The sequence below is a fragment of the Xenorhabdus stockiae genome (assembly GCF_002632825.1).
GTDB lineage: Bacteria > Pseudomonadota > Gammaproteobacteria > Enterobacterales > Enterobacteriaceae > Xenorhabdus > Xenorhabdus stockiae.
This window is the reverse complement of record NZ_NJAJ01000008.1, coordinates 115,343-161,314: the sequence shown is the minus strand read 5'-3', so window position 1 is coordinate 161,314 and position 45,972 is coordinate 115,343. Positions and strand designations below refer to the sequence as shown.

Here is a 45,972-nt window from a genome sequence, read left to right as displayed (position 1 = left end):
ACTCTTCAATTAAAAGTGTTTGATGCTCAAAGAATCGTTACTGTTAGTTCGTAATGAATTAACTGTTTCAGTCACTCTTCAAGACTTTAATCTTTTTTTGCCTTTCGGCTGTCGATAGTGTCTTGCGAGTGCCCACACAGATTGTCTGATTAATTTGTTAAAGAGCGGTGGCAACCGGAAGCGTCTTCCGGGTTGCGAGGCTGCGTATCTTACGCTTTCCTCTCAGAGTGTCAAGCCTTTATTTTCGCGGCTTTCAACTCTTGTCATCTCGACTTGTTTGTGTGTTTGTCGTGACAACGGATGCGAATTATAGGGAGCCTTAGAATTTACGCAAGCGTTTTTTACAATTTCTTTTTCAAGCGCTTACAATTTAATCCAAAAGGCTATTTTTGCCTATTTTTTATCACATTTGGCAGGTCGGAAAGGCTATTAATAACCAAATCAGCAGACTGTTCTGCTTCTATTGTTACTGGTTTTCCTGTACGCACAAGGACCTTAGTACCAACACCGGCGGCATTCGCTGCCAACATATCTTCTATTTTGTCTCCTACCATATAAGAAGCCGCCATATTAATGTGCAGTGTTTTCTGTGCATCAAATAACATACCCGGTTGTGGCTTACGACAATCACACGTCTTTTTATAGTGTTCGTCGCTTGCTTCTGGATGATGCGGACAATAATAGATACCATCAAGATCAACACCCCGGTCTGCCAATGACCAATCCATCCATTCTGTTAACTGCAAGAATTGATCTTCCGTAAACATTTTCCTGGCAATCCCAGACTGGTTTGTTACTAATACCAGTGCATAACCCATTTTTTTCAACTCAAGCATGGCTTCAATCGTGCCATCAATGAATTGAAAATTATCTATTTCATGAACATACCCATGATCGATGTTAATTGTGCCGTCACGATCTAAAAATACAGCGGGAATACCTTGAGTCACCTGATTGCTCCAAGAATGTACAAAGTCGACAGTATCGCATGATTTGTCAGTGAATGAGAATGCAGCATTTAATTTATTCCTAGTTGACTTGGACGTCTAGACGCCTTAACATCCACATCAATTCATGACTTGTTGCAAATGCTTTCAAGTTATTCACTTTTATATCTCATAAGAGAAAAAGCATAAAAATGATAAGACTGAACCAGGTAAATAAAGTATTTCAACAAGGAACGCGCTCTATAAATGCCCTTTCTGATATCAACCTGCATGTCCCCCAAGGGCAGATTTATGGTGTTATTGGCTCTTCTGGGGCAGGGAAAAGTACATTAATCCGCTGCGTGAATATGCTTGAATGCCCTACTTCTGGTCAGGTACTGGTTGACGGGCAAGATTTAACCTCTCTTTCTGAGCGTGAACTGACTCGTGCCCGTCGTCATATTGGCATGATTTTCCAGCATTTTAATCTACTGTCATCCAGAACAGTATTTGGCAATGTGGCATTACCTTTAGAACTGAATAACACGCCAAAAGCAGAAATAAAGAAAAAAGTCAGTGAATTACTAGAGCTGGTTGGTCTTTCTGAGAAACATGATGCGTATCCAGCTAACTTATCTGGTGGACAGAAACAGCGTGTCGCCATTGCCCGCGCCTTAGCAAATTCACCCAAAGTCCTTTTGTGTGACGAAGCCACCAGCGCATTAGATCCCGCAACAACCCGTTCTATTCTGGAATTATTGAAAGACATTAATCGTCGTTTAGGGTTAACCATCCTGCTGATTACCCATGAGATGGATGTTGTTAAACGCATTTGTGATCAGGTTGCCGTTATCAGTGGTGGGCAGTTGATTGAGCAGGATGTGGTCAGCGCGATATTTTCCCATCCGAAAACGCCTGTGGCTCAGGAGTTTATTCAGTCTACGTTACATTTGGATATACCTGAAGATTATCTGCAAAAGTTGCAGTCTGAACCTGCATCGGATAAATGCCCATTAGTGAAACTGGAATTTACAGGTAAATCAGTTGATGCTCCATTAATTTCCATGGCAGTTCGTCGTTTTAATATCGATATCAGCATATTGAGTTCTCAGATGGACTATGCCGGTGGGGTTAAGTTCGGGGTTATGCTGGCTGAATTGGATGGTGAGAACAGCAGCATTGAATCAACAATTACGTTTTTAAAAGAGCATCATGTGAAAGTAGAGGTTCTCGGTTATGTCTGAAGGAATGATTTTATTATTAGCTAAAGGAGTCTGGGAAACTCTCGTGATGACTTTTGTTTCCGGCTTTTTTGGCTTCGTGATTGGTTTACCAGCGGGAGTGCTTTTGTATGTCACTCGTCCTGGTCAAATCATAGAAAATGGTACTCTATACCGTATTCTTTCTGCGCTGGTAAATATTACCCGCTCTGTTCCGTTCATTATTTTACTGGTATGGATGATCCCATTCACCCGGCTGATTGTAGGAACGTCAATCGGATTACAAGCCGCGATTGTTCCTTTAACGGTTGGTGCAGCACCTTTTATTGCCCGTATGGTGGAAAATGCTTTATTAGAAATCCCATCAGGGTTGATTGAAGCGGCACGTGCAATGGGCGCGACTCCACTTCAGATTGTGAAAAAGATTTTGTTACCTGAAGCATTACCCGGTTTGATCAACGCGGCCACAATTACTCTGATTACGTTGGTTGGTTACTCAGCGATGGGTGGCGCTGTCGGTGCGGGTGGTCTCGGTCAGATTGGTTATCAATATGGCTATATTGGCTACAATGCAACGGTGATGAATACGGTACTCGCATTATTAGTTGTTCTGGTTTTCCTGATTCAGTTAGGCGGCGACTATTTAGTTAAGGCTGTAAATCGTAAATAAGATTATTTCAACAAAAGGTGCCATTATCGGCACCTATTATTAGGGCTTACATTCAAAAGCCTCACTATAGTAGTACGATAATTTAATAAGACAGGTTATTTAATCAGTATTCAATAGGGGTAAAAATATGTCAGTGAAATTGAAATCCATTGCCGTCATCGGGGCTTTATTAGGCACACTAGCACTTACTGGCTGTGGTCAGGAACCGAGAGATCCAAACCATATTAAAGTCGGTGTTATTGCAGGGCCTGAATTACAAGTTGCTGAAGTCGCGAAAAAAGTAGCGAAAGAGAAATATGGCCTTGATGTTGAACTGACAACATTCAATGATTATGTACTGCCAAACGAATCACTGAGCAAAGGAGACATTGATGTTAATGTCTTCCAGCACAAACCTTATTTAGATCAGCAGATAAAAGAACGTCACTATAAACTGGCGATTGTGGGTAACTCTTTCATCTTTCCAATGGCTGCATACTCTAAAAAGATAAAATCATTGGATGAACTTCAGAATGGTTCTCAAATTGCTATCCCGAATGATCCGACCAACCAGGGCCGTGCTCTGTTGTTATTACAAAAACAGGGTCTTATCACATTGAAAGCGGGTGTTGGTCTGCTGCCAACGATTCTGGATATCACCAGTAACCCTAAACAACTGGATATTGTTCAACTGGAAGCACCACAGCTACCTCGTTCTCTGGACGATCAAAAAATCGCGCTGGCTCTTATCAATAATACTTACGCCGGGCAGATTGGTCTGACACCAGAACAGGACGGGATTTTTGTTGAAGATAAAGATTCACCTTACGTGAATATCATCGTAAGCCGTGAAGATAATAAAGATGCTGAAAATGTACAAAAATTTGTGAAAGCCTACCAATCTCCTGAAGTTGAGCAGGAAGCTCAGAAAGTCTTCAAGGGCGGAGCAATAAAAGGCTGGTAATCTTTCATATTTAGACAATCAAGATTAAAATTCTGGGGCGGATAAAGATATCCGCCCCTTTTTATACCCAATGGTTTTCAAATTGCATCGCGGCGGCAAGCGAGTTCATCCCCGGTCACATAGCTAACTATGTGACCGGGGATGAGTGAGTGCAGCCAACAAAGAGGCAACTTGAAAGACGAAGGATATATTGGAATTAATCCCACACTCACTGATGCAACCGTAATAAGGATAAAGCTCAATGCGTATGTTACCTGTCTGTTTCATGGTGCTTTTTATAGTTGGGTGTACTTCATCATCGCCAACTCAGATTAATAAAACTGACAGACAAGGCTCTGAAGCTGAACAATACCCAGCTCTCAGAAATAAAGAGGCAACTTATGTCCGGCTTTATAAAAAACCAGATGAGTTGTTGGGCTCACCATTTAAAGATCTTGGTATTGTTGCTGGTGAATCCTGTCGTAATACATTTCAGGATCCTCCGGCCAGTATCACAACTGCACGGCAGAAGATGCTGGCAAAAGCCTCCCGCCTGAATGCTAACGCCGTCTTGCTTCACCAATGTGCCATTATGTCTGGCCAGGGCTGTTACCAGATAGCTATCTGCGAAGGTACAGCAATAAGAACCACGAATTAAATATTCATTATAAATTTGGTACTAAAAAAGGCTCATGGCAGATTTTCATTTTACTCAAATAGGAACCATTCATTCTCCTTATAAAGAGAAGTTTGCCATTCCCCGTCAGCCGGGTTTGGTGGAAGATGGCACAGGGCAACTCGAATTGCTCACTCCTTATAATCAGGCGGATGCTGTACGGGGATTAGAACAGTTCAGCCATTTATGGATTGTTTTCGTTTTTCACCAAACGATGAATGGAGGTTGGAACCCGCTGGTTCGCCCTCCCCGCTTAGGCGGCAATGCCAAAATGGGTGTATTTGCCACCCGCTCAACTTTCCGCCCTAATCCGATTGGGATGTCTTTAGTTGAACTGAAAGGGATTGATTATCAGAACAATCGCGTGCTGCTACAACTTGGCAGTCTGGATCTGGTGGATGGAACTCCCGTACTCGATATTAAACCTTATCTGCCTTTTGCTGAATCACGCCCTGATGCCAAAGCAGGGTTTGCTCAGGAAGCACCCAATACAGATATGGAGGTCTGTTTTTCTTCAAACGCAGAACATCAACTTTTATGCCATCAGGTAAGTTATCCGCAATTACGACGCTTTATCTGCCAGATTCTGGCTCAGGATCCGCGTCCGGCCTACCGCAAAAAAGAGCAGGAAAACCGCATATACGCTGCTCATATTCTGGATTTTAATGTCCGTTGGTTAATTAATGGTGCCATAACAGAAGTAGTTTCTATCGAACTCCGCTATCCCCAATAGATTTTGAATTGTATCGCGGCGGCAAGGGAACGAATCCAAAGGAGCATAGATAACTATGCGACTGGGGTGAGTGAGTGCAGCCAACAAAGAGACAATTTGAAAGATGAAAGGGATAAAACTCCTTTTGACATCACAAACTCACTGGTAGACTAACGGTTTACTTTATTTTTGGGTTCGGTGGCTCTGTCTTCATTGCCACCTAGAAGCAATTTGCTGTCCAATGGAAACTTACTATGCGTACTAGCCAATATTTGCTGTCTACTTTGAAAGAGACGCCTGCTGATGCAGAAGTAGTCAGTCATAAACTGATGCTTCGTGCAGGAATGATCCGTAAACTCGCTTCAGGTTTGTACAACTGGATGCCAACCGGTGTCCGCGTGTTGAGAAAAGTTGAAAACATTGTTCGTGACGAAATGAATAATGCCGGGGCGGTTGAGGTTTCCATGCCGGTAGTTCAGCCAGCAGATTTATGGCAGGAAAGTGGTCGTTGGGTACAATATGGTGCGGAATTACTGCGTTTTGAAGATCGTGGTGCCCGTCCTTTTGTTCTGGGGCCAACCCATGAAGAAGTCATCACTGATCTGGTTCGCAATGAAGTGACTTCTTATAAACAGCTGCCACTAAGTCTGTATCAGATCCAAACCAAATTCCGTGATGAGGTTCGCCCACGCTTTGGCGTGATGCGCTCACGCGAATTCATCATGAAAGATGCTTACTCTTTCCATACCACTCAGGAATCCCTGCAAGAGACTTACGATAAGATGTACGATGCTTACAGTAAGATCTTTACCCGCATTGGGCTGGATTTCCGCGCTGTCCTGGCTGACACAGGTTCCATTGGTGGTAGTGCATCTCACGAATTTCAGGTTCTGGCTGCCAGCGGTGAAGATGATATCGTTTTCTCCACAGAGTCTAACTACGCCGCTAACATTGAACTGGCTGAAGCTGTTATGCCATCCGCAGAACGCGCTGCTCCGACAGAAGATATGCGTGTGGTGGATACACCAAAGGCGAAAACCATCGCGGAACTGGTAGAACAGTTCAACCTGCCGATTGAAAAAACGGTCAAGACTCTGATTGTTCATGCTGCAGAAGAAAGCGAACACAAACTGGTTGCTTTGTTGGTTCGTGGTGATCATGAATTAAATGAAGTCAAAGCAGAAAAACTGGCCTTAGTCGCAAGTCCACTGCAATTCGCAACAGAAGAAGAAATCCGGGCTATCGTCAACGCCGGCCCTGGTTCTTTAGGCCCTGTTAATCTGCCTATGCCTGTGATTATTGATCGCTCTGTATCTGTCATGAGTGATTTTGGTGCGGGCGCTAACATTGATGATAAACACTATTTCGGTATTAACTGGGAACGTGATCTTCCTCTGCCAGAAATTGCAGATATCCGTAATGTGGTTGAAGGTGATGCCAGCCCCGATGGTCAGGGCACGTTATTGATCAAGCGTGGTATTGAAGTCGGCCATATCTTCCAGCTCGGCACCAAATACTCAGATGCACTGAAAGCTACCGTACAGAACGAAGATGGTCATAATCAGGTTGTGACTATGGGATGTTACGGAATTGGTGTCACCCGAATTGTCGCGGCGGCTATCGAACAGAATCACGATGATCGCGGTATTATCTGGCCAGATGCCATTGCCCCATTCCAGGTAGCCATTTTGCCAATGAACATGCATAAATCTTATCGTGTCAAAGAAGTAGCAGAAAAGCTTTATGCAGACTTACGTTCTAGTGGCATTGATGTCATTTTAGATGATCGCAAAGAACGTCCGGGCGTCATGTTTGCCGATATGGAATTAATGGGTGTCCCACATACTGTCGTTATTGGTGATCGCAATCTCGATAACGACGAAGTGGAATACAAATACCGTCGTACCGGTGATAAGCAGATGCTGAAACTGGAAGACGTGGTTGACTACCTGAAAAATAATATCAAACAATCATGATTAAGCCTTGATCTTGCTATCAGGCAAAGTCAGTAATAAAAAACCTGCGTACTCAGTGCGCAGGTTTTTTTGTATGTCAGAATATTTTCTATCGCCGCTTACTTTTTAGTCTGGCAGGAAGAGGACTTATCAAAATGGATTTTACCTGTCTGAATGAGTGCATTATCAAACAATCCATCTTCCATTGAAGGGCGAAGCGTATAATATCCCTCTACTTCAACATAAACAGGCTTGCCACCTTCAACACCTGTTGCGCTGTAACCCCTCTCCAGATCGATATTTTCCGATGCATCGTAGCGTTTCCCTGTACGGCACTCCGTAAACGTCGCACTATCTGCAAAATAGATATATTCTCCAGACAGTTTTTGAGGAGTGACTTTTGTCAGTTCATAATTCAATTTGGACTGGATTGGCTCACCATTTATATCCAGCATAACCAGATTTTCTCCCTTCATCTGGTAATACGCTTTTTTACCTTCTTCTCCACTGGTCAGGTTTATTTTTTTACCGTTGACGATCCAATGCCCTGTATCAAAAAAAGGCTCTTCTTGCCCCAATTTCAGATAAGTTTGTTCCAGAATATACGAACCATCTTTCGCAAGTTGTAAGGTAGTTTCAATACCTGCGCAATCAGCACAAGGTATCACGCCTTTAAACACTTTCTCGTTGATTGTAAATTTATTGGGGGATGTCGAATCAACCTGATGTACAGGAGGATTAGTCTGACATCCAACCGCAGTCAGTACACCCGATGCAACCAAAGCAAGCAATATGTTCTTATTCATCATTTTCATCCAATAAGTGCAGCAGAAAGTCCCGTTTTAACATGAGTTCCACATAAGACATGAACAGCTTTGACATTACTTTACCGTATCTCAAAATACACAGTGCAAAACCCGCTAATATGACGTAATTTTGTTGCCTAATGATAAGGTTAGGCTTTAACCTACTGGCTTTTTCAATGTAACTCAACAAACTTATATAGTCACAGTCATCAGGAAAAACTTACTGTGCTATAGTCGTAGGTAGCATTTTTTTGCATCTGAGTTTGGTCAATCGCGGGCGGCACGATAACCGCCACTAACATAGTGGTGAGCGAATATGTCTATAGATACTGAATATCAACCCATTAACTGTGATGATTATGAAAGCCTTGAGCTAGCTTGCCAACACCAGCTTCATTTACACGTTCAGCTGCGTGGTGGTGAAATTTTTGAAGGAAAAGCGACTAAATTGATTTTGAGAAAAAAAGTCGAATATATTCTCATAGAATCAAGTGAAGAAACCCGTGAGTTAAGATTGGATCACATTATCAGTTTCAGTAATCCAGAAATTGGCACGATTGTTGTTGAGCATTCTTCATTGTAAATGACGTAGTTAACACGTTTACTACACAACAAGGTATTATTAAATAACAAAAAGTCCTCATGTAATTTGAGGACTTTTGTCATTGTGAAGTCAATTTTTTCATTGTTATCGTTATGGAAACCAAATTTGCACTGAATTGAATTGAGGTCCTCTATTTGCACCTGATCCCCAATCATTGCACCGAAACCCAATCTGGTCGTCCAAGAGCGCGACCATCTGCCCACTAGCCTGAGCAGCCAAGATAGTTGCATAAGCATTTTTTCCACTATCATAGTCAGTATCTAACTTACCATATGCCCAATATATTTGAGCATTATCACTCCATTTCCCTGTTGGGGATAACCAAACAGCCCAATCATTCCAACTATTACCATTTGACCATACCCCAGCCACATAGCCACGGCCACATTCACTCATATTGTCAACTGTAAAAACATTTGGATTTAAAAAGCGTTCAGATTTCTCAACAGATGCAATTTTTTTTCCTCCATCTACTGCATTAGTTGAACATGAGCAAATCATCACTGTAAATATTAATATCAACCAGTTATATTTTTTCATAATTAATTCCTAATTTCACAAAAAAATAATCATCTAAGATAAACTTGCTATTTTATAAGATTATAAAAATATTATTTTTATTTATAATCTGGAGTTTAAAACTCAATAAAAAAATAACCTTATTGGGCATTACCCAAAACACATTTACGTGCACCACCAATAACTGTCGATATTCCAATACCGCTAAAAACCCCTAATCACATATTGTTTTTGTTAAGACATACTATCCCTCTTGCTACAGAATCTATCTGAGAAAAGTAATCCGTTATCTCATTTATTAGTTTTTCATAATCAGAGGCAACACAGCTTCCGCAACATACTCCCCAGCCAGATGCACTGTTCTCATCTCCACTCCTACTAACTCTTTGAGGTAACAGAACTCTCCAATATAAAACTCTGAATATCAAAATCAGCATCATAAAGAATATTATTTTAAAATAACATTGATATTATTTATTCAATTATCCTTTCCACCAGCTTTACACCATGTGTTATTTTTAAATTAATTTAAATCCTGTATTACCATATTAATAATCCAATTTCATTGATTCACCTTTAAAACCGATTTTTAATTTTAATTAACTACTTTCTACTCTGACAACACCGCCTCTTTTAAATTTGAAATCTACTTTTGCATACAGAATGATCTTATATTTTAAAATTTAGTACAATTTTATATATTTTCAACATTAAATTATTTCAAACATACATATTAACCAAGATAAATTGGTTCAGTATATTGAATTTACTTAATAAAAAAGATTACACCATTTCTGATGTAATCTCTTAAAGCCTTACTCCACCAAACTACAACGATTGAGTCACTAAGTAGCAGGCACAGTTTTCTGCCACAAAACGGAAAGTTGCCGTTCATCAGCCAGACATTGCCCCTCTTTCGTTACAAAAACATTCAGGGCTGCAATAAGTTTGTCATCATAATAGAGTAACGGTGTCCTTTCCCTGAGCCAGGGAGCAATACCAAACTCCTGCCATAATTTTTTGCTATGGCGGGAATGTTGCCGCCCTACGATGCTGATATTTGCCTGAATGCCAAAGCGGATCGTAACCCGTTCATCATTCCTCGGTAACCTGATATTAACGGCCTCTCTTTCAGTTTCCTTATCTTCAGAAATGAAAAGCACTCCCAGCCCATCAGGTAATTGCAGTTCCTGCTTTGTATTCCATTGAATAACAATACCAGAAAGCGACTGGTACTGAGGAACCAACCATAAATGCTGACGATAACGACGGATATCAAGCTGCCCCAATCTGAAACTCGGCTCGGCATCCTGCCGGGAAAGAGCCACTTCTGCCCAAATTCGCTGAAGCTGTTCACGTGATGGCATTTTCACTCCGTACCGGCTGAGCCATCGACGCAATAGTGCATTACGTTTCGCCTCAGAAAATGTCTCCAGTGGCAGAATAGACATTGATCCTTCCGGGGTTATCAGTGCATTTAACGATTCCTCAAGCAACTCATCCAGCAATTGCTCCTGCTCACCACATAAATCTGCACTACGGGAAACCGCCTGCGAAAAGTGTGGCCAACGCCGATTGAGTAACGGCATGATATTCAAACGCAGGAAATTGCGATCATAACGATCATCCTGATTGCTATCATCTTCAACCCATTTTAGCCTGTGTTCCTGCGCGTAGAGTTCTAATTCTGCCCGGCTAATATTCAGCAATGGGCGAATTAATGTTGTCTCAGCAAAAGGCATAGCAGCAGGCATGGAAGATAACCCAGCCGGACCACTTCCCCGCTTTAATGCCAGCAAAAATGTTTCAGCCTGATCGTCAAGATGTTGTGCTGTTAACAGAATTTCCCCTTGCCGCAATTCATGTTTAAAAGCCTGATAACGGGCATCACGAGCGGCGGCTTCAATACCTTTTTTACGGCTATCCAAACACACTTTTTCAACACAAAAATCAACCTGCCAATCTGCACAAATCTGACGACAGTGAGCAACCCATTCATCTGCTTTTATATTTAAACCATGATGAATATGAATTGCCCTTAATGTGAATGCGTTCTGTTTATCACTGCATGATTGCAAAGCTTGTTGACGCAGACGAGCCAGTAAATGCAACAGAACGGTGGAATCTAATCCACCGCTAAACCCGACTAAAAATTTTTTATGTTCCCCTATCTGATCAGCTAATTTCAGCATCAGAGGCTCATAGATATTATTCATTGTGGATAAACTCTTTTTTCAGACCGAAAAGTCAGTCCTCAATTAAATCGTCCGGCAGTTTGTTTTGTGTATCAGCTTTATTTTTTGCACTGATGCAAAGTATCCCGGATATGATCACAAGCACTAATCCTACTACGTAGGCCGGAACAAACTCATCACCAAAGAACAAAATCAGCCACATCATCGACAATATCGGTGCTAAAAATAATATTGAAGCTATTTTAGGCGAATCAGGGCTGCTCATGGCCTTGAACCAGATAATATAGGATATTCCATTTAATATGATGCCATTCAGCACTGTTGGCATCAGTGAATCTCCCACAGGCCAGTTGAATTTGCTGAATGCCAATAAAAAGATAAGAGAAACGACAGTTGAGTTAACAAATACCCAAAACGTACTGATATAAGGGTCAATGGCAAATTGTTTTGATAAAACAGACAACAGAGCAAAACAGAATGCTCCGCTAAAGACCAGAAGCAGAGCTTGCGGATGCTGCACAGAAATTTCAGTAATATTCCCCTGAGTAAAGGTAATCACAACTGCGATGAAGCCAATTGCCATGCCTATCATCTGCTTAATAGACAATTTTTCTTTAAACAGGAAAAACGATAACCCGATTATCATCAACGGCCAGCTATATTGAATAACTAAAACAGCAACACCGTTTTCGATGGAATAACCATAATACAGCAGCAGATAAAAAAAACAGTCCAGAGCACCTAGTATGAAAACCTTAATCATGACAGGAAAAGGAACAAATATAAGATCCTTCCAGTTTCTTCCCATCATCACTGCAACCAAAAAAACTGCCAGCACAGACAGCACATTTGACCAGAATAAAAATTGAAAATGGTCCATCTCTTTCTGACCAAAGCGCGATATAGAAGGGATAAAACTCCAGATAAACACACAGGAAAACGCATAAATAATATATTTATATTTGGCCATAGCAAAACCCAGTTTGTTATTTTTTTAAGTGCTGCAATAGATATAGTTTTACTGATTTTTTCCCATACTCAATAAAACAGGTGGAAATAATGGAGAATTATTATTCTCCAATACTTCCACCTGCGACAAAATGGTCAAAAGACGAGGGGTATTAGCAATAACCGTACTGCATCAGACGCTCATAACGGCGGTTAACCAACTCTTCACTATCCAGTTCGCTCAGCTCAGCAAGATCTGACAACAATTGGGTTTTCAGTGATTCTGCCACTATATCGTAGTTGCGATGCGCACCACCCAACGGCTCAGGGATCACGGTATCGATCAGATTCAGTTCTTTCAGGCGGGGAGCGGTATTTCCCATCGCTTCTGCTGCCAAAGGCGCTTTTTCTGCACTTTTCCACAAGATAGACGCACAACCTTCCGGAGAAATGGTAGAAAAAGTACTGTATTGCAACATATTCACTTTATCACCGACACTCAGTGCCAGAGCACCACCAGAACCACCTTCACCGATAACAGTACAGATAACCGGCACAGACAGACGGGACATTTCACGCAGGTTGCGGGCAATGGCTTCCGACTGACCTCGTTCCTCAGCCCCCACTCCGGGGTATGCTCCCGGGGTATCAATAAAAGTAATAATCGGCAGTTTGAAGCGCTCAGCCATTTCCATCAGGCGCAAAGCCTTGCGATAACCTTCCGGCGATGGCATACCAAAGTTACGACGGATTTTTTCTTTTGTTTCACGGCCTTTCTGATGCCCGATAACCATGACCGGACGGCCTTCAAGACGTGCCAGACCACCGACGATAGCCTTGTCATCTGCATAGGCACGATCACCCGCCAGCTCTTCAAAGTCAGTGAAAATGCGCTGAATATAATCCAGCGTATAGGGACGGAGAGGATGACGTGCCAGTTGAGAAACCTGCCACGCTCCCAAATCAGAGAATATTTTGCGAGTCAGTTCGACACTTTTTTCCCGCAGACGCTGGACTTCTTCATCCAGATTGATATCTAGCTTTTCATCTTGACGGCTAACCGCAGTGAGCGAATCGATTTTCGCTTCCAACTCAGCAATCGGCTGTTCAAAATCCAGAAAATTCAGACTCATAACGTTCCTATTTTAGTCAAATTCTAATTCTACCTGCTCGCTACCCAGCAGAGTTCGCAGATCTGTCAAAAGGGTATCCGTTGGAGTTACCCGCCATGTTGCCCCGAATCGTAAACGGGCACGGGCATCTACCCGCTGGTAATAAAGATGAACCGGTATCGTGCCTGAACGATGTGGTTCCAGTGCACCACGGAGACGGTTCAATAATTGCTCATCAATTTGCCTGTCTGATAACGAGATAGCAAGCCCGCGTGCAAATTTTTCACGCGCCTCACTGATATCCATTAATTCTCGCGCTGTCATTTTAAGCCCACCGCTAAAGTCATCAAAGCTGACTTGTCCGGTTGCGATTAAAATTTTGTCCTGCTCTAACAAATGTTGATATCTTTCCAGGGCATCGGAGAACAACATAATTTCCAGCCGTCCTGAACGATCATCCAATGTGCAGATACCAATCCGATTACCTCGTTTAGTCGTCACAATTTTGGATGCCAGTACCAAACCTACCACAGTGGTTACCTGACCACGGGGTGTTGGATTCACATCCTTTAGACGTAATCCATTCGTATATCGTTCAATTTCTTTTAAATAACCGGTGATCGGGTGGCCTGTCAGATATAATCCCAGCGTCTCGCGCTCGCCATCCAATACCACTTGATCCGGCCATTTAGGTGTACTGGCATATGAGCGTTCAACCTGTTCAGGCTCCTCAGCCAGTACCCCGAACATATCAGCCTGCCCAGTGGCTTCTGCTTTAGCATGCTGATCCGCCGCTTTCAGGGCATCTTCCAGCGAAGACATCAAAGCAGCACGATGTGGCCCCAGCCTGTCGAATGACCCTGACATAATCAGCTTCTCCATCACACGACGGTTCAGCTTTTTAGTATCAACACGGGCACACAGATCGAACAGTTCTTTAAAATGCCCGCCTTTCTGGCGTGCTTCGATAATGGCTTCAATCGGCCCTTCACCGACGCCTTTGATTGCGCCAATACCATAAACAATTTCGCCTTCATCATTGACGTGGAAATGGTATAACCCGCTATTGATATCCGGTGGCAGGACTTTCAGCCCCATGCGCCAACACTCATCCACCAGACCAACAACTTTCTCTGTATTATCCATATCCGCTGTCATTACCGCAGCCATAAATTCTGCCGGATAATGCGCTTTTAACCATAATGTCTGGTAAGAAACCAGCGCGTAAGCAGCAGAGTGAGATTTATTGAAACCATAACCTGCGAATTTCTCCACCAAATCGAAGATTTTCATCGCAAGTTCGCCATCAACTCCCTGACTTATAGCCCCTTCTTCAAAGACTGAGCGCTGCTTAGCCATCTCCTCCGGTTTTTTCTTACCCATCGCACGACGGAGCATATCTGCCCCGCCAAGCGTATAACCTGCCAGAACCTGTGCAATCTGCATGACCTGTTCCTGATACAGGATGATGCCGTAAGTTGGCTCCAGTACAGGTTTCAGCGTTTCATGCTGCCATTCAACATCCGGATACGAAATTTCTTCCCGTCCGTGTTTACGGTCGATAAAGTTATCCACCATTCCCGATTGCAAAGGCCCCGGCCGGAACAAGGCCACCAGTGCGATCATATCTTCAAAACAGTCAGGACGCAGACGTTTGATCAAATCCTTCATGCCACGGGATTCAAGCTGGAATACAGCGGTCGTTTCGGAGCGTTGCAGCATATCGAAACTTTTCTGATCATCCAGTGGAATGGCGGCAATATCTATCGGTTCCAGATTTTTTCCGACACGGCGGGCATTGACCATCTCAAGTGCCCAGTTGATGATGGTCAGGGTTCTCAGACCAAGAAAGTCGAACTTCACCAGCCCGGCATACTCCACATCGTTTTTATCGAACTGAGTAACCGGGTTCAACCCTTCCGGATCGCAATATATAGGAGCAAAATCAGTGATCTTAGTCGGAGCGATGACCACCCCACCAGCATGTTTACCCGCGTTACGAGTGACGCCTTCCAGTTTCCGCGCCATATCTATCAGCGCTTTAACTTCTTCATCCGCATCGTAAATTTCAGGTAGCTGAGGCTCTGCGGCAAACGCCTTTTCCAGTGTCATTCCCGGATCAGGAGGAACCAGCTTAGATATCCGGTCAACAAAGCCATAGGGATGCCCGAGCACGCGCCCAACATCACGAATTACCGCTTTTGCGGCCATCGTACCAAAGGTAATGATCTGCGATACCGCATCACGTCCGTACATATCCGCAACATGGTCAATCACCTGATCACGTTTTTCCATGCAGAAATCGACGTCAAAGTCAGGCATGGAGACACGTTCGGGGTTCAGGAAACGTTCGAACAGTAAGTCAAACTCCAATGGGTCTAGATCTGTGATTTTCAGCGCATAAGCGACAAGAGAACCCGCACCGGAGCCACGCCCCGGGCCTACCGGCACACCGTTATCCTTCGACCACTGGATAAACTCCATCACGATCAGGAAGTAACCGGGAAAACCCATCTGGTTGATAACTTTTAACTCAATATCCAGACGTTCATCATATTCCAGCCGCTTTTCGGCCCTGACTGCCGGATCCGGATAGAGGAACTCCAGACGCTCTTCTAAGCCCTGTTTTGATTTTTCGACCAGATAGTCTTCGGTACTCATATCCCCTGTCGGGAATTTAGGCAGGAAATATTCGCCAAGCCGAATCGTGACATTACAGCGTTTTGCAATTTCTACGCTATTTGCTAATGCCTCAGGGATGTCTGAAAAAAGCTCACACATCTCCTGCTCACTGCGCAAATATTGCTGTGGGCTGTAATTTTTCGGGCGTTTAGGATCGGAAAGTGTATAGCCGTCATGAATAGCAACACGAATTTCATGGGCGTCAAAATCACCACTTTCCAGAAAGCAGACATCATTGGTCGCCACAACCGGCAGGTTTTTTTCTGCTGCCAGTTCAACCGCAGCGTGCAGATAAGATTCTTCATCCTGACGCCCGGTGCGAATAAGTTCCAGATAGTAACTATCCGGGAAATGTTCCTGATAAAAATCCAGACACTGATCGACTAACACGCGGTTACCACGCAGCAAAAACTTGCCGACATCCCCCATGCGTCCGCCTGACAGCAATATCAACCCCGCCTTGTGTTTAGCCAGCCATTCTTGTCTGATAGTCGGGCCGACCGCACCATAGCCTTTCTGATAAGCTTCAGAAATCAGTAAAGTCAGGTTTTGATAACCTTCATTATTACGGGCCAGAACGGTCAGATGGGCATACTCATCACCTAACTGTTCACTTTCCATATAGAAATCGGCCCCAATGATGGGTTTGACTCCTGAACTATGGGCACTGCCATAAAATTTCACAAGGCCACACAGATTGGTAAAATCAGTGATTGCAAAAGCAGGCATCCCCAATCCGGCGACTTTTTTTATCAGTGAGCCGGTTTTGGCTAAGCCATCAATCATTGAATAATCGCTGTGAACACGTAAGTGTACGAAACGTGGTTCTGTCATAGTCTGTCCAGATACTTATTCCAGATTTTTATCCAATAGCCAGCGCGCGTTTAACTGGCGCAAAACTTTTACGATGGTGTTCCGTCGCACCCAGCAGAGACAGTTTTTCCAAATGCAGGGCGGTAGGATAACCTTTATGCTTTGCAAAACCATATTCAGGGAACTGTTTATCCAGCTCGGCCATTTCTCTGTCCCGCGTCACTTTAGCCAGAATGGAAGCGGCACTGATCTCTGCAACCAGACTATCTCCCTTAACGACTGCCTGTGCTGACATTGATAATACCGGGCAACGGTTTCCGTCAATCAGGACATAATCTGGCTGAATTGCTAAGCCTTCAACAGCCCGCTGCATTGCAAGCATGGTGGCATGGAGAATATTGATACGGTCAATCTCTTCCGGTTCAGCGCGCCCAAGGCTCCAGCACAACGCTTTTTCTGTGATCTCCAGATAAAGCGCCTCGCGACGTTTTTCTGTCAGTTTTTTCGAATCCATCAAGCCAGTAATAGGTCTGGCCGGATCAAGAATAACTGCCGCAGTCACCACGGCCCCCACCAGCGGGCCACGCCCGACTTCATCAACACCGGCAATCAGATTCGCCTGCGGATAAACAAAATTCATTATTTTCTCGCTAATTCCAGTACCGCTTGTGCCGCCTGTTCATCGGCATCACAGCGAATACTTTCATGCAAATGCAGGAAGGTTTCTTTCAACGCTTCCACCTCAACACCACCACGTAACAACGGCAACAATGCCGCCAACAGTGCCTGAGGCTCACATTCATCCTGTAGTAATTCTTTGACTAATTCTTTACCTGCCAGCAAATTAGGCAGGGAAACATAAGGGGTTTTTACCAGACGTTTTGCCAGCCAGAATGTAAAAGGCTTCATTCTATAACCCACCACCATCGGGCATTTAGCCAGCATACATTCCAGTGCTGCCGTACCGGATGCCAATAAAGTTGCATCACTGGCAATCATAGCTGCACGAGCCTGACCATCTAATATGTGAATGGATAAATCCGGTGCAACTTCATTTTTGATACGCTGGAACTGCTCACGCCGTTTGGCATTTACCAATGGAACCAATACATGCAGATCAGGGATTTCATTCCTGAGTAACTGCACGGTTCTCAAAAAGTCGGCGCTGAGCATTTCTACTTCAGCGTGGCGGCTGCCCGGCAGGATAGCCAGACAATGGACATTTACCGGAATATCTAAACCTTTTCTGGCGGCTATTTTATCTGTTTGCAACGGCATGGCATCAGCCATTGTATGCCCAATAAACTGGCATGGCACATTAAACCGATCATAAAACGCTTTTTCAAAGGGTAGAAATGCCAGTACCAGATCTGTTGCGCGGCCGATTTTAAACACCCGCTTCTGGCGCCATGCCCATACCGATGGGCTGACATAATGAATCGTCCGGATCCCCTGCTGTTTCAGACGGCCTTCTAAAGTGATGTTGAAATCTGGTGCATCAATACCAACAAAAACATCCGGCTTCAACTCCGTAAAACGAGCCGTTAAATCTTTGCGGATTTTCAGTAAACGCGGCAAACGCCCCAGAACTTCAACGATCCCCATGACCGCCAGTTCTTCCATCTCATACCAGGCTTCACAACCTTCGGCCTGCATAAGAGGACCTGCGACCCCCACAAAGCGGGCGTCAGGAATTTTAGCTTTCAATGCACGGATCAGCCCCGCCCCTAGGATATCACCGGAAGTTTCTCCGGCGACTAAGCCAATTGTCAGTGGGCGCTGATGGTTAACAGAAGAAATGGTAGTCAAAGGAACACCCTTTATCTATACCCGTCGTCTTTCAAATTGCCTCTTTGTTGGCTGCACTCGCTCACCCCGGTCACATAGTTATCTATGCTCCTGGGGATGAACTCCCTTGCCGCCTCAATGCAACTCGAAATCCATAGGGTATACTTAGCGAATAATGCCGCGACTGGATTTTGCTGAATTCGCCAGAAAATCACTGAATAATTTTACGTGTGGGTTGTTTTCGGCCTGAGTTTCGATCTCGTTTCTGGCTTCTTCCAACGTTTTTCCACTGCGATAAAGTGCTTTATAAGCATTACGAATAGCGTGCAGCGACTCTTTATCAAACCCACGACGTTTCAGGCCTTCAATATTCAGACCGAAAGGCGTGGCGTGATTCCCCTGCGCAATAACATAGGGAGGTATATCCTGAGCAACACCGGAACAACCGCCGACCATAACATGGGAGCCAATCTGGCAGAACTGATGAACAGCAGTCATACCACCGATGATCACGTAATCACCAAGAATGACATGCCCGCCCAAAGTACCATTATTGGCAATGATGCAGCGATCACCCACAATACAGTCATGGGCAATGTGAGCATTAATCATCAGCAAGTTATCACTGCCGACTTTAGTTAATCCACCACCCTGAACAGTACCACGGTGAATGGATACACTTTCGCGAATACGGTTACGATCCCCGATCTCAACACGAGTCGGTTCACCCTGATATTTGAGATCCTGATTGACCTCACCAATTGAAGCAAATTGATAAATTTGGTTATCTCGGCCAATTTTGGTTATCCCGTTGATCACAACGTGGGATTTCAATTCAGTCCCTTCACCAATTTCTACTTGCGAACCGATATAACAAAATGGGCCAATACGAACATTGGCACCAATAACAGCTCCTTCTTCAATAATTGAAGAAGGATGAATAACAGCGGTCTGATCAATCATGCATTAAGCCTCACGGCGGCGGGCACACATCATTTCAGCTTCGCAAGCCACTTCTCCATCGACTTTCGCTACACCTCTGAAACGCGCAACACCACGGCGTTCTTTAATAAACTCTACTTCCATAATCATTTGATCACCTGGCAGAACCGGACGCTTAAAACGTGCGCCATCAATCGCTGCAAAGTAATACAATTCTCCTGGCTCCAGCGTACCAACAGTTTTGAATGCCAGAATTCCTGTCGCCTGAGCCATTGCTTCAAGGATCAGAACGCCGGGGAAAATAGGTTTACCCGGGAAATGTCCCTGAAAGAATGGTTCATTAACCGTTACATTTTTAACTGCTCGCAGAAACTTGCCTTTTTCGAAATCCAGAACTCGGTCTACCAGTAAAAATGGGTAGCGATGTGGCAGTAATTTCAAAATTTCTTCAATTTGCAGAGTATGATTATCACTCATCTAAATACTCTTCCTGTCTATATCCAATCGTAGTATTAAAAAATATGCACTATACAATACACTTCGTCTTTCAAGTTGCTTCTTTAGTTGGCTACGCATCTTGAAATCCATTGTGAATAAAACTAATGCAGTATAAAAAAAGCACTAATGACACGGCCTGCGTTAACTCCGGTGGAGTTATCAGACAGGCCGTAAAAATAAAAACTTAACCAACAAAATGTTTGTATGATTACTTGTTGTCACCTTCAAGCTTGCGTTCAACAGATTTCAACCGCTTATTCATTTCGTTGATATTCATTACCAAAGCAGCCGTCTTACGCCAGACTTTGTTCTGTTGCAGCGGGATACCCGATGAGTATACACCAGGTTCAGTGATTGGGCGCATTACCATGCTCATGCCAGTCACAGTTACTTTATCACAGATTTCCATATGTCCGTTGATAACACTGGCCCCACCAATCATACAATAACGACCGACTTTCAGGCTGCCTGCCATAATAACGCCACCCGCTATTGCCGTGTTATCACCAATGATAACGTTGTGAGCAATCTGGCACTGGTTATCAATGATAACACCATTACCGATGATAGTGTTATCCAGAGCACCACGATCGATAGTCGTACATGCGCCTATTTCAACGCGATCACCAATAATGACCGTGCCTAACTGCGGGATTTTAATCCAGTTACCGCGATCATTCGCATAACCAAAACCATCAGAGCCTATTACAGCACCTGACTGAATAAGACACTGCTCACCCATTTCAACGTTATGATATACCGAAACATTGGCCCAAAGACGGGTTCCTGTACCAATACGGGTATTTTTACCAACAAAACAGCCAGCACCAATGATGACATTATCACCAAGTACAACACCAGATTCGATGACAGCATTTGCTCCGATTGCAACATTTCTTCCCAATGTCGCTTCTGGAGAAATCACTGCTGACGAGTGGATATCCTGCGCTGGTTGTGGCGTTATATCCATAATTTGCGCCATACGCGCATAAGCCAGATACGGGTTATCAACCACCAGTGCAGCAACTTTACAATGAGGAAGATCGGCTTCGCTCAACACAATTGCCGCAGCCTGACACTCTGCAAGTTTATCGGTATAACGGCTATCTGATAAAAATGTAATTTGTTCGCTGTTTGCTGAATACATAGGAGCAATACCAGTGATGACGATATCGCCATCACCATGTAATTGCGCATTCAACTGCTGAGCAAGATCAGCCAATCGAATTGAAACCATTTAATTATTTAACCTGCTTCATGACGTCTGAAGTAATATCTTTACCGGATGCAGCATATACTACGGTACTTGCATCAAGAACAAGGTCATAACCTTCTTTACCGGCAACAACCTTAACTGCATCCTGAATGCGGTTGACGAGCTTATTGCGTTCTTCCATCTGACGGCGACGGCTATCGTTGTCAAGAGACTGTGCTTTCTTCGCAAACTCATCACGTTTAGCCATTACGTCTTTTTCCAGTTTTTCGCGGTCGCTCGCTTTCATTGTTGAGCCATCACGCTGCAATTTCTGGATGTTAGACTGCAAATCAGATTCCATACGTTGTAAATCGGAAACGCGGCCTTTGAATTCATTTTCCAATTGTTTTGCAACAGCTTCATGAGCTGGCAATTGTTGGAAAATTTCAGCCATATTCACAACAGCGATTTTGTCCGCTGCCTGAACACCGGCAGAAAACGCTAATGCAATACCAAGGCTTACTGCACACAGTACTTTCTTCACTATAAACTCCTTTGACCTACGCCATTTTACACGTTGGAATATTTATAATCGCCTTATCTAATAATAAGGCGATTTCCTACCAATAACGATTGGTTTTTTACCAGGTTCCACCGATGTTGAACTGGAATTGCTCTGTTCTATCCCCTTTGTAATCTTTGACTGGCTTCGCATAAGAGAAAGATAGAGGCCCCAATGGTGATAACCATTGAAGTGCGATACCAGTAGAAACACGTATTCTATTGGGTTTACCGTAATCAGGTAAATCAGGGTAATTTACCCCATCGTAACTGTTGCTCCAGCTGGTATCCCATACTGTTCCCGCATCTACAAACAGAGATGTTCGTACAGAATTAGCATATTTTGCATCCAGGAACGGTGTTGGCGTAATCAGCTCGAAGTTGGCAACTGCTATCGCATTACCACCCACTGCATCCTGGAATGAACCTCTTGAGTTAACCTTAGGCTGGCCTCCCGGGCCTTTTTCAAGGTAAACCGCTTTTGGCCCAATATTGTTAGGACGGAAACCACGGACGCTATTGGAGCCACCGGCATAAAAGTTCTCATAAAATGGCAGCTCCTTGCCCCCAATGCCACCACCATAACCCAATCGGGTACGTCCCATCATGACCCATGTACGATCTTCATCAATAGGATAGTAGCCGGAAGAGTTCAGCGTAACTTTATAGAACTGGTTATCAGAGCCAGGCACCGTGACTTTTGTATCCAAACCGGCTTTAACACCTGATGTTGGGAAGAAAGCACGGTCAAGGTTGTTATAGCTCCAGCCCACTGTCATTGTTACGTCATTGGCATCAAACCTGATTTTATCCGTGAAATCCGGCTTTTTATGCATTTTCTCCATATAGCGCCACATCGCTAACTGAGGACGTATATTAGACAACGAGTTATGAACATAACCTAATCGGAAATATAATGAGTTATTTTCATTCAGAGGAACGCCAAGAGAGCCATCTGTACCGTATGATTTATTGGTATAATTAGAAAGCGAGGCATCATCCGCACGGAAATCACTATAGAATATCCGCCCGCCTAAACTTACCCCGTCAACAGTGAAGTAAGGGTTAGTAAACGACAAGTCAGCCGATGTTGAATAATCATTCTTACTGGCGCTGATCCCAACCGCATTACCTGTACCCAGCCAGTTATCCTGCTGAACGCCGACCTGAAAACTCATGCCGCTTTCAGTACCGTAGCCAACAGAAAAGTTCATGCTGCCTGTGTTACGTTCTTTAACTTTATAAATGACGTCAACCTGATCCGGGCTACCCGGCACACGTTCGGTGGCAACATCAACAGTTTCAAAATAACCCAGACGATTGAGACGCTCTTTGCCATACTCAACTAAGTCACTACCCAGCCACGCCCCTTCCATCTGGCGCATTTCGCGACGCAATACCGAATCTTTACTGGTGGTATTACCAGAAAAACGAATATTACGTACATAAAAGCGGTTACCGGCATCCACATTGATATGCAACTTCACCGTCTTGTCGGCATCATTGATTTCAGGTTGTGTCATGACCCGAGGATAAGCATAACCATAACGGCCAAGAAGCTGTTTGATTGCTGTTTCTATGTGGGTAACTTCTGTTCCGTTATACAGTGAACCCGGCTTAATAGTAGTCAGTTTTGTTATTTGAGCCTGATACCCTGCCAGATTACCACTAACATCAACACCTGAGATTTTATATTGATCCCCTTCAGTGACGTTGATAGTAATATAAATCCCTTTTTTATCAGGCGTCAGATTCACCTGAGTCGAATCAATATTAAACCGCGCATAGCCTCTATCAAGGTAGAAACTACGCAATTTCTCAAGGTCACCTTCTAATTTCTGCTTCTGATATTTCTGATCAGCCGTCAGATTCCACCACGGAACATCATCTCTGAGTTGGAAACTATCGAGTAACTCACTCGTTGAGAAATCTTTATTGCCAACAATGTTAATTTGCTGAATTTTGGCGGAGACACCCTCAGAAAAAACAAGTTTCAAGTCAACCCGATTACGGGGAAGTGGTGTAACAACAGCCTTCACTGTAGCGTTGTATTTACCGACGCTATAGTAAAAATCTTCCAGCCCTTTTTCGATATTCGACAGCATGGTGCGGTCAAGGGCTTCACCAACACGAACGCGCGATGCTTCAAGATTACTCTTGAGCATGTCATCTTTCACGGCCTTGTTACCGGAGAAAGTAATACTGGCGATGGTTGGTCGTTCTTTTACCTGAACAACCAGTGAATTACCATCACGCAAGACACGAACATCTTCAAAGTTTCCAGTCGCGAACAGGGCATGAATCATACGACTGATATCTTCATCGCTGACTGTATCACCTACGCGAACTGGCATATTCAATAATGCTGCACCAACGGTGACACGTTGAAGACCCTCAAAATGAATGTCCTGAACTACGAATCCGTCTGAACCGTATGCAGTGGCGCTGCCGAACAGCAGCGACGCTATGAGCAACTTTTTCATCGCCATCGTTGTTATGCGTTTTCCTAACTGGTCCCCCACCTAAAAGCGGGAGAAATCATTGAAAAGTGCAAGCCCCATTAATAACACCAGCAATATAGCACCAATGCGATAACTGAAGTCTTGTACACGCTCGGAAACTGGCCCTCCCTTGATCTTCTCGATAGCAAGGAAAAGCAAGTGTCCACCATCTAGTACAGGTAACGGGAACAAGTTTATGATCCCAAGATTGACGCTGATTAACGCCAAAAACATCAAATAATACACCAAGCCAGAATCCGCTGACACACCAGCACCCTTGGCTATGGAAATAGGGCCACTCAAATTATCAAGTTTCACATCCCCGACAATCAATTTGCCAATCATATTCACGGTCAGCTTGATCAATTGCCAGGTTTTCTCTCCAGCTTCATAAACGGAATAGAAAGGCCCATACTGCTGAACTGTTCTGTATTCATCAGCCAATGGAATAATTTTCAATTCAACTCCGGCAAAACCTTCTTCGCGCCCATCGGAAAGTTTCTTAGCCTCAGGTATCAATGACAGAGTCATCATACTGCCAGCTCTTGCAACATCAAGTTTCAGGGGAGTATTCGGATTCTTCCTGACGTAAGATGCAAAAGAGTGCCAAATATCTACGTTCTGGCCATCGACTTTAACGATCCTGTCCCCGCTTTGTAAACCCGCTTTTTCCGCCGCTGAGCCGGGATAAATTTTCTCTATCTGAGAACTAGGGTACGGAATAACGGGCATAATGCCTAAAGACAGCAGGATGTCCTGCCGGGACGGATCAAAAGCCCAGTGCCGTAAATCCAGAGTCTTTTGAATGGATTCCGAAGAATCCTCCGGGGCCACATCCAGCGACACAGAAGATTCTCCGACTTTACTTATCAAAGCGAGTCTTACTGAATTCCAGTCAGGAGTTTCGATGCCATCAACGGCTTTTAGTTCCATTCCGGGCAAAATATTTGCCTGGGCCGCAATCGAGTCAGGCTTAACATCCAAGATAACTGAACGAACCGAAGGTACGCCGATCACAAAAACCAGCCAGTAAGCAACAATAGCCAGAATAAAGTTTGCGATTGGCCCGGCACTGACAACTGCCGCCCTCTGCCCGATAGTTTTGTTATTGAACGCCATATGGCGGCGCTCAGGAGCGACAGTCTCAACTCTTTCATCGAGCATTTTGACATAGCCGCCTAAAGGAATAAGGGCAATAACGAATTCAGTTCCCTGTTTATCTGTACGACGCCAAAGCGCTTTACCAAACCCGATAGAAAAACGCTCAACGTAAATACCACACCGTCTGGCCACCCAAAAGTGACCAAATTCATGCACTGTAACAAGCACTCCCAATGCAACAATAAATGCAGCCAGATTCCAGAGAATATCCATTAATGTACCTTCAGAGACCAAATCCAGAAGAAACTAACATTACCAGCCCGGCAAAAACAGGTACTGCCGCCGTTAAACTGTCCACCCGATCCATCACTCCGCCATGCCCCGGGATCAACTGACTACTATCTTTAATACCCGATTCCCGTTTAAACATACTTTCGGTCAGATCACCAAAAACAGAGGCAATAACGACAACAGCAGAAATCAGCAACAAGTTTTCAGGCATCACTGGGACTGGAGCAAATTTACTGAATAACCAGGAAATAAGTGCCGCAGTCAGCAGCCCTCCGGCCAGCCCTTCAAGGGTTTTACCCGGGGATACTTTAGGTGCCATTTTGTGTTTACCTAATGTGCGCCCAAAGATATAAGCCCCTGAATCAGCGGCCCAAACCAGCAGCATCACATACAGCAGCCACCACGCACCATTATAGGTATTATTTTCATACCCCTGAGTGCGGAGAACCATCATTCCACAATAGAATGGCACAATAGTCAGAAAACCGAATAGCAGGCGCAATATAACGGAAGATTTCCAAATAGAAGCTGAAGCTGGATAAGCAACAACTAATATGACAGCGACAACCCACCAGAGCATTCCTGCCCATAAAAGATACAGAATTTGAGGTTTCTCAGTCAGGTGAGTAAAGTCTGCCAAAGAATGTTGTAAAGCAAGCAGCCCAGCGGCACACAATACTGCCAGTGCTATGCGTTTTGACTGTGTGAATAATCCGGCAAATTGCCCCCATTCCCATGCAGCGAGTGCTGAAACTGCAATGACAACCAGCCCGAACCCTGAAGGAGGAAGTAAAAACAGAGCTGCAACAACAAGGGGAATTAATATTAACGTAGTTAAAAGACGGTACTTCAGCAAGTTCTCCTCCTATGATCCCACTTCGGCATCGTCTGGCGTTCCGCCAAAACGGCGTTCTCGTTTAATAAAGGCATGAATAGCACCTTCAAAGGCTGTTTCATCAAAATCAGGCCAAAGTATATCGGTAAAATATAATTCTGCATAAGCTATCTGCCATAACAGGAAATTACTGATACGATGCTCGCCCCCGGTTCTGATCACTAAATCAACATCAGACTGCTGACTCAGGCTCATAAAACTGCTTACTGTTGACTCGGTAATGTCTTCAGGTTCAAGCTGATTTGCCCTGACTTTTTCAGCAACCTGCCTGACACTCTGAATTAAATCCCAACGACCGCCATAATTGGCAGCAATATTAAGCTGCAATCCGGTATTGCCCGCCGTCAACTCAACTGAACGGCGGATACGCTCCTGCAACCGTGAGCTGAACCGACTAATATCACCAATAACAGACAATTTCACATTGTGCTTATGTAAGCTCTTCACTTCATTATCGAGAGCAAAAACAAACAGTTCCATTAATGAACTGACTTCTTGTTGTGGACGATTCCAGTTTTCGCTACTGAAAGCATATAATGTCAGTGATTCGATATTATTTTTAACCGAAAAGCTCACAGCACTTCGTACAGCCTTAATCCCTGCACGATGACCAAAAACTCTTAACTTCCCACGCTTTTTTGCCCAACGCCCATTACCATCCATAATGATGGCAACATGTCTGGGTAATGACAGCGATGAGTCACAATCACTAGGAGATATCACTCAAACTAATCCTTAAATAATTAAGCTGACACTTTATAGCTCAAGAATTTCCACACATGAAAAAGCCGTGCCAACAATTATCACGGCTGTTTCTGGCATAGACCCGGTCGAAAACCTTTATCTCTGATACATGCTTTAAAAACAGATACCAAAATAAGCTAAATATTGAACTGGCTATTATAGCAACTACGATTTACCTGCGAACTATATCATTTGCCAAAATGCAAACAAACATATACTTATTAACAAAATTCGCTAGTTAGCAAAGGCGCCAATTGCCTCTTTCGCCAGAGTTCTTGCTATATGGTCGATTTCTAAGACCTCTTCAATGCTTTGAGGTTCAGGCAAATTTAATTTCTCTACAACCTGTCGATTCATCACCGCAATATCAGTGAAGCGAATCTGATTCTGCAAAAAGGCACTCACTGTTTCTTCATTAGCGGCATTCAATGCAGTTGTTGCGGCCTGACCTTCATGACAGGCGTCAATCGCCAGTTTGAGGCAGGGATAACGACGATAATCCAGAGCTTCGAAAGTCAGTGTGCTGAGTTCAGTAAAATCCAGCGGTTTAGCGCCAGACTCAATACGATTGGGATAAGCCATGCTATAAGCAATTGGCGTACACATATCCTGCGTGCCCAACTGTGCAATGATACTGCCATCCTGATAACGCACCATTGAGTGGATAACGGATTGCGGATGCAACAGAACTTCCATTTCATCAGCAGAAGCGTTGAACAGATGGCGGGCTTCAATATATTCCAGCCCTTTATTCATCATTGTTGCAGAATCAACGGAAATTTTACGACCCATTGACCAGATTGGGTGAGCACAAGCTTCATCGGGGGTGACAGAAGAGAATTTTTCCAGCGGCGTTTTACGGAATGGGCCGCCAGAACCGGTCAGAATAATACTGGAAATACCATGATCTTTTAAAGTGGCATTACCAAGATTGTGTTGGACTGACTCAGGTAAACTCTGAAAAATGGCATTATGTTCGCTATCAATCGGCAACAACTGTGCTTTATATTGATTAACCGCCTCCATAAATAAACGCCCGCTGGTAATAAGCGATTCTTTGTTAGCCAGCAGAACCTGCTTACCTTTACGGATAGCCGCCAGTGTTGGCAGTAACCCCGCAATACCGACAATAGCAGACATAACCTGATCGACATCTTCCAGCGCGGCTAAATCACAAATAGCCTCTTTTCCAGACAAAACTTCAGTCTGGCAACCCTGTTCCTGCAATAACCGCCGCAATTCTGTTGCGGCATGTTCATCGAACATTGCGGCATACTGAGGCTGAAATTCCAAACACTGTTGTGCCATGACTCCACTATTTTTCCCGGCAACAAGTGCCACAACACGGAATTTATCTGGGTTCTTTCTGACAACTGAGAGTGTACTTGTCCCGATGGACCCCGTTGAGCCGAGGATAGTTAAGCGTTTCATATTAATACTCTGAGTATTCTACTGACATAATATCGCAATAGTTTGATCTGTCCTGATCGCTATGTCCATTGCCTGAGAAAGAAATGTGATACGAAATGTAATATTGATAATATTAAATGATAAGAATAACGCCGCAGGGCTGCGGCGTTAAGTTATGCCCGTTGTCTTTCAAGCTGCCTCTTTATTGACTGAGAAACAACCCGAAATCAACCAGGCATAGCAGAGAAATGGCAATTAGAATTCCATCAACTCTGTTTCTTTGTTCGCCAGTGCTTCATCAATCTTTTTAATGAAGGTATCAGTCAGTTTCTGAATATCGTCCTGTGAACGACGTTCTTCATCTTCGCTGATTTCTTTATCTTTCAGCAGTGCTTTAACTTTATCGTTAGCATCGCGGCGGATATTACGGATAGATACACGCCCCTGCTCTGCATCACCACGAACCACTTTGATCAAATCTTTACGACGTTCTTCAGTCAGTGGAGGCAGAGGAACACGAATAATGGTTCCGGCAGAAGATGGATTCAGACCCAAATCAGAAGCCATAATCGCTTTTTCAACAGCCGGAGTCATAGAACGATCAAATACTGTGATCGCTAAAGTACGTGCATCTTCAGCAACAACGTTCGCAATCTGACGCAATGGAGTCGCTGCGCCATAATATTCGATGCTGATGCCATCTAGCAGGCTAGGAGAAGCACGGCCAGTACGTACCTTGCTGATTTGGTTTTTCAGTGCTTCGACGCTTTTTTCCATGCGGTCTTGTGCGTCTTTCTTGATTTCATTAATCACGTTATAAACCCTTGGGAACTGGTTATTTTCTAGACCATACATGCCAGCATGGCATACTATGACCCTGTGTCATTAAATTTGGCGCATCAGGACGCTGATCATACCGTCAAATCTCACCGATGTCTCTGTGTACGAAGAAATCAGTCGTGAGAAATCAACGTACCTTCATTTTCACCCATGACAACACGACGAAGTGCACCTGGTTTGTTCATATTGAAGACACGGATTGGCAGGTTATGATCGCGGGCCAGTGTAAAGGCAGCAAGATCCATAACTTTCAGTTCACGCTCCAATACATCCTGATAATCGAGTTTGTTATAAAGAACAGCTTCTGGATCTTTTGCAGGATCAGCGGAGTAGACCCCGTCAACTTTGGTTGCTTTTAACACAACATCCGCTTCAATCTCAATGCCGCGCAGACAAGCTGCGGAATCTGTCGTAAAGAACGGGTTGCCAGTACCTGCCGAGAAAATAACAACACGACCATGACGCAGTAAGCTGATAGCTTCAGCCCAGCTATAGTTATCACAAACGCCATTCAGAGGAATAGCGGACATCAGACGGGCGTTCACATAGGCGCGGTGTAAGGCATCACGCATTGCCAGACCATTCATTACTGTTGCCAACATGCCCATGTGGTCGCCGACTACACGGTTCATTCCTGCTTCAGCCAGACCGGCTCCGCGAAACAGGTTGCCTCCGCCAATAACGACGCCGACTTGAATACCCAGCTCAACCAGTTCTTTGATTTCCTGAGCCATGCGGTCTAAGACGCTAGCATCGATACCAAAACCTTCTGCGCCTTGCAGGGCTTCTCCACTGAGCTTAAGCAGGATTCTCTGATATACGGGTTTTGCATTGGTTGCCATGGTGTTTCAGTCCTAAGCAGATAAGGATTATTGGGGGTTACTACAATTATTCAGTTAATACACATCCATGCTATATAGCCAGATGTAAAAATTCTTCTTACTCTTCGTCTTTCAAGTTGCCTCTTTGTTGGCTGCGCTCGCTCACCCCGTTCACCGTTTTTATAAACATACGGTTATCTATGCTCTCGGGGATGAGTTCCCTTGCCGCCGCGATCCATCTTGAAATCCATTGGGTATAGATAAGACGGAACCGCCAATCGGCGGCTCCGTTAAGACAATTAAGCCTGTTTGCTCATTGCAGCAACTTCTGCTGCGAAGTCAGCTTCAACTTTCTCGATGCCTTCGCCAACTTCAAAACGGATGAAGTTGATAACTTTAGCGTTGTTCTCTTTCAGCAGAGCGCCAACAGTTTTGCTTGGGTCCATCACGAAGTTCTGACCATTCAGAGAGATTTCGCCGGTGAATTTGTTCATACGGCCAGAAACCATTTTCTCTGCGATTTCGCGTGGTTTGCCAGACTGCATTGCGATGTCCAGCTGGATCTGATGCTCACGCGCAACAACGTCAGCAGGAACGTCAGATGGGTCAACATATTCTGGTTTGCTTGCAGCAACGTGCATTGCAACGTGTTTGATCAGTTCTTCGTTTGCGCCTTCAGCCGCAACCAGAACACCGATACGAGCACCGTGCAGGTAAGAACCTACAGCTTCGCCTTCCAGAATAGCAACACGACGGATGTTGATGTTTTCACCGATTTTAGCAACCAGTTCAGTACGCTGTTCTTCGAACTTAGCTTTCAGTGCATCGATGTCAGAATTTTTGTCAGCCATAACGGAAGTGATAACTTCTTTACCGAATGCCAGGAAGCCAGCATCTTTAGCAACGAAGTCAGTTTCACAGTTCAGTTCAACGATACCTGCGAATTTAGCATCTGCTGAAACTTCAACCAGGATAACGCCTTCAGCTGCAACACGGCCTGCTTTTTTAGCCGCTTTTGCCTGACCGGATTTACGCATGTTATCGATAGCCAGCTCGATATCACCATTCGCTTCAACCAGTGCCTTTTTACATTCCATCATGCCTGCGCCAGTACGCTCACGCAGTTCTTTTACCAGAGCAGCGGTAATGTCAGCCATTTGTTTAATTCCTCGATGTGTCTCGCGGGAAGATAATATTCCGCGTGGAAAGTTATCAGATAATATCCTTCGTCTTTCAAGCTGCCTCTTTGTTGGCTGCGCTCGTTCACCCCAGTCACATAGTTATCTATGCTCCCGGGGATTCTCTTCCTTGCCGCCGCGATGCAACTCGAAATCCATTGGGTATAGTTCTATATCAGATATGTAAAGGGGGCCTTGACAGGCCCCCTAACCAATATATTTCAATACCTGGTCAATAAGGGCTCAGAAATGAGCATGCCTTATTATTCAGCGTCTACAAGACCTTCTTCAGCCTGAACAGCCAGATCCTGTGAACGGCCTTCACGAACAGAAGTCGCAGCAGCAGTCAGGTACAGTTTTACTGCACGGATTGCATCGTCGTTACCAGGGATAATGAAATCAACGCCATCTGGATCAGAGTTAGTATCAACAACAGCGAATACTGGGATACCCAGGTTGTTTGCTTCTTTGATAGCGATGTGTTCATGTTCAGCATCGATAACAAACAGAGCATCAGGCAGGCCGCCCATGTCTTTGATACCGCCCAGGCTGTTTTCCAGTTTGCCAAGCTCACGAGAACGCATCAGCGCTTCTTTCTTAGTCAGCTTGTCAAAAGTACCGTCCTGAGACTGAGCTTCCAGATCTTTCAGACGCTTGATTGACTGACGAACAGTTTTCCAGTTAGTCAGCATACCACCTAACCAACGGTGGTTAACGAAGTATTGGTCACAGCCCAGAGCTGCTTCTTTTACTGCTTCGCTTGCAGCACGCTTGGTGCCAACAAACAGAATTTTGCCTTTACGGGAAGCAATTTTGTTCAGCTCAGCCAAAGCATCGTTGAACATTGGAACAGTTTTTTCCAGGTTGATGATATGAACTTTGTTACGAGCGCCAAAGATGAAAGGTTTCATTTTTGGGTTCCAGTAACGAGTCTGGTGACCGAAGTGAACGCCCGCTTGCAGCATATCGCGCATGGAAACAGTTGCCATTTTAGACCTCTATAAAGTTAATTGGGGTTATGCCTCCACAGATCCCATGACACCGACTCTTTAACTGTGTGCTATTCATACCGCATGAAAGAGATTCATACGAATTAGTCACATGAGAGCACCCCGGTGTATGTGCCGATCCGTGTGTGTTATTTACACAAATGAGTTTATTTAGCATTTCTGAAATATTGCTTCCACAGGAAACAATTACACAGAATACCGGCGCGCTTTATACCATAATCCGGCCCTATACACCAACATTTGTTATCGCTTTCTGACGTCTTAGCAATCAACGGTTATTGTTAGATATAAAGCAGGCTGATACCATTACCACCATCATTTTTTCATTAACTAATATCAAAGAATCGGTGATTTACCGGTTCTAATGGACTGATTTCATGGCTATTACTATCAAAACAGACGAAGATATTCAGAAAATGCGCGTTGCCGGTCGTCTGGCAGCTGAAGTTCTGGAGATGATCGAGCAACACGTTAAAGCAGGCGTTACCACGGGTGAACTTGATCGGATTTGCCACGAACATATCACTAATAAACAGCAGGCTATTTCTGCCTGTCTGGGTTATCACGGTTTTCCTAAATCTGTCTGTATTTCGGTCAATGACGTGATTTGCCACGGTATTCCAAGTGATGACAAGGTACTGAAAGACGGCGATATCGTTAATATCGATGTTACTGTTATTAAAGATGAATTTCACGGTGATACCTCCAAAATGTTCATCGTTGGTAAACCAACGATTCAAGGCGAACGTCTGTGCCGTGTGACTCAGGAAAGTCTGTACCTTGCACTGAAAATGGTGAAACCGGGTATCCGTCTGCGTACTATCGGCAAAGCAATTCAGCAATATGTGGAAGGGAATGATTTCTCCGTAGTTCGTGAATATTGTGGTCACGGTATTGGCCGGGTTTTCCACGAAGAGCCGCATGTGCTTCATTACGATGCCGATGATGGCGGGGTTGTGCTGCAAAAAGGCATGGCTTTCACTATCGAACCCATGGTCAATGCGGGTGATTATCGTATCCGTACCATGAAAGATGGCTGGACTGTCAAAACCAAAGATCGCGGCTGGTCTGCACAATACGAGCACACTATTGTCGTTACTGACAACGGCTGCGAAATCATGACATGGCGCAAAGAGGAAGAAGCGCAGATTTCAGCAGTATTGGTTAACGCGTAATCGCTTAACGAACAGTTACGTAAACCAACCACAGATTAATCGATAACAATCTGCTGATATAATTTGCTCCTCCTGCCAAAGATCCCGTTGTCAGGATAGCATTGCCAAATGAAGCCCTTGTACATAAACTGTCCTCACAGGGCTTCATCATCGACTACAAACGCCTGCCCATCTCCCAGTTTCTTATCATAGGTTTCTGAATATGCCAGTTGATATTGCTTTTGCGCACGCCCCGATTCCTCCTGTCTCTCCGGTAGAATTTTCATGTGATGATCTGCAATGCCCGGTGCTGAAGCAGCATATTGATGAGTTTCAACTGTGGCTTGAACAGGCATTCAAAGCGGGTATTTCCCCGACCGCACTGATTTATGCACGCAGTGATTATATTGATAAACTTCTGACCCGGTTGTGGCAGCAGTATGGGTTTGATCAGATAGATACTCTTTCCCTGATTGCCGTTGGGGGTTATGGAAGACGCGAGTTGCACCCTCTTTCAGATATCGATCTGCTGATTCTGAGTGAACATCCACTGACTGAAGAACAATCAAGCCAGATTGGACGCTTTATAGCTCTGCTCTGGGATATTCGTCTGGATGTCGGCCACAGTGTCAGAACTCTCGAAGAGTGCCTTGAAAAAGGGCTTTCCGATCTGACTATCGCCACTAACTTAGTGGAATCCCGCTTAATTTGTGGTGATTTACCTCTGTTCCTGCGCTTACAAAAACACATTTTCAGTGATGACTTCTGGCCATCAGCCCAATTTTTTGCCTCCAAGCTCACCGAACAGAAAAATCGTCATCAGCGATACCACAGTACCAGCTACAATCTGGAACCCGATATAAAAAGCAGCCCAGGGGGATTACGTGATATCCATACTCTCCTTTGGGTGGCTCACCGTCATTTCGGGGCGACATCTTTAGATGAAATGGTCGATTTTGGTTTTCTGACTCACGAAGAGCGGGATGAATTAAACGAATGCCAGAATTTTCTCTGGCGTATCCGTTTTGCCCTCCATCTGTCTGTTACCCGTTACGATAACCGTCTATTGTTTGAACAGCAGTTTAGTGTCGCTCAGCTTCTCGGCTATAAAGGCGAACATAATCAGCCTGTTGAACGTATGATGAAAGATTTCTATCGCGTGACCCGCCGAGTCAGCGAATTGAACGACATGCTGTTGCAACTGTTTGATGAAGCAATCCTGACACTACAGCCAGATGAAAAACCCCGTCCCCTGAATGAGGCCTTTCAGTTACGGGGAGATCTTATCGATGTTATTGATGAATCACTGTTTACCCGTGATCCAGCCTCAATTCTGAAAATGTTTTATCACATGGCCGTTCACCGGGAAATTAACGGGATCTATTCCACTACGTTACGCCAGCTTCGCTATGCCCGCCGGAACCTTAAGCAGCCATTGTGCGAACTTCCTCAGGCACGAAAAATTTTTATGGCAATCCTGAGGCACCCTCACGCTGTCAAAAGTGCTTTGCTGCCAATGCATCGTCACAGTGTATTAAGTGCCTATACTCCGCTTTGGAGCAACATAGTCGGCCAAATGCAGTTTGACCTGTTCCATGCTTATACCGTCGACGAGCACACCATCCGGTTATTGCAGAAACTGGAAAGTTTTGCCGATGAAAATAACCGCATACTTCACCCTGTGTGTATTGAACTCTACCCACGCATACCGCAGCCTGAATTACTGCGGTTGGCCGCTTTTTTCCATGATATTGCCAAAGGGCGCAATGGCGACCACTCCGAGCTGGGAGCGAAAGATGCGTTTGCCTTCGCCAAACAGCATGGATTGACAACTTACGAAGCTGAATTGGTGGAGTGGCTTGTTCGCTATCATTTACTGATGTCAATCACTGCCCAACGACGGGATATTCAGGACCCCGAAGTCATCCAGCAATTTGCCTGTCAGGTCAAAAATCAGAACCGCCTGAATTACCTGCTTTGCCTTACTGTTGCCGATATCTGTGCCACAAACGCCAAACTATGGAACAGCTGGAAACAGAGCCTGCTGCGCGAACTTTATTTCGCGACTGAAACCCAGCTACTTAAGGGGATACAAAATACGCCTGATTTACGGGAGCGTATCCGGCATAACCGCTTGCAGGCTTTGGCACTGTTACGTCAGGAAGCGATTGACGAAGAAAGGTTGCATAATATCTGGAGCCGCTGCCACGCAGATTATTTTTTGCGCCATACGCCGGATCAACTGGCATGGCATGCCAGCCATTTAGTTAACCATCAATATCCTGATCCAATGGTATTGATCAGTACTTCATTTTCTCATGGAGGAACGGAAATATTTATCTGGTGTCAGGATAGACCTTCTCTTTTCGCGGCTGTCGTGGGGGAATTAGATCGGCGCAATTTAAGTGTTCATAATGCCCAGATCTTCACTAATCGGGACGAAATGGCAATGGATACCTTTGTCATACTGGATCCGAATGATCACTCTCTGGCACCTGACCGCCATGAACCTATCCGCCAGTCTTTGCTCAAAGCCATTAACGATCCTCATCCGAAAGCACCCAAAACGCGTAAATTACCGGCTAAATTACGCCACTTTGACGTACCTCCCAAAATCAGTTTCTTAACGTCACAAAATACCCGACGCACTTATATGGAACTCGTCGCTCTGGACCAACCCGGCCTACTGGCCAAAGTCGGCAGTATTTTTGCCGAATTAGGAATTTCCCTACATGGTGCGCGCATTACAACCATCGGTGAGCGGGTAGAGGATTTTTTTGTACTGACGGATAAAGATTATTTGGCACTGGATAAAAAAATCAAAGATGAATTGTCAGAAAGGTTGACAGAAGCCCTTAACACCAAGGATAAAGTATAGCATTCACTAACCAATATTTGACTAAGAATAAAGGATCCCTTACCAATGCAGCAAATACAACCTATTGCCGAGCTAATGAGCATTATTGAAAATGCATTTGAAAACCGTACCAGCATCACTCCCGCAACTGTTGACGAAACAACACGTGATGCCATCAATCAAGTCATTCAAATGTTGGACAGCGGTAAACTGCGTGTCGCTGAAAAAATCGCAGATGAGTGGGTAACACATCAGTGGCTGAAAAAAGCAGTCCTGCTCTCTTTCCGCATTAATAACAATCAGGTTATGGAAGGTGCTGAAAGCCGCTATTTCGATAAAGTACCGATGAAGTTTGCTGATTATGATCAGGCACGTTTCGAAAAAGAAGGCTTCCGTGTCGTACCACCAGCAGCAGTACGTCAGGGTGCCTACATCGCACGTAATACTGTATTAATGCCATCTTACGTAAATCTGGGCGCTTATGTGGATGAAGGAACAATGGTCGATACATGGGCAACAGTAGGTTCCTGTGCGCAAATCGGTAAAAATGTTCACTTGTCCGGCGGTGTCGGTATTGGTGGTGTTCTGGAACCATTACAGGCCAACCCGACTATCATTGAAGACAACTGCTTTATCGGTGCACGCTCTGAGATTGTGGAAGGGGTTATCGTAGAAGAAGGTTCTGTGATCTCAATGGGTGTTTACATCGGCCAAAGTACCAAAATCTATGATCGTGAAACCGGCGAAATCCATTATGGCCGAGTACCTGCGGGTTCTGTCGTCGTATCCGGTAACCTGCCTTCCAAAGATGGCAGCTACAGCCTGTATTGTGCTGTTATCGTGAAAAAGGTCGATGCCAAAACCCGTGGCAAAGTGGGTATCAATGAATTGCTGCGTACAATAGACTAACTCTTTGAATAGCGGATAATAGATCCGCTATTTTTTATAGGCAAAAACTCAATTATTATCTCTGAAATCCTGAACTATCCTTGCCAGATAATTCATGATACTCGGGTTTCTGTCTTTTTGGTGGGCATCAGGATGCATTATTGCTAGGGCGTGTTAACGTTTTGTCTTCATCATTTATTCGACCCACATAGGTAAGGTAACGCTTAAAAAATGTTTTATTATTGATAACGATTAATGGGCAGTTAAAAAATATCGCTCAAATAGAACATTCTCGTCACCGAAATATAACCGGATTTTTGTTAACTGTTTTAACTGGATTGATTGCTTACTGCCTTAAGGAGAAGAAGCCATCACTGAAAGTTTTCTACTCAGAAGAAGATATTTCAGCAATGGCTTAAACGGAATTGGGGTTAATTACCTATTCTGAACAAATCACTAATCTTATCGACTGTGACTACCCCTTTCCGTATAGTGTCCGCAATTTTCATACTACTTGCCTGTAAGGTGACTTAATGAATATCAGCTTGATTGCTGCAATGGCGATGGATCGTGTTATTGGTCTGGACAATGCTATGCCGTGGACTGTTCCGGGTGATTTAGCTTGGTTTAAGCGTAATACACTCGGAAAGCCGGTTGTGATGGGAAGAGTAACCTATGAATCGATTGGTCGACCTTTACCGGGCCGTCTGAACATTATCATCAGCCGTCAGCCAGGCAGCGATGATCGTGTAACCTGGGTCAGCTCTATCGAAGAAGCTCTGGCTGCGGCAGGTGATGTCGAAGAAATAATGGTGATAGGCGGTGGTAAAATTTATGAACAATTTATTCCTCTGGCCAGTCGCATGTACCTGACTCACATTGACGCCGAAGTGATCGGGGATACCCATTTTCCTGATTATGAACCCGATGAGTGGAACTCGGTTTTTACTGAATATCACGATGCTGATGAGCGCAATTCACACAGCTACTGTTTTGAAATTCTGGAAAGAAGGCAGTAATTATTTTTCTCTGTCAGGTTTGAGAAATGGAGTGTCAGACGACCCTCCATTAAAAATTACGAATCTGAATCATCTGACTGAGTAGTAAATGCAGGCTGACTGAAATATTGTTTATCTTCCCAACGTAAAAGCGTCAGCTCTCCACCCCAGCAACAGCCTGTATCTAAAGCATAAATATCAGCAGGCGTTCCTCTTCCTTCCAGTGCTGCCCAGTGACCAAATGCAATGGAATAATCTTCAGGAATTTTTCGCGGGAGTTCAAACCAGGGTTTTAGTGGCGCGGGAGCATTTTCGGGCTTGGATTTGCAAATCATATCCAGCTGACCATTCGGAAAACAGTAACGCATTCGTGTCAATACGTTGGTGCTATAACGCAGTCGTGACAGTCCGCTTAATTTTGGTGACCAGCTATTGGGCATATCACCATACATAGCATTGAGAAACAGGGGATAACTGTCACTACGCAGGATTGCTTCCACTTCGTGGGCACATATTCTGGCTGTTTCCAGATCCCATTGTGGAGTCAGCCCTGCATGAGCCATGACCAGTTTCAGTTCATCATCGATCTGTAATACCGGTTGTTTTCTCAGCCAATTAATCAGTTCATCGACATCAGGAGCAGTAAGCAACTCATCCAACTGGTCTTTAGGTTTATTACGACTGATTTTGTTATACACAGCCAGCAAATGCAGGTCATGATTACCCAGAACCAACCTGACGGCGGACCCCAGTTGTTTAACATAGCGCAGAACCGCCAGAGAATCAGGGCCGCGGGCGACTAAATCACCTGTCAGCCACAATGTATCTCTGTCGGGATCAAAATCAACCTGTTGTAAGAGTGCAATCAGCTCGCGGTAGCAGCCGTGAATATCGCCGATAAGGTATGTAGACATAGTTAATTTATCAGTGTTGGGATAGCCAGTCGGAATACTGGAATAGCAACCCGGAATGGATTACCAAGATGATCAATCATCTCATAATGGCCTTCCATTGTTCCCAAAGGTGTTTCCAGAACAGTCCCGCTACTGTAGCGATACTCCGTTCCGGGCGGGATCACCGGCTGCTCTCCCACCACGCCTTCGCCATGAACTTCTGTCTGATGGCCGTTACTGTTGGTTATACGCCAGTAACGGCTGATGAGTTGCACGGGGGAATGCCCAAGATTACGAATTAATATTATATAAGAAAACACAAAACGTAGCCGGTCCGGTTCTGACTGGCTTTCAACGTAAGCGCTTTGAACTTGAATATGAACTCTTGGTTCGTTGAGCATAAATGCCTCCTTTTACTGCAACGTATGTCCGTTATCAGACAGTTTCAGATTGAGACGATAACCAGTTTGCCATTTTACAGTATTGCTCGACTGAAATATTTTCAGCACGTGTGCCCGGATCAACACCCAAATCAGAGAGTTGTTCAGGAGAAAACAGGTCACTCAGGCTATTGCGGATAGTTTTGCGACGTTGATTAAATGCTTGTGTCGTGATCCTTGCCAGCATGCGGATATCCTGCACAGGATGAGGTATCGATTTATAAGGCATAGCCTTATGAGGGATTAATCGCACGATAGCAGAATCGACTTTCGGCGCCGGGGTAAACGCGGTCGGCGGTACTTCCAGTACTGGCATAACATGACAGTAATATTGCGCCATGACACTCAAACGCCCGTAGGCTTTACTGCCCGGCCCGGCAACAAGACGATTTACGACTTCTTTCTGCAACATAAAGTTCATATCAGCGACAGCATCAGTGAAGCTGAACAGATGAAACATTAATGGCGTAGAGATGTTATACGGCAGATTACCGAATACACGCAGAGGTTGCCCCAGTTCTTTGGCGATCTCACCAAAATCAACGGTCATGGCATCCTGCTGAATAATAGTCAGCTTATCTTTCAGTTTCGGGTGGACCTGCAAACGAGCAGCCAGATCACGGTCAAGTTCGACGACCGTCATTTTATCCAGACGCGCTGCAACGGGTTCGGTCAGTGCTGCCAGACCCGGCCCGATTTCCACCATAGCCTGCCCAGGCTGTGGGTTCATAGCATCAACAATGCTATCAATGACATACTGGTCGGTTAAGAAATTTTGCCCGAAGCGTTTACGGGCATGGTGCCCTTGGTGGACTTTATTATTCATTACTGTTTTGTATCATTTTAATTGCGAGATTCAATGCGGTGATAAAACTTCCCACATCAGCTTGACCTGTCCCTGCCAGCTCCAGTGCGGTGCCATGATCGACAGAGGTTCGGATGAATGGCAGCCCCAGAGTGATATTCACCGCTCTGCCAAAACCCTGGTATTTTAGCACGGGCAGCCCTTGATCGTGATACATAGAAAGCACTGCATCAGCATGATCCAGATATTTTGGCTGAAACAGCGTATCAGCAGCTAATGGCCCTTCCAGCCAGATACCTTCGGCTCTGAGGCTCTCCAGTGCCGGAATAATCACATCAATCTCTTCACGCCCCATATGGCCGTTTTCACCTGCATGTGGATTAAGACCACAGACATAGATATGAGGGCTCGGGATGCCAAACTTGGTTTTCAGGTCATGATTAAGTATGGTGACCACTTCCCGCAGAGAATCAAAAGTTATCGCTTTGGGAACATCCAGAATCGGTAAATGGGTTGTTGCCAGAGCGACCCGTAACTCTTCTGTTGCCAGCATCATTACAACGCGTGAACACTGGCTATGGTCAGCAAAAAACTCAGTATGCCCGGTGAAGGCGATCCCGGCATCATTGATAACCCCTTTATGTACAGGGCCTGTTACCAGTGCCGAAAACTCACCTCTTAAACAACCATCGCAGGCTTTAGCCAGAGTTTCTGTTACATAAGTACCATTCTCCCGGTTTAATTCACCCGCGACAGCCGGAGTATGGAGAGAAACGGGGAGAATACTCAGTGTTCCGGCAGACTGTGAGTCAGATAAATGTTCCGGGGAGTAAGGCTGCAATTGCAAGGGCAGGTTCAGTTGCCGTGCACGGGAGAGCATGAGTTCAGGATCGGCACAGACAACTAATTGGACGGGCCACTCAAATTGGGCGAGGGCAATGACTAAATCCGGGCCAACCCCGGCTGGTTCGCCGGGGGTGATAATGATGGGTTTATTTTGCATCGTTGCCATCTAAAATTTTCACATAAGCAGAGGCGCGTAATTCCTGCATCCAGGTTTGCGCTTCTTCATTAAATTTACGGGTAAACAGCAGCTTGTAGGCACGATCTTTCTGTGCTGCATCGGTTTTGTCGACTTTGCGGGTATCAAGCAACTGAATCAGATGCCATCCGAAAGCAGAGTGAATAGGCTGGCTGATTTCGCCTTTTTTCAGTTTAACCAGAGCATCACGGAAAGCAGGATCATAAGCACTTGGCACATTCCAGCCCAGTTCACCGCCACGCATGGCAGAGCCAGGGTCTTCAGAATACTCTTTTGCTGCTTTCTCGAATGTCGTTTTACCGCTTAAAATTTCTTCCCGGAGCTGTCTTAATTTGTCGCGGGCCTGCTCATCAGTCATCACTGGTGATGCTTTCAGCAGAATATGGCGGGCATTGACTTCGGTGACTGCAACAGGCGCATTACCGCCACGGATATCATTCACTTTCAGGATATGGAAGCCGACACCGGAACGGATTGGGCCGATAACCTGCCCTTTTTGAGCTGACTGAAGCTGTTCAGCAAATAATGATGGTAGTTCCTGTAACCGGTTCCAGCCCATGTTGCCGCCTTTTAAGGCTTGTGTATCGCTGGAATAAGCAATTGCCAGTTTCCCAAAATCCCCGCCTTTTTTCAGATCAGATAAGATCTTGTTTACGGTAACTTCTGCTTTCTCGACCTGAGCGTGAGTTGGGTTCTCAGGCAGAGGGATCAAAATCTGACTAACGTTCAGTTCAGTATTCTGATCATTATGGCTACTGAGTTGATTCACTAAAGAATCAACTTCTTGGGGCAGAATAGAAATGCGACGACGGACTTCGTTGTTACGCACTTCAGCAATCAGCATTTCTTTGCGGATTTGATTTCGATAGGTATCGAAATTCATACCCTCCGCAGCCAGACTTTGCTTCATCTGAGCAAGACTCATATGGTTCTGTGCTGCAATGTTTTCAATGGTTGAGTCCACATCCGCATCAGGAATAGTAAGCTGCATCTGCTTTGCCATTTGCAGGACGATGTCATCCATAATCAGACGCTCAAGAATTTGGTGGCGCAATGTCTTTTCATCCGGTATCTGCTGACCAGATAATCTTGCGTTATTCTTAACGGACTCTAAGAGGTTGTTGACGTCACTTTCCAGCACGACATCATTATTAACAATGGCAGCGACCTTATTGATTTCCTGTGGTGCTGCTATGGCAGTGTTCATTGCAAACATCAACCCGAGAATGAGCGTTCTCCAGTTCTTCATATGTTTCCCATCATATCAATCCCGCCTTACAGCGGGGTTATTGTGTTTACATTTTGTTTATTGGTATCAGAAAGCACGCTGATAAGGCAAAATACTTTGCTGAAGCATCTTCTGGCTACCCAAACTATGATTGTTACTTAAGCCACGGAGTTCAATATTGAGTGACCATTTATTATCATATTCACTCTGGTTATCCTTCCAGCTGACTATCTTACGCTCGTAACCGACATTCACAGCCCAACAACAGGTACTATACTGCATACCGAGCATCTTGCTGGCGGGTTGTTTCTCTTTGGCATCGTAGTAATATGCGCCGACGACCGCCCAGCGATCAGTCAACGGCCAGCTTCCTATCACACCTACCTGAGAAATACCCTGCTGATACGCAGGAGCGTTTCTGAGAGTAGCCCGAATATAGTCACGATTAACAAAGCGATAATTCAGTTGTATCAGGCGGTCAGCATCACGGCGGTATTCCACGACTGAATTCCCCATTGAAACCTGGCTCAGACGGGTATCATACTGCACTCCACCTTTGAAGCCCCAGGATGAGTTGATGTTCCATTCAACATCACTGGCCCAGGTTGTAGAACCCGTTCTTCGGTTATTACTGGCATCAATAGGACTTTGTGTTTGCCCGGAAGAGTCAGCATCTTTAACGCGTGGTGCCTCAAAGTAATAAATTTGACCTATAGAGAAACTAAAACGTTCAACTAAATCTTCATCATAGATACGGGTGGTGATACCACTTGTAAATTGATTGGCTGATGAAATGCGATCCAGACCACTGTAGAACCGATCACGGAACAAGCCGGTATAATTGGTGTGCAGCAGGGAGGAATCATAGTCGTAAATATTATTCTGATTCCTATAGGGAACATAAAGGTACTGAACCCGAGGCTCCAATGTCTGCGTAAAACCGGGCTTAAAGTACATGGCCCGTTCAAATACCATCTGTGCATCTGATTTAAACTGTGGCAGAACGCGATTAACCGATTTCTCCAAATCAGAGGTCTTTTGCGCCGCAGGAATATCTTGTTGGTAGTGGGTTGCCATCAACTTAACTTCATTGTTGAGACTTGCCCAGCCATTGGAGAGTGGCAGGTTGATGGAAGGCTCTACATGCCAGCGGGTTGCGTTCGGCTGTTCCTTACCAACGCTGGTAAATTTGGCAAATTGCGCATAGGTGCGGAAATCAAATGGTCCCAGATCATTTTTATAGTAATTCAGATCTAGCTGAGGGGTAGCACGGTATGCTTTTCTGGTATCGCTGGCAGTAAAGATCTGGAATTGCTTGGTAGTTAACGTTGCATTCCAGTTCTGCTGCGCATAACCGATACTGAATTTTTGCGTGGCGTAACCATCAGTACTGGTTCCGTACTGAGAGCTGTAATCCGTAAAATAGTGCGGATCACTGACTTTGGTATAATCAGCATTGAAGCGCCAGACCTGATTCATCACTCCACCGTGGTTCAGGTAAAATAACCAGCGGCTGTTGCTATCCCGTTCAGGTCTGAGATTAAAATCTTTATCTTCTGCATACAGGCGGTCTTTCTTGATCCAATCGAATGCCACGGTGCCTGAGCCCGCTTTCGTTAAGTAACGGAACTCGTTATCGAGCTTCAGACCACGTTTGCTGATCAAGTGTGGTGTGATGGTCGCATCGTAGTTGGCAGCAATATTCCAGTAATAAGGCAGGATGAACTGGATACCGTCTTTATTGGAAAAACTGGCATTGGGGATCAAAAAACCAGAGCGGCGTCTATCGCCAATCGGTAGTTGCAGGTAGGGAGTATAAAATACGGGAACATTTGCGACCCTGAAACGGGCGTTCCAAATCTCAGCCACTTCTTCCTGACGATCCAGAATGACTTCTGAACCGATAACGCTCCAGCTATCGTTACCCGGCAGACAGGAAGTAAACACGCCATTATCTAAAATGGTATAGCGATTCTCACCGCGCAGCATCATTTTATCTGCGCTACCGCGTCCCTGGCGACCTACCATCTGGTACTTCCCTTGTTCCACATCGGTATCTTTTGTGGTTAAGTTAGCCCAGGCGCGTGGCCCTTTCAGAATTATCTGAGGATCATCATATCTGACATTCCCGGCAGCATGGATAGTCCGCACCGGGTCTTTAGCTTCAGCCTGCTCGAATCTGACTCTGTCGGCAGTCAGTGTTTTATTTCCTTGTTGGATATCGACATTACCGACAAACTCTACAGCAGTAGGGTATTCACCATGGGTATCATCAGACTGAATTTTAATCGGGAGTGTGTTGGGATCCCCGGTAATAATGGGTTTGTCGTAGACAGGGACACCCAGCATACATTGTGCTGCAAGGTCAGCGTGTGCCTGCTGACTGTAAAGTGCTGCCCATACCATCGTGGCCAGCAAAGTGGGATAACATTTATTCATAGATGCTTATGCGGTTCCATCATGAGTGGCATCATGCCGACAAACGCTGAGAGACTAACGCACTTGATAGATATGCGCCAGAGTAAAGTTAAATTTCACTAATCATGCTGTTAGGCACAGAGCTTAATGGATAGTATGATAATGATGAATAGTATGATAATGCAAAATTTCACTCAGGGCATTGAGGAATTAGAGAGTATATGCAGTATTGGGGAAAATTATTAGGGTTAATATTTGGTATTGCATCTGGTGCCGGGTTCTGGGGCATTGTGGTGGGTGTTCTGCTGGGCCATATCCTTGATAAGGTGAGGATACGGAATCAGGGAACCCCTGCTAAAAACCCATCGCGGCAGGCACTGTTTTTCCGCAGTACCTTTCAGGTATTGGGCCATTTGACTAAGTCAAAAGGACGGGTTACTGAAACGGATATCCAACTGGCCAGCCAGCTTATGGATCGAATGCGCCTGCATGGTGACGCCCGCCTTGCTGCACAACAGGCATTTCGTGAGGGTAAACGCCCTGAGTTTCCATTACGTGAGACATTAAAACAGCTTCGTCGGGCCTGTTTCGGGCGCTTTGATCTGATCAGAATGTTTCTCGAAATCCAGCTTCAGGCTGCATTTGCTGATGGTGAACTTCATCCCAATGAAAGAAAAGTGCTGTTTGTGATTGCTGAAGAACTGGGAATTTCCC

The 45,972-nt window shown here is 44.8% G+C and carries 40 protein-coding genes and 1 pseudogene (1 of these 41 running past the window's edge); 13 read left to right on the top strand and 28 right to left on the bottom strand.

Translation table 11 applies throughout. The features are described from left to right. Window positions 1-383: 383 nt before the first annotated feature. A complete protein-coding gene (gene gmhB / locus Xsto_RS05820; protein ID WP_099108888.1) occupies window positions 384-950 on the bottom strand; it encodes a D-glycero-beta-D-manno-heptose 1,7-bisphosphate 7-phosphatase in 567 nt (188 codons plus the stop codon). 188 nt (window positions 951-1,138) lie between these two features. Between gmhB and metN the strand changes: the two genes are divergently transcribed. From metN to proS, 6 genes are all read left to right on the top strand, one after another. Next, window positions 1,139-2,170: a methionine ABC transporter ATP-binding protein MetN gene (gene metN, locus Xsto_RS05815; RefSeq protein ID WP_099108889.1), complete on the top strand. Its 1,032-nt coding sequence runs from the start codon at window positions 1,139-1,141 to the stop codon at window positions 2,168-2,170. Next, on the top strand, window positions 2,163-2,816 hold the full coding sequence (locus Xsto_RS05810; RefSeq protein WP_099108890.1) for a methionine ABC transporter permease MetI: 654 nt from the start codon (window positions 2,163-2,165) through the stop codon (window positions 2,814-2,816). The genes metN and Xsto_RS05810 overlap by 8 nt, the downstream gene beginning before the upstream one ends. 127 nt (window positions 2,817-2,943) lie before the next feature. Continuing rightward, entirely contained in the window at window positions 2,944-3,759 is an 816-nt protein-coding gene (locus tag Xsto_RS05805) for a MetQ/NlpA family lipoprotein (protein WP_099108891.1), read from the top strand. 241 nt (window positions 3,760-4,000) lie between these two features. Beyond that, window positions 4,001-4,396 (top strand): Rcs stress response system protein RcsF, encoded by a 396-nt coding sequence (gene rcsF, locus Xsto_RS05800; protein WP_099124357.1) that lies wholly within the window; start codon window positions 4,001-4,003, stop codon window positions 4,394-4,396. A gap of 34 nt (window positions 4,397-4,430) precedes the next feature. Further along, the gene (gene tsaA, locus Xsto_RS05795) at window positions 4,431-5,147 is read left to right on the top strand and encodes a tRNA (N6-threonylcarbamoyladenosine(37)-N6)-methyltransferase TrmO (protein WP_099124356.1); all 717 of its coding nucleotides are present in this window, start codon (window positions 4,431-4,433) and stop codon (window positions 5,145-5,147) included. A 233-nt stretch (window positions 5,148-5,380) separates the two neighbouring features. Then, a complete protein-coding gene (gene proS / locus Xsto_RS05790) occupies window positions 5,381-7,102 on the top strand; it encodes a proline--tRNA ligase (RefSeq protein ID WP_099124355.1) in 1,722 nt (573 codons plus the stop codon). 98 nt (window positions 7,103-7,200) lie between these two features. Here the strand turns inward: proS and nlpE are convergent, their stop codons facing one another. Next, window positions 7,201-7,890, bottom strand: coding sequence for an envelope stress response activation lipoprotein NlpE (nlpE, locus tag Xsto_RS05785; protein ID WP_342210365.1), 690 nt, complete (start codon window positions 7,888-7,890; stop codon window positions 7,201-7,203). Between the two features lie 313 nt (window positions 7,891-8,203). Here nlpE and rof point away from each other — a divergent pair, with 313 nt between their 5' ends. Further along, window positions 8,204-8,470, top strand: a complete 267-nt coding sequence (gene rof / locus Xsto_RS05780; RefSeq protein ID WP_099108896.1) for a Rho-binding antiterminator — start codon at window positions 8,204-8,206, stop codon at window positions 8,468-8,470. A 111-nt stretch (window positions 8,471-8,581) separates the two neighbouring features. On the opposite strand, the gene Xsto_RS05775 is transcribed toward rof, so the two are convergent. From Xsto_RS05775 to rpsB, 20 genes are all read right to left on the bottom strand, one after another. After that, entirely contained in the window at window positions 8,582-9,031 is a 450-nt protein-coding gene (locus Xsto_RS05775) for a hypothetical protein (protein ID WP_099124353.1), read from the bottom strand. Between the two features lie 824 nt (window positions 9,032-9,855). Further along, on the bottom strand, window positions 9,856-11,226 hold the full coding sequence (gene tilS, locus Xsto_RS05770) for a tRNA lysidine(34) synthetase TilS (protein ID WP_099124352.1): 1,371 nt from the start codon (window positions 11,224-11,226) through the stop codon (window positions 9,856-9,858). 31 nt (window positions 11,227-11,257) lie between these two features. Then, window positions 11,258-12,175, bottom strand: a complete 918-nt coding sequence (locus tag Xsto_RS05765; RefSeq protein WP_099124351.1) for a DMT family transporter — start codon at window positions 12,173-12,175, stop codon at window positions 11,258-11,260. Between the two features lie 151 nt (window positions 12,176-12,326). Beyond that, window positions 12,327-13,286 (bottom strand): acetyl-CoA carboxylase carboxyl transferase subunit alpha, encoded by a 960-nt coding sequence (gene accA, locus Xsto_RS05760; protein ID WP_099108900.1) that lies wholly within the window; start codon window positions 13,284-13,286, stop codon window positions 12,327-12,329. A 12-nt stretch (window positions 13,287-13,298) separates the two neighbouring features. Further along, on the bottom strand, window positions 13,299-16,781 hold the full coding sequence (dnaE, locus tag Xsto_RS05755) for a DNA polymerase III subunit alpha (protein WP_099124350.1): 3,483 nt from the start codon (window positions 16,779-16,781) through the stop codon (window positions 13,299-13,301). Between the two features lie 28 nt (window positions 16,782-16,809). Continuing rightward, window positions 16,810-17,400 (bottom strand): ribonuclease HII, encoded by a 591-nt coding sequence (rnhB, locus tag Xsto_RS05750; RefSeq protein ID WP_099124349.1) that lies wholly within the window; start codon window positions 17,398-17,400, stop codon window positions 16,810-16,812. Continuing rightward, window positions 17,400-18,584 (bottom strand): lipid-A-disaccharide synthase, encoded by a 1,185-nt coding sequence (gene lpxB / locus Xsto_RS05745; RefSeq protein ID WP_099124348.1) that lies wholly within the window; start codon window positions 18,582-18,584, stop codon window positions 17,400-17,402. The genes rnhB and lpxB overlap by 1 nt, the downstream gene beginning before the upstream one ends. 129 nt (window positions 18,585-18,713) lie before the next feature. After that, the gene (gene lpxA / locus Xsto_RS05740; RefSeq protein WP_099124347.1) at window positions 18,714-19,511 is read right to left on the bottom strand and encodes an acyl-ACP--UDP-N-acetylglucosamine O-acyltransferase; all 798 of its coding nucleotides are present in this window, start codon (window positions 19,509-19,511) and stop codon (window positions 18,714-18,716) included. A gap of 3 nt (window positions 19,512-19,514) precedes the next feature. After that, window positions 19,515-19,967 (bottom strand): 3-hydroxyacyl-ACP dehydratase FabZ, encoded by a 453-nt coding sequence (gene fabZ / locus Xsto_RS05735; protein WP_099108905.1) that lies wholly within the window; start codon window positions 19,965-19,967, stop codon window positions 19,515-19,517. Between the two features lie 229 nt (window positions 19,968-20,196). Next, complete coding sequence (gene lpxD / locus Xsto_RS05730; protein WP_099108906.1) at window positions 20,197-21,225, bottom strand: UDP-3-O-(3-hydroxymyristoyl)glucosamine N-acyltransferase; 1,029 nt, start codon at window positions 21,223-21,225, stop codon at window positions 20,197-20,199. A 4-nt stretch (window positions 21,226-21,229) separates the two neighbouring features. Beyond that, window positions 21,230-21,727 (bottom strand): molecular chaperone Skp, encoded by a 498-nt coding sequence (gene skp, locus Xsto_RS05725; protein WP_099108907.1) that lies wholly within the window; start codon window positions 21,725-21,727, stop codon window positions 21,230-21,232. A 97-nt stretch (window positions 21,728-21,824) separates the two neighbouring features. Further along, complete coding sequence (gene bamA, locus Xsto_RS05720) at window positions 21,825-24,233, bottom strand: outer membrane protein assembly factor BamA (protein WP_099108908.1); 2,409 nt, start codon at window positions 24,231-24,233, stop codon at window positions 21,825-21,827. 33 nt (window positions 24,234-24,266) lie between these two features. Beyond that, window positions 24,267-25,619, bottom strand: a complete 1,353-nt coding sequence (rseP, locus tag Xsto_RS05715) for a sigma E protease regulator RseP (RefSeq protein ID WP_099108909.1) — start codon at window positions 25,617-25,619, stop codon at window positions 24,267-24,269. A gap of 10 nt (window positions 25,620-25,629) precedes the next feature. Continuing rightward, complete coding sequence (gene cdsA, locus Xsto_RS05710; RefSeq protein ID WP_099108910.1) at window positions 25,630-26,493, bottom strand: phosphatidate cytidylyltransferase; 864 nt, start codon at window positions 26,491-26,493, stop codon at window positions 25,630-25,632. A gap of 9 nt (window positions 26,494-26,502) precedes the next feature. Then, window positions 26,503-27,255 carry a (2E,6E)-farnesyl-diphosphate-specific ditrans,polycis-undecaprenyl-diphosphate synthase gene (gene ispU, locus Xsto_RS05705; protein WP_099108911.1) on the bottom strand — a complete coding sequence of 251 codons (753 nt, stop codon included), beginning with the start codon at window positions 27,253-27,255 and terminating at the stop codon, window positions 26,503-26,505. Window positions 27,256-27,510: 255 nt separating this feature from the next. Next, window positions 27,511-28,707, bottom strand: a complete 1,197-nt coding sequence (gene ispC, locus Xsto_RS05700) for a 1-deoxy-D-xylulose-5-phosphate reductoisomerase (protein ID WP_099124346.1) — start codon at window positions 28,705-28,707, stop codon at window positions 27,511-27,513. 234 nt (window positions 28,708-28,941) lie between these two features. Then, window positions 28,942-29,499: a ribosome recycling factor gene (frr, locus tag Xsto_RS05695; RefSeq protein WP_099108913.1), complete on the bottom strand. Its 558-nt coding sequence runs from the start codon at window positions 29,497-29,499 to the stop codon at window positions 28,942-28,944. 140 nt (window positions 29,500-29,639) lie between these two features. Beyond that, window positions 29,640-30,368: a UMP kinase gene (gene pyrH, locus Xsto_RS05690; RefSeq protein ID WP_086955305.1), complete on the bottom strand. Its 729-nt coding sequence runs from the start codon at window positions 30,366-30,368 to the stop codon at window positions 29,640-29,642. A gap of 278 nt (window positions 30,369-30,646) precedes the next feature. After that, window positions 30,647-31,504 carry a translation elongation factor Ts gene (tsf, locus tag Xsto_RS05680; protein ID WP_099108914.1) on the bottom strand — a complete coding sequence of 286 codons (858 nt, stop codon included), beginning with the start codon at window positions 31,502-31,504 and terminating at the stop codon, window positions 30,647-30,649. Window positions 31,505-31,788: 284 nt separating this feature from the next. Beyond that, on the bottom strand, window positions 31,789-32,514 hold the full coding sequence (rpsB, locus tag Xsto_RS05670; RefSeq protein ID WP_099108916.1) for a 30S ribosomal protein S2: 726 nt from the start codon (window positions 32,512-32,514) through the stop codon (window positions 31,789-31,791). Window positions 32,515-32,912: 398 nt separating this feature from the next. Between rpsB and map the strand changes: the two genes are divergently transcribed. The 5 genes and pseudogenes from map (at window position 32,913) to folA (ending at window position 38,453) form a co-directional block, all read left to right on the top strand. Further along, window positions 32,913-33,710 carry a type I methionyl aminopeptidase gene (gene map, locus Xsto_RS05665; protein ID WP_099108917.1) on the top strand — a complete coding sequence of 266 codons (798 nt, stop codon included), beginning with the start codon at window positions 32,913-32,915 and terminating at the stop codon, window positions 33,708-33,710. A gap of 202 nt (window positions 33,711-33,912) precedes the next feature. After that, window positions 33,913-36,567, top strand: a complete 2,655-nt coding sequence (gene glnD / locus Xsto_RS05660) for a bifunctional uridylyltransferase/uridylyl-removing protein GlnD (RefSeq protein ID WP_099108918.1) — start codon at window positions 33,913-33,915, stop codon at window positions 36,565-36,567. Between the two features lie 45 nt (window positions 36,568-36,612). After that, on the top strand, window positions 36,613-37,455 hold the full coding sequence (gene dapD / locus Xsto_RS05655; RefSeq protein ID WP_422646221.1) for a 2,3,4,5-tetrahydropyridine-2,6-dicarboxylate N-succinyltransferase: 843 nt from the start codon (window positions 36,613-36,615) through the stop codon (window positions 37,453-37,455). A 224-nt stretch (window positions 37,456-37,679) separates the two neighbouring features. Then, a pseudogene (locus Xsto_RS05650) lies at window positions 37,680-37,853 on the top strand (IS982 family transposase); the annotation flags it as partial. A gap of 114 nt (window positions 37,854-37,967) precedes the next feature. Next, entirely contained in the window at window positions 37,968-38,453 is a 486-nt protein-coding gene (folA, locus tag Xsto_RS05645) for a type 3 dihydrofolate reductase (protein ID WP_099124344.1), read from the top strand. 56 nt (window positions 38,454-38,509) lie between these two features. On the opposite strand, the gene apaH is transcribed toward folA, so the two are convergent. The 6 genes from apaH to lptD all read right to left on the bottom strand — a co-directional run bounded on the left by apaH (window position 38,510) and on the right by lptD (window position 45,279). Beyond that, complete coding sequence (apaH, locus tag Xsto_RS05640) at window positions 38,510-39,346, bottom strand: bis(5'-nucleosyl)-tetraphosphatase (symmetrical) ApaH (RefSeq protein ID WP_099108972.1); 837 nt, start codon at window positions 39,344-39,346, stop codon at window positions 38,510-38,512. 2 nt (window positions 39,347-39,348) lie between these two features. Next, window positions 39,349-39,726, bottom strand: a complete 378-nt coding sequence (gene apaG / locus Xsto_RS05635) for a Co2+/Mg2+ efflux protein ApaG (RefSeq protein WP_099108971.1) — start codon at window positions 39,724-39,726, stop codon at window positions 39,349-39,351. A gap of 34 nt (window positions 39,727-39,760) precedes the next feature. Further along, window positions 39,761-40,591 carry a 16S rRNA (adenine(1518)-N(6)/adenine(1519)-N(6))-dimethyltransferase RsmA gene (rsmA, locus tag Xsto_RS05630; protein WP_099120155.1) on the bottom strand — a complete coding sequence of 277 codons (831 nt, stop codon included), beginning with the start codon at window positions 40,589-40,591 and terminating at the stop codon, window positions 39,761-39,763. Further along, on the bottom strand, window positions 40,584-41,582 hold the full coding sequence (gene pdxA / locus Xsto_RS05625) for a 4-hydroxythreonine-4-phosphate dehydrogenase PdxA (protein WP_099124343.1): 999 nt from the start codon (window positions 41,580-41,582) through the stop codon (window positions 40,584-40,586). Before pdxA ends, rsmA begins: the two co-directional genes overlap by 8 nt. Next, complete coding sequence (surA, locus tag Xsto_RS05620) at window positions 41,563-42,861, bottom strand: peptidylprolyl isomerase SurA (protein ID WP_099124342.1); 1,299 nt, start codon at window positions 42,859-42,861, stop codon at window positions 41,563-41,565. The genes pdxA and surA overlap by 20 nt, the downstream gene beginning before the upstream one ends. A gap of 66 nt (window positions 42,862-42,927) precedes the next feature. Continuing rightward, the gene (gene lptD / locus Xsto_RS05615) at window positions 42,928-45,279 is read right to left on the bottom strand and encodes an LPS assembly protein LptD (protein ID WP_099124341.1); all 2,352 of its coding nucleotides are present in this window, start codon (window positions 45,277-45,279) and stop codon (window positions 42,928-42,930) included. Between the two features lie 200 nt (window positions 45,280-45,479). Between lptD and djlA the strand changes: the two genes are divergently transcribed. Beyond that, on the top strand, window positions 45,480-45,972 hold the 5' portion of the coding sequence (djlA, locus tag Xsto_RS05610) for a co-chaperone DjlA (protein WP_099108966.1). It continues 317 nt past the right edge of the window; only the first 493 of its 810 coding nucleotides appear in the window; it begins with the start codon at window positions 45,480-45,482; its stop codon lies off the right edge, out of view.

Excerpts from the sequence above, each read along its gene's own strand:
- dnaE (WP_099124350.1), bottom strand. The coding sequence starts at position 16,781 with ATGACAGAACCACGTTTCGTACACTTACGTGTTCACAGCGATTATTCA.
- tilS (WP_099124352.1), bottom strand. The coding sequence starts at position 11,226 with ATGAATAATATCTATGAGCCTCTGATGCTGAAATTAGCTGATCAGATA.
- apaG (WP_099108971.1), bottom strand. The coding sequence starts at position 39,726 with ATGCTCAACGAACCAAGAGTTCATATTCAAGTTCAAAGCGCTTACGTT.
- metN (WP_099108889.1), top strand. The coding sequence starts at position 1,139 with ATGATAAGACTGAACCAGGTAAATAAAGTATTTCAACAAGGAACGCGC.
- apaH (WP_099108972.1), bottom strand. The coding sequence starts at position 39,346 with ATGTCTACATACCTTATCGGCGATATTCACGGCTGCTACCGCGAGCTG.
- Xsto_RS05765 (WP_099124351.1), bottom strand. The coding sequence starts at position 12,175 with ATGGCCAAATATAAATATATTATTTATGCGTTTTCCTGTGTGTTTATC.
- lpxA (WP_099124347.1), bottom strand. The coding sequence starts at position 19,511 with ATGATTGATCAGACCGCTGTTATTCATCCTTCTTCAATTATTGAAGAA.
- lpxD (WP_099108906.1), bottom strand. The coding sequence starts at position 21,225 with ATGGTTTCAATTCGATTGGCTGATCTTGCTCAGCAGTTGAATGCGCAA.
- rpsB (WP_099108916.1), bottom strand. The coding sequence starts at position 32,514 with ATGGCAACTGTTTCCATGCGCGATATGCTGCAAGCGGGCGTTCACTTC.
- rsmA (WP_099120155.1), bottom strand. The coding sequence starts at position 40,591 with ATGAATAATAAAGTCCACCAAGGGCACCATGCCCGTAAACGCTTCGGG.
- Xsto_RS05810 (WP_099108890.1), top strand. The coding sequence starts at position 2,163 with ATGTCTGAAGGAATGATTTTATTATTAGCTAAAGGAGTCTGGGAAACT.
- pdxA (WP_099124343.1), bottom strand. The coding sequence starts at position 41,582 with ATGGCAACGATGCAAAATAAACCCATCATTATCACCCCCGGCGAACCA.
- tsaA (WP_099124356.1), top strand. The coding sequence starts at position 4,431 with ATGGCAGATTTTCATTTTACTCAAATAGGAACCATTCATTCTCCTTAT.
- rof (WP_099108896.1), top strand. The coding sequence starts at position 8,204 with ATGTCTATAGATACTGAATATCAACCCATTAACTGTGATGATTATGAA.
- pyrH (WP_086955305.1), bottom strand. The coding sequence starts at position 30,368 with ATGGCAACCAATGCAAAACCCGTATATCAGAGAATCCTGCTTAAGCTC.
- ispC (WP_099124346.1), bottom strand. The coding sequence starts at position 28,707 with ATGAAACGCTTAACTATCCTCGGCTCAACGGGGTCCATCGGGACAAGT.
- surA (WP_099124342.1), bottom strand. The coding sequence starts at position 42,861 with ATGAAGAACTGGAGAACGCTCATTCTCGGGTTGATGTTTGCAATGAAC.
- nlpE (WP_342210365.1), bottom strand. The coding sequence starts at position 7,890 with ATGATGAATAAGAACATATTGCTTGCTTTGGTTGCATCGGGTGTACTG.
- tsf (WP_099108914.1), bottom strand. The coding sequence starts at position 31,504 with ATGGCTGACATTACCGCTGCTCTGGTAAAAGAACTGCGTGAGCGTACT.
- accA (WP_099108900.1), bottom strand. The coding sequence starts at position 13,286 with ATGAGTCTGAATTTTCTGGATTTTGAACAGCCGATTGCTGAGTTGGAA.
- proS (WP_099124355.1), top strand. The coding sequence starts at position 5,381 with ATGCGTACTAGCCAATATTTGCTGTCTACTTTGAAAGAGACGCCTGCT.
- dapD (WP_422646221.1), top strand. The coding sequence starts at position 36,613 with ATGCAGCAAATACAACCTATTGCCGAGCTAATGAGCATTATTGAAAAT.
- map (WP_099108917.1), top strand. The coding sequence starts at position 32,913 with ATGGCTATTACTATCAAAACAGACGAAGATATTCAGAAAATGCGCGTT.
- Xsto_RS05805 (WP_099108891.1), top strand. The coding sequence starts at position 2,944 with ATGTCAGTGAAATTGAAATCCATTGCCGTCATCGGGGCTTTATTAGGC.
- rnhB (WP_099124349.1), bottom strand. The coding sequence starts at position 17,400 with ATGAATTTTGTTTATCCGCAGGCGAATCTGATTGCCGGTGTTGATGAA.
- fabZ (WP_099108905.1), bottom strand. The coding sequence starts at position 19,967 with ATGAGTGATAATCATACTCTGCAAATTGAAGAAATTTTGAAATTACTG.
- rcsF (WP_099124357.1), top strand. The coding sequence starts at position 4,001 with ATGCGTATGTTACCTGTCTGTTTCATGGTGCTTTTTATAGTTGGGTGT.
- rseP (WP_099108909.1), bottom strand. The coding sequence starts at position 25,619 with ATGGATATTCTCTGGAATCTGGCTGCATTTATTGTTGCATTGGGAGTG.
- folA (WP_099124344.1), top strand. The coding sequence starts at position 37,968 with ATGAATATCAGCTTGATTGCTGCAATGGCGATGGATCGTGTTATTGGT.
- glnD (WP_099108918.1), top strand. The coding sequence starts at position 33,913 with ATGCCAGTTGATATTGCTTTTGCGCACGCCCCGATTCCTCCTGTCTCT.
- lptD (WP_099124341.1), bottom strand. The coding sequence starts at position 45,279 with ATGAATAAATGTTATCCCACTTTGCTGGCCACGATGGTATGGGCAGCA.
- bamA (WP_099108908.1), bottom strand. The coding sequence starts at position 24,233 with ATGGCGATGAAAAAGTTGCTCATAGCGTCGCTGCTGTTCGGCAGCGCC.
- Xsto_RS05775 (WP_099124353.1), bottom strand. The coding sequence starts at position 9,031 with ATGAAAAAATATAACTGGTTGATATTAATATTTACAGTGATGATTTGC.